The 57391-nt window shown below is 72.0% G+C and carries 50 protein-coding genes and 1 pseudogene (2 of these 51 cut by a window edge); 33 read left to right on the top strand and 18 right to left on the bottom strand.

Going from position 1 to position 57391, the window contains the following annotated elements:
* Positions 1-278: the 3' portion of a chaplin gene (locus AC07DW_RS08690; protein ID WP_478856898.1), read on the top strand. It extends 484 nt beyond the left edge of the window; 278 of the gene's 762 nt are visible here — the last part of the coding sequence; the start codon falls outside the window, past its left edge; the stop codon is at positions 276-278.
* A gap of 15 nt (positions 279-293) precedes the next feature.
* Here AC07DW_RS08690 and AC07DW_RS08685 read toward each other — a convergent pair whose 3' ends face one another.
* Both AC07DW_RS08685 and AC07DW_RS08680 read right to left on the bottom strand, forming a co-directional pair.
* Complete coding sequence (locus tag AC07DW_RS08685) at positions 294-962, bottom strand: DUF2293 domain-containing protein (protein WP_478856897.1); 669 nt, start codon at positions 960-962, stop codon at positions 294-296.
* Between the two features lie 328 nt (positions 963-1290).
* Positions 1291-2502, bottom strand: coding sequence for a pyridoxal phosphate-dependent aminotransferase (locus AC07DW_RS08680; RefSeq protein WP_478856896.1), 1212 nt, complete (start codon positions 2500-2502; stop codon positions 1291-1293).
* Between the two features lie 85 nt (positions 2503-2587).
* Between AC07DW_RS08680 and AC07DW_RS08675 the strand changes: the two genes are divergently transcribed.
* Positions 2588-3274, top strand: coding sequence for a winged helix-turn-helix transcriptional regulator (locus AC07DW_RS08675; protein WP_478856895.1), 687 nt, complete (start codon positions 2588-2590; stop codon positions 3272-3274).
* Between the two features lie 85 nt (positions 3275-3359).
* Entirely contained in the window at positions 3360-3992 is a 633-nt protein-coding gene (locus AC07DW_RS08670; protein ID WP_478856894.1) for a nucleoside/nucleotide kinase family protein, read from the top strand.
* A gap of 9 nt (positions 3993-4001) precedes the next feature.
* On the opposite strand, the gene AC07DW_RS08665 is transcribed toward AC07DW_RS08670, so the two are convergent.
* From AC07DW_RS08665 to AC07DW_RS08655, 3 genes are all read right to left on the bottom strand, one after another.
* Positions 4002-4895 carry a carbohydrate kinase family protein gene (locus AC07DW_RS08665; protein ID WP_478856893.1) on the bottom strand — a complete coding sequence of 298 codons (894 nt, stop codon included), beginning with the start codon at positions 4893-4895 and terminating at the stop codon, positions 4002-4004.
* The gene (locus AC07DW_RS08660; protein WP_478857018.1) at positions 4892-5800 is read right to left on the bottom strand and encodes a pseudouridine-5'-phosphate glycosidase; all 909 of its coding nucleotides are present in this window, start codon (positions 5798-5800) and stop codon (positions 4892-4894) included. The genes AC07DW_RS08665 and AC07DW_RS08660 overlap by 4 nt, the downstream gene beginning before the upstream one ends.
* 588 nt (positions 5801-6388) lie before the next feature.
* Entirely contained in the window at positions 6389-6931 is a 543-nt protein-coding gene (locus tag AC07DW_RS08655) for a methylated-DNA--[protein]-cysteine S-methyltransferase (RefSeq protein ID WP_478856892.1), read from the bottom strand.
* Positions 6932-7218: 287 nt separating this feature from the next.
* Here AC07DW_RS08655 and AC07DW_RS08650 point away from each other — a divergent pair, with 287 nt between their 5' ends.
* The 6 genes from AC07DW_RS08650 (at position 7219) to AC07DW_RS08625 (ending at position 14770) form a co-directional block, all read left to right on the top strand.
* Positions 7219-8091 (top strand): MHYT domain-containing protein, encoded by an 873-nt coding sequence (locus AC07DW_RS08650; protein ID WP_478856891.1) that lies wholly within the window; start codon positions 7219-7221, stop codon positions 8089-8091.
* 91 nt (positions 8092-8182) lie between these two features.
* Positions 8183-10321 (top strand): excinuclease ABC subunit UvrB, encoded by a 2139-nt coding sequence (gene uvrB, locus AC07DW_RS08645; RefSeq protein ID WP_478856890.1) that lies wholly within the window; start codon positions 8183-8185, stop codon positions 10319-10321.
* A gap of 136 nt (positions 10322-10457) precedes the next feature.
* Positions 10458-11036, top strand: coding sequence for a TerD family protein (locus AC07DW_RS08640; RefSeq protein ID WP_478856889.1), 579 nt, complete (start codon positions 10458-10460; stop codon positions 11034-11036).
* Between the two features lie 94 nt (positions 11037-11130).
* Entirely contained in the window at positions 11131-13092 is a 1962-nt protein-coding gene (locus AC07DW_RS08635) for a TerD family protein (protein WP_478856888.1), read from the top strand.
* Positions 13093-13337: 245 nt separating this feature from the next.
* Positions 13338-14336, top strand: a complete 999-nt coding sequence (locus AC07DW_RS08630; protein ID WP_478856887.1) for a TerC family protein — start codon at positions 13338-13340, stop codon at positions 14334-14336.
* A gap of 131 nt (positions 14337-14467) precedes the next feature.
* The gene (locus AC07DW_RS08625) at positions 14468-14770 is read left to right on the top strand and encodes a hypothetical protein (protein WP_478856886.1); all 303 of its coding nucleotides are present in this window, start codon (positions 14468-14470) and stop codon (positions 14768-14770) included.
* Between the two features lie 13 nt (positions 14771-14783).
* Here AC07DW_RS08625 and AC07DW_RS08620 read toward each other — a convergent pair whose 3' ends face one another.
* The 3 genes from AC07DW_RS08620 to AC07DW_RS08610 all read right to left on the bottom strand — a co-directional run bounded on the left by AC07DW_RS08620 (position 14784) and on the right by AC07DW_RS08610 (position 17548).
* Positions 14784-16070: an MFS transporter gene (locus AC07DW_RS08620; protein WP_478857017.1), complete on the bottom strand. Its 1287-nt coding sequence runs from the start codon at positions 16068-16070 to the stop codon at positions 14784-14786.
* A gap of 128 nt (positions 16071-16198) precedes the next feature.
* Positions 16199-16855, bottom strand: coding sequence for an MBL fold metallo-hydrolase (locus tag AC07DW_RS08615; RefSeq protein WP_478856885.1), 657 nt, complete (start codon positions 16853-16855; stop codon positions 16199-16201).
* Between the two features lie 9 nt (positions 16856-16864).
* Positions 16865-17548 carry a maleylpyruvate isomerase family mycothiol-dependent enzyme gene (locus AC07DW_RS08610; RefSeq protein WP_478856884.1) on the bottom strand — a complete coding sequence of 228 codons (684 nt, stop codon included), beginning with the start codon at positions 17546-17548 and terminating at the stop codon, positions 16865-16867.
* Between the two features lie 191 nt (positions 17549-17739).
* Here AC07DW_RS08610 and uvrA point away from each other — a divergent pair, with 191 nt between their 5' ends.
* The gene (uvrA, locus tag AC07DW_RS08605; protein ID WP_478856883.1) at positions 17740-20733 is read left to right on the top strand and encodes an excinuclease ABC subunit UvrA; all 2994 of its coding nucleotides are present in this window, start codon (positions 17740-17742) and stop codon (positions 20731-20733) included.
* 181 nt (positions 20734-20914) lie between these two features.
* Here the strand turns inward: uvrA and AC07DW_RS08600 are convergent.
* Positions 20915-21571 (bottom strand): annotated as a pseudogene (locus AC07DW_RS08600) (PfkB family carbohydrate kinase); the annotation flags it as partial.
* A gap of 121 nt (positions 21572-21692) precedes the next feature.
* Here AC07DW_RS08600 and AC07DW_RS08595 point away from each other — a divergent pair.
* Entirely contained in the window at positions 21693-22121 is a 429-nt protein-coding gene (locus AC07DW_RS08595; protein ID WP_478856882.1) for a Rieske (2Fe-2S) protein, read from the top strand.
* 61 nt (positions 22122-22182) lie between these two features.
* Here the strand turns inward: AC07DW_RS08595 and AC07DW_RS08590 are convergent, their stop codons facing one another.
* Complete coding sequence (locus tag AC07DW_RS08590; RefSeq protein WP_478856881.1) at positions 22183-23112, bottom strand: hypothetical protein; 930 nt, start codon at positions 23110-23112, stop codon at positions 22183-22185.
* Between the two features lie 222 nt (positions 23113-23334).
* Here AC07DW_RS08590 and AC07DW_RS08585 point away from each other — a divergent pair, with 222 nt between their 5' ends.
* The 13 genes from AC07DW_RS08585 (at position 23335) to pgi (ending at position 39498) form a co-directional block, all read left to right on the top strand.
* Positions 23335-23955 carry a papain-like cysteine protease family protein gene (locus AC07DW_RS08585; protein WP_478856880.1) on the top strand — a complete coding sequence of 207 codons (621 nt, stop codon included), beginning with the start codon at positions 23335-23337 and terminating at the stop codon, positions 23953-23955.
* A gap of 5 nt (positions 23956-23960) precedes the next feature.
* Positions 23961-24788 (top strand): hypothetical protein, encoded by an 828-nt coding sequence (locus AC07DW_RS08580; RefSeq protein WP_478856879.1) that lies wholly within the window; start codon positions 23961-23963, stop codon positions 24786-24788.
* A gap of 371 nt (positions 24789-25159) precedes the next feature.
* Positions 25160-27157: an excinuclease ABC subunit UvrC gene (gene uvrC / locus AC07DW_RS08575; RefSeq protein ID WP_478856878.1), complete on the top strand. Its 1998-nt coding sequence runs from the start codon at positions 25160-25162 to the stop codon at positions 27155-27157.
* Positions 27150-28118 (top strand): RNase adapter RapZ, encoded by a 969-nt coding sequence (gene rapZ / locus AC07DW_RS08570; RefSeq protein WP_478856877.1) that lies wholly within the window; start codon positions 27150-27152, stop codon positions 28116-28118. The genes uvrC and rapZ overlap by 8 nt, the downstream gene beginning before the upstream one ends.
* Positions 28115-29134, top strand: coding sequence for a gluconeogenesis factor YvcK family protein (locus AC07DW_RS08565; protein WP_478856876.1), 1020 nt, complete (start codon positions 28115-28117; stop codon positions 29132-29134). The genes rapZ and AC07DW_RS08565 overlap by 4 nt, the downstream gene beginning before the upstream one ends.
* Positions 29125-30114 carry a DNA-binding protein WhiA gene (whiA, locus tag AC07DW_RS08560; protein WP_064073084.1) on the top strand — a complete coding sequence of 330 codons (990 nt, stop codon included), beginning with the start codon at positions 29125-29127 and terminating at the stop codon, positions 30112-30114. The genes AC07DW_RS08565 and whiA overlap by 10 nt, the downstream gene beginning before the upstream one ends.
* A gap of 301 nt (positions 30115-30415) precedes the next feature.
* Entirely contained in the window at positions 30416-33379 is a 2964-nt protein-coding gene (locus AC07DW_RS08555; RefSeq protein WP_478856875.1) for a M14 family metallopeptidase, read from the top strand.
* Positions 33380-33613: 234 nt separating this feature from the next.
* Positions 33614-34618, top strand: coding sequence for a type I glyceraldehyde-3-phosphate dehydrogenase (gap, locus tag AC07DW_RS08550; protein WP_478856874.1), 1005 nt, complete (start codon positions 33614-33616; stop codon positions 34616-34618).
* Positions 34619-34739: 121 nt separating this feature from the next.
* Positions 34740-35951, top strand: coding sequence for a phosphoglycerate kinase (locus AC07DW_RS08545; RefSeq protein WP_478856873.1), 1212 nt, complete (start codon positions 34740-34742; stop codon positions 35949-35951).
* Between the two features lie 6 nt (positions 35952-35957).
* Entirely contained in the window at positions 35958-36734 is a 777-nt protein-coding gene (gene tpiA, locus AC07DW_RS08540; protein ID WP_478856872.1) for a triose-phosphate isomerase, read from the top strand.
* A gap of 259 nt (positions 36735-36993) precedes the next feature.
* On the top strand, positions 36994-37224 hold the full coding sequence (gene secG / locus AC07DW_RS08535) for a preprotein translocase subunit SecG (protein WP_064073089.1): 231 nt from the start codon (positions 36994-36996) through the stop codon (positions 37222-37224).
* Positions 37225-37334: 110 nt separating this feature from the next.
* Positions 37335-37670: an RNA polymerase-binding protein RbpA gene (locus AC07DW_RS08530; RefSeq protein ID WP_003957010.1), complete on the top strand. Its 336-nt coding sequence runs from the start codon at positions 37335-37337 to the stop codon at positions 37668-37670.
* A 175-nt stretch (positions 37671-37845) separates the two neighbouring features.
* Positions 37846-39498, top strand: a complete 1653-nt coding sequence (gene pgi, locus AC07DW_RS08525; protein ID WP_478857016.1) for a glucose-6-phosphate isomerase — start codon at positions 37846-37848, stop codon at positions 39496-39498.
* A 236-nt stretch (positions 39499-39734) separates the two neighbouring features.
* On the opposite strand, the gene pgl is transcribed toward pgi, so the two are convergent.
* From pgl to tkt, 5 genes are read right to left on the bottom strand one after another with little or no spacing between them, the layout of a single operon-like run.
* Complete coding sequence (gene pgl / locus AC07DW_RS08520; RefSeq protein ID WP_478856871.1) at positions 39735-40517, bottom strand: 6-phosphogluconolactonase; 783 nt, start codon at positions 40515-40517, stop codon at positions 39735-39737.
* Positions 40514-41578 carry a glucose-6-phosphate dehydrogenase assembly protein OpcA gene (gene opcA / locus AC07DW_RS08515; protein ID WP_478856870.1) on the bottom strand — a complete coding sequence of 355 codons (1065 nt, stop codon included), beginning with the start codon at positions 41576-41578 and terminating at the stop codon, positions 40514-40516. The genes pgl and opcA overlap by 4 nt, the downstream gene beginning before the upstream one ends.
* Positions 41575-43107, bottom strand: coding sequence for a glucose-6-phosphate dehydrogenase (gene zwf, locus AC07DW_RS08510; RefSeq protein ID WP_478856869.1), 1533 nt, complete (start codon positions 43105-43107; stop codon positions 41575-41577). Before zwf ends, opcA begins: the two co-directional genes overlap by 4 nt.
* A 3-nt stretch (positions 43108-43110) precedes the next feature.
* Positions 43111-44253 carry a transaldolase gene (tal, locus tag AC07DW_RS08505; RefSeq protein WP_478856868.1) on the bottom strand — a complete coding sequence of 381 codons (1143 nt, stop codon included), beginning with the start codon at positions 44251-44253 and terminating at the stop codon, positions 43111-43113.
* Positions 44254-44287: 34 nt separating this feature from the next.
* Complete coding sequence (gene tkt, locus AC07DW_RS08500; RefSeq protein ID WP_478856867.1) at positions 44288-46390, bottom strand: transketolase; 2103 nt, start codon at positions 46388-46390, stop codon at positions 44288-44290.
* Positions 46391-46746: 356 nt separating this feature from the next.
* On the opposite strand from tkt, the gene AC07DW_RS08495 reads away from it, so the two are divergent.
* The 3 genes from AC07DW_RS08495 to AC07DW_RS08485 all read left to right on the top strand — a co-directional run bounded on the left by AC07DW_RS08495 (position 46747) and on the right by AC07DW_RS08485 (position 49342).
* Entirely contained in the window at positions 46747-47688 is a 942-nt protein-coding gene (locus AC07DW_RS08495) for a heme o synthase (protein ID WP_478856866.1), read from the top strand.
* Positions 47689-47794: 106 nt separating this feature from the next.
* Positions 47795-48157 (top strand): hypothetical protein, encoded by a 363-nt coding sequence (locus AC07DW_RS08490; RefSeq protein ID WP_478856865.1) that lies wholly within the window; start codon positions 47795-47797, stop codon positions 48155-48157.
* A 69-nt stretch (positions 48158-48226) separates the two neighbouring features.
* The gene (locus tag AC07DW_RS08485; RefSeq protein WP_478856864.1) at positions 48227-49342 is read left to right on the top strand and encodes an amidohydrolase family protein; all 1116 of its coding nucleotides are present in this window, start codon (positions 48227-48229) and stop codon (positions 49340-49342) included.
* A gap of 45 nt (positions 49343-49387) precedes the next feature.
* Here AC07DW_RS08485 and AC07DW_RS08480 read toward each other — a convergent pair whose 3' ends face one another.
* Genes AC07DW_RS08480 through AC07DW_RS08470 form a run of 3 tightly spaced genes read right to left on the bottom strand, consistent with a single transcriptional unit; the run spans position 49388 to position 52093 of the window.
* Positions 49388-50389 (bottom strand): COX15/CtaA family protein, encoded by a 1002-nt coding sequence (locus AC07DW_RS08480; RefSeq protein WP_478856863.1) that lies wholly within the window; start codon positions 50387-50389, stop codon positions 49388-49390.
* A gap of 13 nt (positions 50390-50402) precedes the next feature.
* Positions 50403-51170, bottom strand: coding sequence for an ABC transporter permease (locus AC07DW_RS08475; RefSeq protein ID WP_478856862.1), 768 nt, complete (start codon positions 51168-51170; stop codon positions 50403-50405).
* Entirely contained in the window at positions 51167-52093 is a 927-nt protein-coding gene (locus tag AC07DW_RS08470; protein ID WP_478856861.1) for an ABC transporter ATP-binding protein, read from the bottom strand. Before AC07DW_RS08470 ends, AC07DW_RS08475 begins: the two co-directional genes overlap by 4 nt.
* Positions 52094-52386: 293 nt before the next feature.
* Between AC07DW_RS08470 and AC07DW_RS08465 the strand changes: the two genes are divergently transcribed.
* From AC07DW_RS08465 to AC07DW_RS08440, 6 genes are all read left to right on the top strand, one after another.
* Entirely contained in the window at positions 52387-53106 is a 720-nt protein-coding gene (locus AC07DW_RS08465; protein ID WP_478856860.1) for a helix-turn-helix transcriptional regulator, read from the top strand.
* Positions 53103-54518, top strand: a complete 1416-nt coding sequence (gene sufB / locus AC07DW_RS08460; protein WP_478856859.1) for a Fe-S cluster assembly protein SufB — start codon at positions 53103-53105, stop codon at positions 54516-54518. The genes AC07DW_RS08465 and sufB overlap by 4 nt, the downstream gene beginning before the upstream one ends.
* Before the next feature lie 141 nt (positions 54519-54659).
* Positions 54660-55841: a Fe-S cluster assembly protein SufD gene (sufD, locus tag AC07DW_RS08455; RefSeq protein WP_478856858.1), complete on the top strand. Its 1182-nt coding sequence runs from the start codon at positions 54660-54662 to the stop codon at positions 55839-55841.
* Positions 55841-56158 (top strand): non-heme iron oxygenase ferredoxin subunit, encoded by a 318-nt coding sequence (locus AC07DW_RS08450; RefSeq protein ID WP_478856857.1) that lies wholly within the window; start codon positions 55841-55843, stop codon positions 56156-56158. The genes sufD and AC07DW_RS08450 overlap by 1 nt, the downstream gene beginning before the upstream one ends.
* Before the next feature lie 7 nt (positions 56159-56165).
* Positions 56166-56930, top strand: a complete 765-nt coding sequence (sufC, locus tag AC07DW_RS08445) for a Fe-S cluster assembly ATPase SufC (protein ID WP_478856856.1) — start codon at positions 56166-56168, stop codon at positions 56928-56930.
* Positions 56927-57391, top strand: partial view of a cysteine desulfurase gene (locus tag AC07DW_RS08440; RefSeq protein ID WP_064073105.1) — the 5' end (the start) only. It continues 792 nt past the right edge of the window; the window shows 465 of its 1257 coding nt (coding positions 1-465); its start codon is at positions 56927-56929; its stop codon lies off the right edge, out of view. Before sufC ends, AC07DW_RS08440 begins: the two co-directional genes overlap by 4 nt.

Below are 57391 nucleotides of genomic sequence, written 5' to 3'. Positions count from 1 at the left end.
CCAACGGCGGCGGCAAGCCGCCCGTCACGCCGCAGAAGCCGCCGAAGGGCAACGAGCCGGTCGCGCCGCCCGAGCACGACGAGCCCGCCGCGCCGGCTCCGGTGCCCGCGCCGGCCGACGAGGCCCCCGCCCCGCTGCCGCAGACCAGCTCCACGTCGCTGGCCGAGACCGGTTCCGGCGCCGGTTTGATCGGCGTCGGCCTGCCCGCCGCCATGGGCCTCATGCTCGGCGGAGGGCTCCTGTACCGCCGCTTCCGCACCGCGGCGGACCGGACCTGACCGACCGCCCGGAGGTCACCGTCGCCAGGCGGCCAGCACCGACTCGATGACCGGTGCCACGCGGGTACGCGCCTGGCGGCGGGGGACACCGCGCATCAACAGCGCGTCGTACTCGGTGTCGAGGTGCCGCACCGACGCCCGGACCGCCGCGGTGACCGCGCCCTCGTCCAGTGCCCGCCCCGCCGCCGTACGCCCCACCCTGCCGCTCCCGCGCTCCCCGGCGTGCGCCGCGATCCCGGCCGCACGCTCCGGCGGGCAGCCGGGGAACAGACGCAGGATCTCGGCGGCCAGCGCGGACCGGAACCGCGCGTCACCGGCGGCCCGCCGCACCGCGTCCCGGGCCCGCCGGCGGGCTCTCGCCTCGGCGTCGGCCAGGCACGCCGACTCCGCCCGCGCCAGGGCGGCCTCCTCGACGAGGATGCCCTGGCGCTCGTAGCGGGTACGGCGCCGGTTGTGACGTACCACCACCGCCCACAGTCCGCTCCCCTCCCGGGCCCTGCGGGTCAGCGCCGCGTCACCGCGCGGAAGGTAGACCAGGTGGCCGAGGTCGGCGCAGTCCAGGCATAGTGGGGCGTGGAACTCCAGGACCAGGCGGGGCAGCGGTCCGCCGCGACACTCCGCGCAGTGGCGGCGCTTGAGCGGCTCGACCACCACCAGCGGTGCCGGTACCCCGAGGCCCGCCATGTCAGCGCACGCTCGGTGCCGCGGCCCCGATGAAGCCGGTCAGCGCCGCCACGGCCTCCTCCGAGCGCCGCTCCCGCTGCGCCTCGTCCCACGCCTCGTGCGTACGCTGTGTCACCTCGAAGGCCTCCCTCACCCGTTCCACCGTCTCCGGGTCGTCGCGCCCCGGTCCGCACCCGTACCCCATGACGTCGTTCGAGCGGGGCGCGCCCGTACTCCCTCGATTCCCCGTGGCGACGACACGACTCCGGCGGAGCATCGCCGCCGGGAAGGACGTCACGGCCGGCTCGCGGCAGGACCTGGCCGCGGAACGGCACGGGCCGCGCAGGCGCTACTGCCGGTAGCCGCTCAGGAAGCGGCCGATCCGGCTGATGGCCGCGTCGAGGTCGTCGGCGTGGGGGAGCGTGAGGATGCGGAAGTGGTCCGGGCGGGGCCAGTTGAAGCCGGTGCCCTGGACGACCTGGATCTTCTCGCGCAGCAGCAGGTCCAGCACGAACTTCTCGTCGTCGTGGATGCGGTGCACCTTCGGGTCGAGGCGGGGGAAGGCGTACAGCGCGCCCTTGGGTTTGACGCACGAGACACCGGGGATGGCGTTGAGCTTCTCCCAGGCCCGGTCGCGCTGCTCGTGGAGGCGGCCGCCCGGGGCGGTCAGCTCGTGGATGGACTGGCGGCCGCCCAGGGCGGCCTGGATGGCGTACTGGGCGGGCGCGTTGGGGCACAGGCGCATGGAGGCGAGCATGGTCAGCCCCTCCAGATAGCTGCGCGCGTGCTGCTTGGGGCCGGTGACGACCAGCCAGCCGGAGCGGAAACCGGCGACGCGGTACGTCTTGGACAGGCCGGAGAAGGTCAGGACGACCAGGTCGGGGGCGAGGGACGCGGCGGTGTGGTGGACGGCGCCGTCGTACAGGATCTGGTCGTAGATCTCGTCGGCGAAGACCATCAGCCGGTGGCGGCGGGCGAGGTCGAGGATGCCCTCGACGATCTCGCGCGGGTAGACCGCTCCGGTGGGGTTGTTGGGGTTGATGATGACGACGGCCTTGGTGCGATCGGTGATCTTGGCGGCCATGTCGTCGAGGTCCGGGTACCAGTCGGCGGACTCGTCGCACAGGTAGTGGACGGGCCGTCCGCCGGCGAGGGCGGTGACGGCGGTCCACAGCGGGAAGTCGGGGGCGGGGACGAGGACTTCGTCGCCGTCCTCCAGGAGGGCCTGGACGGCCATCGAGACCAGTTCGGAGACGCCGTTGCCGAGGAAGACGTCGTCCACGTCCACATCGGGGAGACCGAGGGCCTGGTAGCGCTGGGCCACGGCACGGCGGGCCGACAGGACGCCCTTGGAGTCGGTGTACCCGTGGGCCCGCGGGAGCATCCGGATCATGTCCTGGACGATCTCCTCGGGAGCCTCGAAGCCGAAGAGCGCGGGGTTGCCCGTGTTGAGGCGCAGCACGCTGTGCCCCGCTTCCTCCAGGGCGTTGGCGTGCTCGATGACGGGGCCGCGGATCTCGTAGCAGACCTCACTGAGCTTGCTCGACTGCCGGAACTCCATAGCGCGCGACCTCCCAGAAGTGATGATGCTTGGTTTTACCAAGTGGGAGCTTGGAAAGTCCAACAAGTTGTCTAGACTGCGTCGCATGCCACGTCGACGAAGCTACGACCAGTTCTGCGCCGCCGCCCGTGCCCTCGACGCCGTCGGGGACCGCTGGACCCTGCTGATCGTTCGCGAACTGCTCGCCGGTCCGCGCCGTTACACCGATCTGCACGCCGATCTGCCGGGCGTGAGCACGGACATGCTCGCCTCGCGCCTGAAGGACATGGAACGCGACGACCTGGTGACCCGTCGCCGCCTCCCGCCCCCCGCCTCGGCGAACGTGTACGAACTGACCGATCGGGGGAAGGGGTTGCTCCCCGTGCTCCGCGCCCTGGCGGCCTGGGGGCTCCCGGACCTCGAAGCGCCCCGCCCCACGGACGCGGTACGGGCCCACTGGTTCGCCATCCCGCTGCTGTCCGCCCTGGAGGCGGCGGCGGTCGGACCGGGGGTGGTCGAGGTGCGGCTCGACGAAGGCACGTTCCACGCGCGCGTGGGTGGCGGCGACGTGGCGGAGTACGCCGACGGCCCCGCCGTCCCGGAGCCGGACCTGTGCCTGCGGATGGACGCGGCGACGTGCGTGGCCGTGGCGGACCGATCCCTGGCGGTCGCGGAGGGCGTGGCGACGGGGCGCGTCGAGGTCGTGGGCACGGTCGGGGCGGCCTTCGCGGCGGGGCTCGGCGGCGACAGCGTCGTGGCCGCCGGGGCGGCGGGCGCCGGCGTCACGTCCTGAGCGGCGCGGCGAGCCCGTGCCCCGCCCCGCCCCCGTCGCGCCCGTCCGGGGCCGACCCGGCCCCGTCCTCGGGCAGCATGGGGGCGTGAAGTTCGAACCGATCACCTGGGAACGCCTGACCGATACCGTCGCCGCCCATGTGGACGGCATGGCTCCGGCCGACGGGGGGCCGTGGCTCAAGGTGGCCGTCGACGGCGCCCCCGCCGCCCGCCCCGAGGAGCCGGCCGAGCTGCTGGCCGGGGCGCTCAGGCTGCGCGGCCGGGCGGTGGCGGCCGTCGGGACGGGCGGGTTCCTGCGGCCGGCGTCGCTGCGGTACGAGTACGGCAAGGAGGACCCCGACACGTACTACAGCGGCTGGTTCGACACCGGCGCCCTGTGGCGGGAGGTCTTCGGGCCGCTGGAACCGGGTGGCAGCGGGAAGGTGCTGCCCGACCTGTGGGACCCGGCGACCGACCGGGCGACCCGCAGCCCGTACCGGACGCTGGCACCGGGAGGGGTACTGGTGCTGCACGGGCCGTTCCTGCTCGGCCACTGGTTCCCCTTCGACCTGACGGTCCACCTGCGCCTGTCGCCCGGCGCGCTGGCCCGCCGCACGGAACAGCCGTGGACCCTGCCGGCCTTCCGGCGGTACGAGGCCGAGGTCGCCCCCGCCGAGGCCGCCGACGTCGTGGTCCGCGCCGACGACCCCCGCCACCCCGCCTGGACGGGCCTGCCCTGACCGATCGCGTCAACCGGTCGGCGGTCGGCCGCCCAGCGTCGTGACCGCCAGGGCCCCGGCGCGGCACGCCGCTCCGGCCGCCGCGACCGGATCGGCGCCGGACAGGCGGGCCGCCAGGAAGGCGCCGGTGAACGCGTCGCCCGCCCCGGTCGAGTCGATCGCCCGGACCACCGGGGCCACGACCCGTGCGGTCACCCGCCCCGCCTCGGCCACCAGGGCGCCCGCCGCGCCGGTCGTCACCACGACGAGCGGGAACCGGCGGCTCAGCGCGGCCGCGGCCTCCTCGGGACCGGCAAGGCCCGTCAGCAGCGCGGCCTCGTCGGCGTTGGGCAGGAAGAGGTCCGCGCCCGCCACCGAGGCCAGGAACGGAGTCACGCCCAGCTCCGTGACGAACCCCGCCGACGCGGGGTCCACGCTCACCGGAACGCCCCGCTCACGCGCTGCCGCCACGGCCAGCCGGGCCGTCTCCCGGCTGGTCCCGGCGAAGAAGAGGTACCCGGACAGATGCAGGTGGGACACCCCGTCCAGCAGGCTCGGCGACCAGTCGCCGGGCGCGAGCCGGAGCGCCGCGCCGCTGTCCGTGAGGAACGTCCGCTCGGCGGCCGCGTCGACCAGGGCGACCACCGTCGCGGTCGGCGCGCCCCGGTCCCGTACCAGGGAGGGCCGCACCCCCGCGAGCCGCAGCCGCTCCTCGTGCCAGGCCGCCCGGTCGAGGCCCACCCGCCCCAGGAACCGCACGTCCGCGCAGCCCGAACGCGCCGCCCAGCACGCCACGTTCGCGCCCGCCCCGCCCGGCAGCGTCCGGATCTCCGCGGCGGTGTCCGTGGCCGGCGCGAGCGGGGCGCGGTGCCGGGCCACCACGTCGGTGACCACGTCCCCGACGACCAGCAGCGCGCCGCTCACAGCGCGGCCGCGACACGCGCCGCCAGCCGCACGTTGCCGCGCACCGCCGCGAGGTTGGCCTCCAGGGACGCCCCGTCGGTGTGCCGCGTCAGGTAGTCCAGCAGGAACGGCGTCACGGCCTGGCCGGCGATCCCCCGCTCCCGGCACTCGTCCAGCGCCCGCGCGAGCACCCGGTCGTGCAGTCCGGGATCCAGCTGCTCCTGTTCCGGCACCGGGTTGGCGACGATCAGCGCCGCGTCCGGGCCGCCCAGCGCGTCCTGCGCCCGTATCACCGCCGCCACCTCCTCCGGGGACCGCACCGTCCAGTCGACCGGTTCACCGGAGGAGGCCAGGTAGAAGCCGGGGAAGTGCTCCGTCCCGTACCCCAGGACGCCCACTCCCAGCGTCTCCAGCCGCTGGAGCGTCGCGGGCACGTCGAGGATCGACTTGACCCCCGCGCACACCACCGCGATCCGGGTCCCCGCCAGCAGCCGGAGGTCGGCCGACTCGTCCTGGGTCTGCGCCCACTCACGATGGACCCCGCCCAGACCGCCGGTCGCGAAGACCCGGATGCCGGCCCGCGCCGCCAGGAACGCGGTGGCGGACACCGTGGTGGCGCCGCTCGCCCCGGTGGCCAGGGCGGGCGCCAGGTCGCGGTGCCCCAGCTTCCGTACGCCGGGACCGGCCGCGATCCGCTCCACCTGGCCCTTGTCCAGGCCCACCCGCGCCACGCCGTCCAGCACGGCGATCGTGGCCGGAACGGCCCCACCGGCCCGTACGAGCGCCTCCAACTCCCGCGCCACGCCCAGGTTGCGGGGGCGGGGCAGGCCGTGCGCGATGATCGTCGACTCCAGGGCGACGACGGGCCGGCGCTCGGCCAGCGCCTCCCGCACCTCTTCCGACAGCGTCACAGTGGTCTCCGGCATGTCCCATCCCTGGCGCGGCGGCGACCCGGGCAAACGTCCGGACGGCTTTTCGGCCACGGCCGCCGCCGCGCGCGCGTGCCCACGCACCGAAGGCGCCTCACCCGGGCACGGCGCCGGGCCACCGGCATCGGGCCCCCGGTCGCCCGGCGCGGGCGCCGAGCCACCCGGTCGCCCGGCACCGGCGCCGGGTCGTCCGGCCGTGTCCGCCGGCGGCTTCCGCCGGACGACCAGGGCGGCCAGGGGGAGCAGCAGCAGCGCGCCGACCGCGCTCAGCCAGCCGTAGCCGGCCTGGGCGACGATCAGGCCGGCGCCCGCGCCGCCCGGGCCCGACGCCGTGTTCATGGTCAGGGCCGACAGGCCGCCCTGTACCGCCGCCCGGACGGCCTGCGGCACGGGGTCGGTCAGCAGCGCGGGCCCCGACAATAGCCCCGCCGACCACCCCGGTCCCCAGCAGAACAGCCCCGCCGCGGTCTGCCCTTGACGCGCCCCGGCCGTACCGGCCAGCAACGCGGCGAAGGCCGGCAGCCCCACCGCCAGACCGATCACGGACAGCCTCGCGAGCCGGTCCGACGGCCAGCCCGTTACAGATCAGAACAGGGGTTGCGGGAGCACCCCCTCCAGTGCCAGCAGCCTGCGCTTGGTCTCCAGCCCGCCGCCGAATCCGCCGATCCCCCCGTCGTTCTCCAGCACCCGGTGGCAGGGCACCACGACCGGCAGCGGGTTGGCGCCCATCGCGGCTCCGACGGCCTGCGCCGCCCCCGGCTGTCCCACCCGGCCGGCCAGCTCCCCGTACCCGACGACCGATCCGTAGGGCACACCGGACGCCAGCTCGCGCAGCACCTGCCGGTTGAACCCGGCCGTCAACGACCAGTCCAGACGCAGCCGGAACTCCCGCAGCGTCCCCGTGAAGTACGCCTCCAGCATGCGTATCGGCTCCGCCAACCGCCCCGTCGAGCACTCCACGAGCTCCGCGCCGAGCCGCCCCCGCAGCCGCTTCAGGGCCCGGTCGCGCACCGCGTCGCCGGCATGGAAGGACACGCTCACCAGTCCCTCGCCCGTCGCGGCGAGCATCAGCGGGCCGATGTCGCTGTCGACGACGGCCCACTCCACGAACTGCCCGTTGCTGTCCATGCCGACCACGGTACGACCGGCCACTGACAACACCGTCGGGGCGACGTCGGCCCCCGGGCCGGCGCGGCGCCCGGGAGCGGGGAAGGCCGGCCGGAAGGTGAACGCCGCCGCTGTGGCGGCCGTGACCGGAACGCTTCTGTCGACAAATCCACCTGTGAATGTTTGTCCCACCCGGAATGCGCCATAGCCTCGCTCCCGTACCAGCGGGTAGACATGGCACCACCGGCGCCGCGGCACGCGCGCGAGGCATCCGGACGGCGGGGTACCAAGAGCGAAGGGCGTACGGGATGCAGGGCACGGTCGACGGTTTCAGCCACGGCTTCGTCACACCTCTGGCCGCCTTCCTCATGGCGTGCCTGGGCGGCGCCCTGGGGCTGCGCTGCACCACCCGGTCGCTGCGGAAACACGGGGCTCCCAGGCTCGGCTGGCTCGCGCTCGGCGCCACCGCCATCGGCTCGGGCATCTGGACCATGCACTTCATCGCGATGCTCGGTTTCACCGTCCGGGAGACGCCGATCGGCTACGACCCCGCCATCACCTTCGCCGGTCTGGGAGTGGCGATCCTGATGGTCGGCATCGGGATCTTCATCGTCGGGTACCGGGGCGCCACCGCGATGGCCCTGGTCACCGGCGGCACCATCACCGGCCTGGGCATCGCCACCATGCACTACCTCGGTATGGCCGGAATGCGCCTGCCGGGCACGCTCCAGTACGACACCCCCACCGTCGCCCTCTCCGTCGTGATCGCGGTCGTGGCGGCGACCTCCGCCCTGTGGGCGGCCGTCTCGATCCACGGGTTCCTGCCCAGCCTCGGCGGTAGCGTCGGCATGGGCACCGCGGTCACCGGGATGCACTACACCGGCATGGCCGCCGTCAGCGTGCACCTGCACGGCGACGGCGCCACGCCGGTCGGCGGCGACGCCGCGAGCTCGCTCCTCGCCCCGATGCTGATCGGCCCGGCGGTGTTCCTGCTGCTGGCCGGAGTCATGGTGATGATCGACCCGCTGCTGGTGACGGGGGACGGCGAGCGGCGGCCCGCACTCGCGGCGCCCCGTCGCCCGGCCGCGTCCGTCCCCTGGGAGAGCCGCTCCTACGGCTCGCCCGCCACGCGCCCACCGGTCCGCGGGTTCCGCCGCCGCGAGCGCACCGGCGGCCACTGACGGCCCTCGGCGCCCGCCGGCACCGCGCGATCGACGGGCGGCGACCGCGCTCGGCCCCCCGACTGTCAGTGCCGGGTCGTACGGTGGTTGCATGCGGCCCGTTTCCAAGATCGAACGCACGGTGGCGCCCTTCGAGGTCGTCAGCCCCTACCAGCCCAGCGGCGACCAGCCGGCGGCCATCGCCGACCTGGCCCGCCGCGTCGGCGCGGGCGAGAAGGACGTCGTCCTGCTCGGCGCGACCGGCACCGGCAAGTCGGCGACGACCGCCTGGATGATCGAGAAGCTCCAGCGCCCCACCCTCGTGATGGCGCCGAACAAGACGCTGGCCGCCCAGCTGGCCAACGAGTTCCGCGAGCTCCTGCCGAACAACGCCGTCGAGTACTTCGTCTCGTACTACGACTACTACCAGCCAGAGGCGTACGTCCCCCAGTCGGACACCTACATCGAGAAGGACTCCTCGATCAACGAGGAGGTCGAGCGGCTGCGCCACTCCGCCACGAACTCGCTCCTGACCCGCCGGGACGTCGTGGTGGTGGCCTCGGTCTCCTGCATCTACGGCCTCGGCACGCCCCAGGAGTACGTGGACCGGATGGTCCCCCTCAAGGTCGGCGAGGAGATCGACCGGGACCAGCTGCTGCGCCGTTTCGTCGACATCCAGTACACCCGCAACGACCTGGCCTTCACCCGGGGCACCTTCCGCGTGCGCGGCGACACCGTCGAGATCTTCCCGGTGTACGAGGAGCTCGCCGTCCGCATCGAGATGTTCGGCGACGAGATCGAGGCGCTGTCCACGCTCCACCCGCTCACCGGCGAGGTCATCAGCGACGACCGGGAGCTCTACATCTTCCCCGCCAGTCACTACGTGGCGGGACCCGAGCGCATGGAGAAGGCGGTCAACGGCATCGAGCGGGAGCTGGAGCAGCGCCTGGCCGAGCTGGAGAAGCAGGGCAAGCTGCTGGAGGCCCAGCGGCTGCGGATGCGCACCACGTACGACATCGAGATGATGCGCCAGATCGGTTCCTGCTCCGGCATCGAGAACTACTCCATGCACTTCGACGACCGCGAGCCGGGCTCCCCGCCCAACACCCTCCTCGACTACTTCCCCGAGGACTTCCTGCTCGTCATCGACGAGTCCCACGTCACCGTGCCGCAGATCGGCGCCATGTACGAGGGCGACGCCTCCCGCAAGCGCACCCTCGTCGACCACGGCTTCCGGCTGCCGTCCGCGCTGGACAACCGGCCGCTGAAGTGGGAGGAGTTCCAGGAGCGGATCGGCCAGACCGTCTACCTGTCGGCGACTCCCGGACAGTACGAGCTGTCCCGTTCCGACGGATTCGTGGAGCAGATCATCCGCCCCACCGGCCTGGTCGACCCGGAGGTCGTCGTCAAGCCCACCGAGGGCCAGATCGACGACCTGGTCCACGAGATCCGCCTGCGGACCGAGCGGGACGAGCGGGTGCTGGTCACCACCCTGACCAAGAAGATGGCCGAGGACCTCACCGACTACTTCCTGGAACTGGGCATCCAGGTCCGTTACCTGCACAGCGACGTCGACACCCTCCGCCGCATCGAGCTGCTGCGCGAACTGCGGGCCGGCGAGTACGACGTCCTGGTCGGCATCAACCTGCTCCGCGAGGGCCTCGACCTCCCCGAGGTCTCCCTGGTGGCCATCCTCGACGCCGACAAGCAGGGCTTCCTCCGCTCCGGCACCTCGCTGATCCAGACCATCGGCCGTGCGGCGCGCAACGTCTCCGGCCAGGTCCATATGTACGCGGACACCATCACCCCGGCCATGGCGAAGGCCATCGACGAGACCAACCGCCGTCGCGAGAAGCAGGTCGCGTACAACAAGGCCCACGGCATCGACCCGCAGCCGCTGCGGAAGAAGATCAACGACATCGTCGCGACCATCGCGCGCGAGGAGGTCGACACCGAGCAGCTGCTCGGCACCGGCTACCGCCAGTCCAAGGACGGCAAGGGGGCCAAGGCGCCCGTTCCGTCGCTCGGCAAGTCGTCCCGGACCGGCGCCAAGGCCGGTAAGGCGGGCGGAAAGGGCGCGCTGGTCAGCGACCGTCCGGCGGCCGAACTGGCGGGCATCATCGAGGAGATGACCGAGCGGATGCGCGCTGCCGCCGCCGAGCTGCAGTTCGAGGTGGCTGCGCGGTTGCGCGACGAGGTCGGCGAGTTGAAGAAGGAGCTGCGGCAGATGAAGGAGGCGGGCATCGCCTGACGCCGGGGCACCGCTGTGTTGCAACACCGCCACAAAAAGAGGGCTTGCCTGCTGCCGGCCCGCGGCCGCTGCGTAGGGTGCTGACAACCGCACTCTTCAGACGGTCGCGGGGGTAGGCAACGAGAGGGGACAGCGCGTGACGGTCAACATGACCAAGGGCCAGGCCATCAGCCTGCAGAAGAGCGACGGGGGTACTCTCACCGCGGTGCGGATGGGGCTCGGCTGGCAGGCGGCCCCGCGCCGCGGTCTGTTCGGCTCGCGCACCCGGGAGGTCGACCTGGACGCGTCGGCGGTGCTCTTCGCCGAGAAGCAGCCCGTGGACGTGGTGTTCTTCCGCCACCTGGTCAGCGATGACGGTTCCGTCCGCCACACCGGTGACAACCTGGTGGGCGGCGTGGGACAGGGCGGCGACGACGAGGCGATCCTCGTCGACCTGCAGCGGGTCCCGGTCCACATCGACCAGATCGTCTTCACGGTGAACTCCTTCACCGGGCAGACGTTCCAGGAGGTGCAGAACGCCTTCTGCCGCATCGTCGACGAGACGAACGGCCAGGAGCTCGCGCGATACACCCTGGACGGCGGCGGCCAGTACACCGCGCAGATCATGGCGAAGGTGCACCGGGCCGGTTCCGGCTGGCAGATGACGGCTCTGGGCAGCCCGGCGAACGGCCGTACGTTCCAGGACCTGATGCCGTCGATCCTGCCGCACCTGTAGTCGCGGTACACACGCACACCCGCAGCTCCCGGAGGCCAGGCCGCCGGGAGCTGCGGTTCACACCGAGGCACCGCAGCACCGAGGGGACACAGGCATGACGGCCGAGCTGGTCCGGGGGCAGAACCACCCCCTGCCCCACACCCGACTCGAGATCCGGGTGTCGGCCGGCGCACCGGTCATCGCCGGCGCCACGCTCACCGACGACAGCGGCCGGGTCCCCGGTCCCGAGTGGGTGGTGCACCCCGGTTCGCCCGCGCTCCCCGGCATCGAGGTCTCCCGGCAGGCGGCCGCCGACCACCGGCTCGCCGTGGACCTCGGGGCACTTCCCGAGGCGGCCCACCGGGTGACGGTGCTCCTCGCCCTGCCCGAGGGGGCCGGCGGTCCCGGCCGGTTCGGTGCCTTCGCCGCGCCGTTCGCCGCGGTCACCGCACTGGACGGCACCGAGGTCGCCGGGTACACCATCACGGGGCTGGACACGGAGTCCGCGGTCGTCGCCCTGGAGCTCTACCGCCGGCAGGGCGCCTGGAAGATCCGCGCCGTCGGCCAGGGGTACGCGGGCGGACTCGTCGTGATGCTCGCCGACCAGGGACTCGACCGGGCCGCCGAACTCGCGGCCACCATCCACGGGGCGGTCGCCCTCGGGATGAGCCGGTCGGTCGCCGCCCCGCCGCGTACCGCCGAGGGCGACCGGGCCCGGCGCGGCGCCTCGCTCACCGCGTCCGGCGCACCCGGCGACACGGCGCCCGCCGGACCGTCCGCCGGGCCCGCCCCGGGGGGCCCTGCGGGGCCCTCTCCCGCCGCGCCGGCGCCGGACGGGCCCATCAGCTACGCCCACCCGCGCCGGACGGCAGGCGCCCCGCCGGCGCCCCGGGACGGGGCCGCCGACGCACCGGGGACACCTCCCGTCCACCCGGCGCAGCCCGGCCGGCCGGTGGCCGGCGACGCCACCGGGTGGTCCATGGAAGAGCGGCTCTACAACCAGGTCTGGGGCATGTTCGAGGACCTGGCCCGCACCACCGCCGCGTACCGCAGCGCCGTCGATTTCGCCGAGTCCCGCATGGACCAGGAGCTCGACCGCGCCCTGTCCGATCCGCGCAGCCGCATCGGCTCCGCCGGGGACGCGGCCCGCGCCGCGGCCCGCGCGAAGTGCGACGAGCTGGCCGACCGGGCGCGGGAGGCCCTCGACCGGGACCTCGCGCAGCTCACCGCCGAGGCCGAGGTCGTCGAGCCGGCCCTCCCCGTGGCGTACGCCGACTGGGACAGCCCGGTCTGGCACGGCTACCGCGTCCCCCGCGAGGCCCCGATGGCACTGCGCCTGGGCGACCTCCACCTGCCCGAGCGGCCCGGCCTGCGCATCCCCATGCTGATGCGGCTCCCGCTGGAGCGGGGCCTGTGGGTCGACAGCGGCCGGTCCGGGTCGGAGGCGGCCATCGTGATGGACGACGGAGAGCTGCGCCGGCTGGCGGTGGACACGGCCGTCCTGCACGCCGCGCGGCTGCTCGCCGTCCACCCGGCCGGTCAGTACACCGTCCACGTCGTCGACCCGGCGGGAGCGGCGGCCGCCTCGTTCGCCCCGCTGGCGGACTCGGGGGTCCTCGCCGCCCCGCCGGCGTCCGGGGCCCGGGGAGTGGCCTCCGTCCTCGCCGGCCTCACCCGGCGCGTGGAGCTGGTGCGGATGGCCGTCGGAGGCGGCGCGACCGACGCCCTGCCGCCCGACCTCGACACCGCCGACCAGCTGCTGATCGTCAACGACTTCCCGCACGGCTTCGACGACCGGACGGTCACCCAGTTGCGCTACCTGGCGGACGAGGGCCCGGCGGTCGGTGTCCATCTCCTGCTGATCGCCGACCGCGAGGACGCCAGTGCCTACGGGCCGGTGCTCGACCCGCTCTGGCGGTCGCTGCTGCGTCTGACGCCCGTCCCGGACGACCACCTCGCCGACCCCTGGGTGGGCCACGCCTGGACGTACGAGCCGCCCCGGTTGCCGACGGGCAGCGGCGTCCTGAGCCGGGTGCTGTCCCAAGTGGTCGACGCCCGGACCAACTGGCGTCGCTGACCTGCGGACTTGGCGCTCCTTTTACCTTCCCCTTTACCTTTCTTTGGTCTTTACGGTAACGTTCTTGGTGCGGAGGGGAGTACTCCCGTACGCGGCGTGCCCGTCAATACGGACGGTCGGACAGAGACCTGGTCCCGGGGCGCCGGCCCGTGGTGCGACCGGCGATCCGTGCCGGGCCGGCCCGGGTGGAAGAGACCTCCGGCAGCGACGACGCTGATCAGTAGCCGTACGACGCCGGAGGCGCAATGGACGTATCAATGGGTCTGTGGGTGGCGACCATTCTCGGTCTGTCCGCCCTTATCGCGGTCGACTTCTTCATCGGGCGCAAGCCCCACGACGTGTCGGTCAAGGAAGCCGGAATATGGACGGTCGTCTGGATCGTCCTCGCCGCGATGTTCGGTGTCGGCCTGCTGGTCTTCGGCGAGTCGCAGGCCTCCGGCGAGTTCTTCGCCGGCTTCATCACCGAGAAGTCGCTCAGTGTCGACAACCTGTTCGTCTTCGTCCTGATCATGGCGAAGTTCGCGGTGCCGACCCACCTTCAGCAGCGCGTGCTGCTGATCGGTGTGCTGATCGCCCTGGTGCTGCGCGCGATATTCATCGCCGCCGGAGCCGCCATCATCGCCAGCTTCTCGTGGGTCTTCTACATCTTCGGCGCGTTCCTGATCTACACCGCCTGGAAGCTCATCCAGGAGGCGCGCGCCGACGAGCCGGAGGAGGAGTTCGAGGAGAACCGCCTCCTCAAGTCCATCGAGAGCCGCTTCGGCGTCGCCGACAAGTACCACGGCACCAAGCTCTTCATCCGCACCAACGGCAAGCGTGTGCTGACCCCGCTGATGGTCGTCATGCTGGCCATCGGCACCACGGACGTCCTGTTCGCGCTGGACTCCATCCCCGCGATCTTCGGCCTGACCCAGGACCCGTACATCGTGTTCACCGCCAACGCCTTCGCCCTGATGGGACTGCGGCAGCTGTACTTCCTCATCGGCGGCCTGCTGAGGAAGCTGGTCCACCTGAGCTACGGCCTGTCGGTCATCCTCGGCTTCATCGGCGTCAAGCTGGTACTGCACGCCCTGCACGAGTCCGGGGTGCATGTGCCCGAGATCTCCATCCCGGTATCGCTCGCGGTCATCTGCGGCGTCCTGGTCATCACCACGATCACCAGCCTGATCTCCTCCAAGAGGCAGGCGGACCGCGAGGCGGCGGAGGAGGCCGGCAAGGCTCCGAAGGACAGCGTCGGGGCCTGACGGCAGGCCGGCGCGACACCGCCGGAGCGACGGCACCGGCCGGAGCGGCCCGCATTGCGGACCGTCCCGGCCGGTGTTTGCTTTGACGGTGAGCGTCCCGATCCCCGGGGCCGGCCCACGCGGAGAACGGCATGAAGTTCGCGCAGATCATCGACTTCGAGACCGAACGCATCGACGAGATGGAAGCGCTGATGGAGGAGCGGAGAGCCGCCATGTCCGGCCGGGCCGGCGGCCCGACCCAGCGCGTCCTGCTGCGGGACAGGGACAACCCGAGCCGCTACGTCGTGGTCATCCACTTCGACTCGTACGAGGAGGCCATGCGCAACAGCGAGGACCCCGCGACCACGGAGCTGGCCGAGCGGATCGCCGGCCTCTGCACCCGCGCACCCTCGTTCACCAACTGCGACCTGGTGCGCCAGGACGACCTCCGCTGATCGCGCGGGGCCCTCAGGCGGCCGCCGACTCCAGGGCCGGACCGGCCACCGGCCTGGGGGGCAGCGTCTCCGGCAGCAGGGCGAAACAGCCGAGACTCAGCAGCGCGATCGCCGTCAGGTACGCCGCCACGCCCCAGGGCGGCCCCGGGCCGCCCGCCGAGGCCGTCGCCACCATCGGGGTGAGCGCTCCGCCGACGACCCCCGCCAGGTTGTAGCCGACGGCGGCACCGGTGCAGCGCACCCTCGGCTCGTACAGCTCCGGCAGGTACGCGGCCACCACGGCGAACATCGTGATGAACGCCAGGAGCGCCCCGGTGAACCCGAGGAACATCAGCACCGGCCGCGCGGTGTGCAGCAGGCCCACCATCGGGAACATCCACAGGGCCGCGGCCGCGCAGCCGGCCAGGCACATCGGCCGCCGCCCCACGCGGTCGCCCAGCATCGCGGCGAACGGCGTCGCCACGCCCTTGACCGCCACCGCCGCCATGATGCACACCAGCATCACCGTCCGGCTCACGCCGAGCCGCTCGGTGCCGTACGCCAGCGCCCACGTGGACACCGCGTAGAAGATCGCGTATCCGACCGCCAGAGCGCCGGCCGTCAGCAGCACCAGCCGCCAGTGGCCGCGCGCCACCTCCACCAGCGGGGCGCTCGCGCGCCTGCCGCTCTCGGCCAGCTCCCGGAACTGCGGCGTCTCCGCCAGGGAAGTGCGCAGCAGCAACCCGCCGGCCGCCAGGAGCCCCGCCGCCCAGAACGGCACACGCCACCCCCAGTCCCGGAACTGGGCGTCGCTCAGCCCCGCCGACAGGCCGAGCATCACCCCGTTCGCCAGCAGGAACCCGACCGCGGGACCGACCTGCGGGAAGCTCGCCCACAGCGCCCGCCGTCCCTCGGGCGCGTGCTCCACCGTCAGCAGCACCGCCCCGCCCCACTCCCCACCGAGCCCCAGCCCCTGAAGGAACCGCAGGACCAGCAGCAGTACCGGAGCGGTCACGCCGAGCGTCGCGTACGAGGGGACGAACCCCACGGCGACGGTCGCCGCCCCGGTCAGCACCAGGGACGCGAACATGACCGGACGCCGGCCGTACCGGTCGCCGATGTGCCCGAAGAGGACGGAGCCGAGGGGACGGGAGAGGAAGCCGACCGCGAACGTACCGAAGGCGGCCAGCGTCCCGGCGACCGGCGAGAACGTCGGGAAGAACAGGGGTCCCAGGACCAGGGCGGCAGCGGTCCCGTAGACGAAGAAGTCGTAGAACTCGACGGCGGTGCCGGCGAGGGAGGCGGTGGCGAGCCGCACCATGGAGGGCGTCCCGGGTGGCGTGGACGGGGAGGGCGCGGGCGTCCCCGGCGTGTGACTGTGGCGCACGTCGCGCCAACCACCCGTGGCGCCCCCGGGTCACGGGGCGCGAGGAGGCACGGGGGGGGCGACTACCAGCCGCGCTCGCGCCACTCCGGAAGCTTCGGGCGCTCCTCGCCCAGCGTGGTGTCCTTGCCGTGACCGGGGTAGACCCACGTCTCGTCCGGCAGCGCGTCGAACAGCTTGGTCTCGACGTCCTGGATGAGGCTGGCGAAGGCGTCCGGGTCCTTGTGGGTGCTCCCGACGCCGCCGGGGAAGAGGCAGTCGCCGGTGAACACGTGGGGGTGGCCGTGCGGGTCGTCGTAGACCAGTACGAGGGAACCCGGTGTGTGCCCCACCATCCGGCGGGCGGTGAGTTCCACCCGGCCGACCCTGATCGTTTCCCCGTCCTCGACGGGGACGTCCGTCGTGACGTCGATGCCCTCGGCGTCGTACGCCCCGGCGTACGTACGGGCACCGGTCGCCGCCACGACCTCGGCCAGCGCGTCCCAGTGGTCGCGGTGGCGGTGGGTGGTGACGACGGACGCGATGCCGTCGTCACCGATCAGCCGGAGCAGTGTCGCGGGCTCGCTCGCCGCGTCGATCAGAAGCTGCTCGCCGGTGGCCCGGCAGCGCAGCAGGTACGCGTTGTTGTCCATCGGACCGACGGCGACCTTGGAGATCATCAGGTCCGTCAGCTCGTGCACGTCGGCGGGCCCGCCCACCTTCACCGCTCCGCTGTAGGTCATGAACCCAGCCTATAGCGGGGGCAGTACGGGGAGGGCGCCGCCGGTGACCTCCAGGGCCGCGCCGTCACGGCGGCCCGCCAGCCAGCCGAGGAGGTCGGGCGCCGGGCCCGAGACCGTCACCCCGTCGCCCTCGTCGCCGCCCGTGCGCCACTCCCCGCCCGGGGTCACGAGGCGGGTCGGGGGGACGGTGGGGTGGCCGGTGAACCGGTCGGCGAGGAACGCGATCTCGCGGTCCGCGAAGTCCTTCGGCAGGTGCTCCAGCTCGTAGCCGATGCCGAGGTCGACGTGGTGCAGCTCCACCTCGACGAGGCGGCGGAACGGCAGCCGCGCCGCCCGGTCGGTCACCCCGTTGCGCAGCTCCACCCGGCGGTCCCAGTCCGCCGGCACCTCGCCCTCCGCCTGGAAGCGGGCGGCGCTGTCGCGCACGTCGTCGAGCTGGACGGCCAGGGCGCGGTGGGCGTCACGCTCGATGTCGGCGTCGCGCGCCTCGGCGCTGACGTACATCGGGCGGCCCCGGAGAACATTCACGAGGGCGTCGGCGTTACGTGAGAGGTGGGCCAGCACGTGGCCGCGGGTCCACCCGGGCAGCCGGGACGGCGCGGCGACGGCGGCGTCGTCAAGTCCGGCGGCGGCGCTGAGCAGCCGGTCGGTCGCCTCGCGTACGGAGGCCAGGTCATGCACGTGGTCGATCATGCCGCCGACCCTAGCGCCGCCACTCGATCGGGTGAAGGTGGCAGCGCATGGCCAGAAATCGAATGCGCGTGCTATACGCTCGGTGGAGGCATCCTTGAATGGCAGACATCCATTTGGCGGCCCCCCGTAGGCTTGAAGAGTCTGGGACGGGGGCTGTGCCCCCGCTTCTCTCAAGAAAGGTGCGGACCGGCGTGGCCGACCGTCTCATCGTCCGTGGCGCGCGCGAGCACAATCTGAAGAACGTCTCGCTCGACCTCCCGCGTGACTCCCTCATCGTCTTCACCGGGCTTTCCGGGTCGGGCAAGTCCTCCCTCGCGTTCGACACGATCTTCGCCGAGGGGCAGCGCCGGTACGTCGAGTCGCTCTCCTCCTACGCCCGGCAGTTCCTCGGCCAGATGGACAAGCCGGACGTCGACTTCATCGAGGGCCTCTCCCCGGCCGTCTCGATCGACCAGAAATCGACCTCGCGCAACCCGCGCTCCACGGTCGGCACCATCACCGAGGTCTACGACTACCTCCGGCTGCTCTTCGCCCGTATCGGCAAGCCGCACTGCCCCGAGTGCCGCCGGCCCATCACCCGCCAGTCGCCGCAGGCCATCGTCGACAAGGTGCTGGAGCTGCCCGAGGGCAGCCGCTTCCAGGTCCTGTCGCCGCTGGTGCGCGAGCGCAAGGGCGAGTTCGTCGACCTGTTCGCCGACCTCCAGACCAAGGGCTACAGCCGGGCGCGGGTGGACGGGCGGACCATCCAGCTCACCGAGCCGCCGACGCTGAAGAAGCAGGAGAAGCACACCATCGAGGTGGTCGTCGACCGCCTCACCGTCAAGGAGAGCGCCAAGCGCCGGCTGACCGACTCGGTCGAGACCGCGCTCGGCCTGTCCGGCGGCATGGTCGTGCTCGACTTCGTCGACCTCCCCGAGGACGACCCCGAGCGCGAGCGGATGTACTCGGAGCACCTGTACTGCCCGTACGACGACCTGTCCTTCGAGGAGCTGGAGCCCCGCTCCTTCTCCTTCAACTCGCCCTTCGGTGCCTGCCCCGACTGCACCGGCATCGGCACGCGCATGGAGGTCGACCCCGAGCTGGTCGTCCCCGACGAGGAGCGGTCCCTCGACGAGGGAGCCATCCACCCCTGGTCGCACGGCCACACCAAGGAGTACTTCGGGCGGCTGATCGGCGGCCTCTCCCAGGCCCTCGGTTTCCGGACGGACATCCCCTGGGCCGGGCTGCCCGCCCGCGCGAGGAAGGCGCTGCTGTACGGGCACAGGACCCAGGTCGAGGTCCGCTACCGCAACCGGTACGGCCGGGAGAGGGCGTACACCACGCCCGCTTTCGAAGGCGCCGTCTCCTTCGTCAAGCGGAGGCACAGCGAGGCCGAGAGCGACTCCAGCAGGGAGCGCTTCGAGGGCTACATGCGCGAGGTGCCCTGCCCCACCTGTGAGGGCACGCGCCTCAAGCCGATCGTCCTCGCGGTCACGGTCATGGAGAAGTCCATCGCGGAGGTCTCCGCGATGTCGATCAGCGAGTGCGCCGACTTCCTCGGCGAGCTCAAGCTGAACGCCCGCGACAAGAAGATCGCCGAGCGGGTGCTCAAGGAGGTCAACGAACGGCTCCGCTTCCTGGTGGACGTGGGCCTGGACTACTTGTCGCTGAACCGGGCGGCCGGCACCCTCTCCGGCGGCGAGGCCCAGCGCATCCGGCTCGCCACCCAGATCGGCTCCGGCCTGGTCGGCGTGCTGTACGTGCTGGACGAGCCGTCCATCGGCCTGCACCAGCGCGACAACCACCGGCTGATCGAAACCCTGGTCCGGCTGCGTGACATGGGCAACACGCTCATCGTCGTGGAGCACGACGAGGACACCATCAAGGTGGCCGACTGGGTCGTCGACATCGGCCCCGGCGCGGGCGAGCACGGCGGCAAGGTCGTCCACTCCGGTCCGTTGAAGGAGCTGCTGGCCAACAAGGAGTCCATGACCGGTCAGTACCTGGCCGGCAAGCGGTCCATCCCGACCCCCGACGTCCGCCGCCCGGTGGACCCGGCACGCCGGCTGACCGTGCACGGTGCCCGTGAGAACAACCTGCGGGACATCGACGTGTCGTTCCCGCTGGGCGTGCTGACGGCCGTCACCGGCGTCTCGGGCTCCGGCAAGTCGACTCTGGTCAACGACATCCTGTACACCCACCTGGCGCGCGAGCTGAACGGCGCCAAGTCCGTGCCCGGGCGGCACACGCGCGTGGACGGCGACGACCTGGTCGACAAGGTCGTCCACGTCGACCAGTCGCCCATCGGCCGGACGCCGCGGTCCAACCCGGCGACGTACACCGGAGTCTTCGACCACGTCCGCAAGCTGTTCGCCGAGACGATGGAGGCGAAGGTCCGGGGCTATCTGCCGGGCCGGTTCTCCTTCAACGTCAAGGGCGGCCGGTGCGAGAACTGCGCCGGTGACGGCACCATCAAGATCGAGATGAACTTCCTGCCGGACGTGTACGTCCCGTGCGAGGTCTGCCACGGGGCGCGCTACAACCGGGAGACCCTGGACGTTCACTACAAGGGCAAGTCCATCGCCGAGGTGCTGGACATGCCGATCGAGGAGGCCCTGGAGTTCTTCGAGGCCGTCCCGACGATCTCGCGTCACCTGCGCACCCTCACCGAGGTCGGCCTCGGGTACGTCCGGCTCGGCCAGTCCGCGCCGACGCTCTCCGGCGGCGAGGCACAGCGCGTGAAGCTGGCGTCCGAGCTCCAGAAGCGGTCGACCGGACGCACCGTGTACGTGCTGGACGAGCCGACCACGGGTCTGCACTTCGAGGACATCTCGAAGCTGATCAAGGTGCTGTCCAACCTGGTCGACAAGGGCAACTCGGTGATCGTCATCGAGCACAACCTGGACGTCATCAAGACGGCCGACTGGGTCGTGGACATGGGCCCCGAGGGCGGCAGCGGCGGTGGCCTGGTGGTCGCCGAGGGCACGCCCGAGCAGGTCGCCGCCGTCCCGGCCAGCCACACCGGCAAGTTCCTCCGCGACATCCTCGGCGCCGACCGCGTCAGCGACGCGGCCCCGGCGGTACCGGCGGCGCGGAAGCGGACGGCCAAGAAGGCGGTCGCGGCGGCGGACGGCGCGGCCCGCAAGACGGCCACCGCCAAGACGACCAAGCCGAAGAAGCGGACGGCCCGGTCCACCACGTCCTGACGCCGAAGGGCCCCGCCCCGCCGGGCGGGGCCCCGCAGCGCCGGACCGGCCCCGGCCCCCCGGCCGGTCCGGCACACAGGACAGGGCGGCGCGCACTCGTGCGGCCCCGACCCCGGGCCGGGACGCGCCGGGGGCGGGCGGACGCGACCGCTCCCGGCCCGGTCAGGGACCGGGGCGGTACGCGAGTCCGCAGCCCCCGCGCGCCCCGGGTCAGCACCACCGCCGACGGCCCCCGCGACAGCCACTCCCCGGGCGAACCGCCCAGCCACCGCGCGTCCTCCTCGGACAGCTTCAGCAGCGACACATGAGGAAGCCGGTCCAGAAACCGCTCCCGGTGGACGTCCCCGTCCGGAACCAGACCGGGCCGGACGTTCGGGTCCAGCAGGGTGAGCACGCCGCGCCCCGCCTCGCGCCGCAGCAGCGCGTCGTACGCCCCGGCGCCCGGCTCCAGGACCAGCGAACAGGTCCCGAAGGCGACCGCCCGGACCGCGTCCGGCAGCCGCTCGGGCAGCTCGAAGAGCCGGTCGGCCGTGCCCTCCGCGTAGAAGGAGTACCCCGCCGAGCCGTCCGCCGCGACCGATGCCACCGCCAGCGTCGTCGGCTCGGGCCCGCGCTGTACCAGGCCGGTCGCGACCCCCGCCGCGCGCAGCCCGTCGAGCAGCGCCTCGCCGAACGCGTCGGTGGAGACCCGGGAGCAGAAGGCGGCCTCGGCGCCGAGCCGGCCCAGGGCCACCGCCGTGTTGTAGGGGCCGCCGCCCCGCCGGGGCGCCAGGGCCGACAGCGGTTCGGCCCCGTCGGGAACGAGGTCGATCAGGGACTCTCCGGCGGCGACGATCACGCGCCCGAACGTAGCCCATGGACGCCGCCCCCGACAGCCCCGCAACCCCCGCGAAGGGCCACCGATCTACCCCGGTATCGTCGGTTCCGTCACCGAGAACCCCCAGCCCCGTGGAGCCCCCATGCCCGGCCAGCCGCCCGCCCGCCGTACCGTGCTGAAAGGGGCCGCTCTCGCCGGGGCCGCCGGGCTCGGCGCAGCCGCCTGCTCCACCGAGTCGAAGCTGGGCCACGCGCGGACCCCCACCCCCACCGCGCCGGTGGACCTGGGCACGGCCGACGCCGTGCCGGTCGGCGGCGCCAAGCTCTACCGAGAGCAGCGCCTGGTGGTGAGCTGCCCCGCCAAGGGGCAGTACAAGGCGTTCAGCGCCCAGTGCACCCACGCGGGCTGCGTCTTCGACAAGGTGGAGGGCACCGAGGGCAACTGCCCCTGCCACGGCAGCCGCTTCGACGTCATCACCGGGAAGCCCCTCCGCGGCCCGGCCACCGTGGCACTGCCCGAGGTCCCGGTGCGGGTCACCGACGGAAAGCTGGTCGCCGGCCCGGAGGCGTGACGGGGGAGTACGCCCCTTCTTCCCGGTGCGCGCCCACCAGGCCGGGCCGGACCCCCTGGGCTCACTCCCAGTCCCAGTCGATCCCCAGGATCCCCGGCCTGACCTCCTGCTCCACGAAGTGGACGGTGCGGTGCCGCCCGCTCAGCGTCAGGTCCCCGCGCGCAGCGCGCGGCGCGCCCGCCGCGGACTGGGCGAAGCGCCGGCAGCGTACCGGCAGGGCGTCCTCGTGGAACCGCACCTGGAGGACGTACTGCCCGCCCGCGAAGCTGAACCCGCGCACGTACTCGCCGCTCACCCCGCCCGTACCGTCCTCGAAGCGGTACCCGAAGAGGTACGTGTCCCCGGCCCGCAGCCGCGCGTCGAACAGCAGCTCCGCGACCACCACCCCGGTGTCCCCGTGCCGCCGCACCCGCCCCGTGCGGCAGTTCTCGCCCGCCCGCACCATCACCCGCGCCGGGTCGCACCCCGGGTCCCCGTGGTGGATGGCCAGGTAGCGGTCGACGCCGTCGCGGTGGGCCCGCACCACCTGCTGCGACTCCCGCCCGACCAGCTCCCGCCCCGCCCCGATCCGTACCCGTTCCTGGTGCCCGACGGTGTGCAGCCCGCCGTCCGCCGGTGCCTCCAGCTCCGCGATCAGCTGCTCCACCGCTCCGGAGACCTCCAGCAGCGAGCGGTACGGGCGGCCCGCGGGCCTCGCCGCCCCCGCCCCGTCCCCGACCGGCTCGCCGAGCAGCCGGATCAGCGACTCCCCGGGCAGCCGGAGCAGTTCCTCCAGGGCGCGCACGGCCTTCAGCGACTCCGGCCGCTGCGGGCGGCGGGCGCCCTGCTGCCAGTAGCAGAGGCTGGTCACCCCGACCTTGATGCCTCGGTCCGCGAGATGGTGCCGCACCCGCTGGAGCGGCAGCCCGCGCGCCGCCAGCGCCGCGCGCAACGCCAGGTGGAACGGGCCCGTCCGCAGGAGCTGCGCCAGCTCGGTCTCGGTGTGTGCCATGGGAGTCCTCGGTGAACGTTCACGACGGGGCGGTGCGACTCCGCGGCCGGTGGTGACGGGCGGGCAGGTGGGGGCGGGGATCCGTTCACTCGTCAACCAGTGGCGTTCACACTGCGGCGTCACCCCGCATTGAAGCGTGTTGACCTGCCCCCGACAACGCTCGATGCTCCCTTCAGCGTCCGGACGCGATCCTCCCTCCCCACATCCCCACGGAGGAACGCGATGCGCCAACCAGGCAAGACCTCGGGGCAGTCCGCCGGCGGAGCGATACGGCTCCTGCTCGCGGTGCTCCTCGCCGCCACGACCACCCTCCTCGGTCCGGTGTCCGCCGCCACCGCCGAGGACGACTCCACGACCACGCTCGCCGCCAAGCGACTGAACATCACCATGCAGGCGCAGCTCAAGACCAACTGGTGCTGGGCCGCCGGTGGCAACACCATCGCCACCTGGTTCGGCCGCTCCTACTCCCAGAACCAGTTCTGCAACGCCGCCTTCAACCGGCAGCAGGGCTACGACTGCCCCAACTGGCAGGCGACTCTGGGCAACGTGCAGAACGGGCTGCGCTGGGCCGGCGTCGGCCCGGGCTCGTACGTCGACGGCTGGCTGCGCTACGCCACCGTCCAGACCGAGATCAACGCCGACCGTCCCATCGAGACCCGCATCCAGTGGGCGAGCGGCGGCGGCCACATGCACGTCGTCCACGGCTACGACGACACCAACGGCTGGGTGTACTGGGGCGATCCCTGGCCCTCCAACGACCGCTACAACTGGGCGTCGCACGCCTGGTACGTCGACAACGGCTCCTTCTCCTGGACCCACTCGCTCTACCGGACAGGGACGTGAGAACGATGACCCCACGGCGTCTCATCACGACCGCCGCGCTGACCGGTGCGCTGACCGGTGCGCTCACCTCCCTCGCCGCCCCCGCCGCGAGCGCGGCCGACACCCCGGACGCGGCGGTCACCGCCCCGGCCACGCTCGACACGCTCTCCCGGTTCTTCGCGCGGGACGGCGCCGTGGCGCGGGCCGCCGCGCACCCCCGTATCGAGGGCTCCACCGTCCCCGTACGCGTCCTGTCGCCGGACTTCGTGGCGGGCAGGCCCGGGGCGCCGGTCGCCCGCGTCGAGTTCCACGCGGCCGTGGCGGTCGCGCCCGACGGGCGGAAGGCCTCCGTGTGGACCGTCCACCAGGGCGCGAAGGGCTGGCAGGTGGTCAACATCGCGACCGGTGACGACGAAATCCGTTACGCGCGGGAGGGCACCCGGCGCCTGCCCGGGGGAACGGTCTTCCGCGAGCCCCAGATCGACGCCTGGTACGTCCACAAGGGCGGCAGGGTGCTCCCGCTGGACGAGGACGCGGTACGCGCGGTGGGCGCCCGCGGCACCACGCCGGCCGCCTACCGGGACCGGGTCGCGGCGGCGTACGGGGACAAACTGCCCGGCACGGCGTACGCGCGCCGGGGGAGCGCCGGCGGCTACGGAGCCCCCGCCGGCCCGCCGGCTCAGGGCGCCCCGGCCGGCCCCGCTCAGGGCGCCCCGGCCCCCGCCGGCCCGGCCCCCGAGGGGGACACGGCCGCCGCCGGGCCGCCGGGGACCGCGGGGACCGCCTGGGCGGCCGCCCTCGCCGCGACGGCCCTCGCGCTCACCGGCGCCCTGAGGCGGCGCCGCCGGGGCTGAGCCCCCGGACGCCCGGCCCACCCCACCGGCCGGCCGGCGGGTCACCGCCGCGCGCGGGCACCCACCGGCCGGCCCACGCCTCACCCGGGCAGCGCGTCCGCCCACCGCGCCCCGAGCCCCCGGCCGGCCCGGCCCACCCCACCGGCCACCCGGCCGGTCCCGCGAACCCCGCGGAGTGCTTCCGCCCCCACCGGAGGCGCTCCGCGGCACCCGTCTCCACTCCCCGCGCCCACCCGGCCCCCGTCCCGTCGACGCCCCGCGGGCCACCCGGCCTCCCGGCCCCCGCCCGGCCCTACGACGCCCCGTGGACGTGCCGGCCGCCGCGGCCGGTGGCGCCCGTGGTGTCAGTGGACGCCAGTAGGGTGTGAGACATGGCAGACCCCTCCAGCTACCGCCCCAAGCCGGGACAGATCCCCGACTCGCCGGGGGTCTACAAATTCCGCGACGAGCACCGCCGGGTGATCTACGTCGGGAAGGCGAAGTCCCTGCGCCAGCGGCTCGCCAGCTACTTCCAGGACCTGGCGGGCCTGCACCCGCGCACGCGCACCATGGTCACGACGGCCGCCTCCGTCGAGTGGACCGTCGTCTCCACCGAGGTCGAGGCGCTCCAGCTGGAGTACTCGTGGATCAAGGAGTTCGACCCCCGGTTCAACGTCAAGTACCGGGACGACAAGAGCTATCCGTACCTGGCCGTCACCCTCAATGAGGACTTCCCGCGCGTCCAGGTCATGCGCGGCCAGAAGAAGAAGGGCGTGCGGTACTTCGGTCCGTACAGCCACGCCTGGGCCATCCGCGACACGGTCGATCTGCTGCTGCGCGTCTTCCCCGTGCGTACGTGCTCCGCGGGCGTGTTCAAGAACGCCGAGCGCACCGGCCGCCCGTGCCTCCTCGGGTACATCGGCAAGTGCTCGGCGCCGTGCGTCGGCCGGGTCGACCCGCGGGAACACCGGGACCTGGCCGAGGAGTTCTGCGACTTCATGGCCGGCCGCACCGGCACGTACATCCGCCGCCTGGAGAAGGACATGATGCTGGCGGCCGAGGACATGGAGTACGAGAAGGCCGCCCGGCTCCGCGACGACATAGAGGCCCTCAGGCGGGCCATGGAGAAGAGCGCGGTCGTCCTCGCCGACGCCACCGACGCCGACCTGATCGCCGTCGCCGAGGACGAGCTGGAGGCGGCCGTGCAGATCTTCCACGTCCGGGGCGGCCGGGTGCGCGGCCAGCGCGGCTGGGTCACCGACAAGGTGGAGGCCGTCGACACCGCCGGCCTCGTCGAGCACGCCCTCCAGCAGCTGTACGGCGAGGAGAGCGGCGACGCCGTCCCCAAGGAGGTCCTGGTCCCGGCCCTCCCCGAGGACCTGGACGCCGTCACCCAGTGGCTGTCCGGCCGCCGCGGCTCGCAGGTCTCGCTGCGCATCCCGCAGCGCGGCGACAAGAAGGCCCTGATGGAGACCGTCGGCCGCAACGCCCAGCAGTCCCTCGTCCTGCACAAGACGAAGCGCGCCAGCGACCTGACCACCCGCTCGCGCGCCCTGGAGGAGATCGCGGAGGCGCTGGACCTGGAGACGGCGCCGCTGCGCATCGAGTGCTTCGACATCTCCCACCTCCAGGGGGAGGACGTCGTCGCGTCCATGGTCGTCTTCGAGGACGGCCTGCCCCGCAAGAGCGAGTACCGCCGCTTCCAGATCAAGGGCTTCGAGGGCCAGGACGACGTCCGCTCGATGCACGAGGTGATCACCCGCCGCTTCCGGCGGTACCTCGCCGAGAAGGAGAAGACCGGCGAGTGGGCCCTGGAGGAGACCGACGGCGAGGTCCCCGCGGAATCGCCGGAGGACGAAGGGCGGCCGAAGAAGTTCGCGTACCCGCCGCAGCTCGTCGTGGTCGACGGCGGGCGGCCGCAGGTGGCCGCAGCCCAGCGGGCCCTGGACGAGCTCGGCATCGACGACGTGGCGGTCTGCGGCCTCGCCAAGCGCCTGGAGGAGGTCTGGCTGCCCGGCGACGACGACCCGGTCGTGCTGCCGCGCTCCAGCGAGGGGCTGTACCTCCTCCAGCGGGTCCGCGACACGGCTCACGACTTCGCCATCCGGTACCAGCGCGCCAAGCGCCACAAGCGGATACGGACCAGCCCGCTGGACGCCGTCGCCGGTCTCGGCGACGCGCGCAAGCAGGCGCTGATCAAGTACTTCGGTTCGGTGAAGCGCCTGAGGCAGGCGACAATCGAGCAGATCTGCGAGGTCCCGGGGTTCGGCCGGAAGACCGCCGAAGCCGTGGCCGTGGCCCTCGCCCAAGCGGCTCCGGCCGCCCCCGCCGTGAACACGGCGACAGGAGAGATCATGGAAGACGACGACGGGGGACACGGACATGTCTGAGCACCACCCCACGGCGGAGCCAGAGCCGACAGCGCGAGAAGACGGAGCAGCACACGTGAGTACGGGCACGACGATCGAGGCCGGGCAGGCCGCCGAGGCGGCCATCCCCGAGCTGGTGATCATCTCCGGCATGTCCGGCGCCGGCCGCAGCACCGCCGCCAAGTGCCTGGAGGACCTCGGCTGGTTCGTCGTCGACAACCTGCCGCCCGCGCTGATCCCCACCATGGTGGAGCTCGGCGCCCGTTCCCAGGGCAATGTGGCGCGCATCGCCGTCGTCGTCGACGTGCGGGGCCGCCAGTTCTTCGAGAGCCTGCGCGAGTCCCTGGCGCTCCTCGAGGCCAAGCAGGTCACCCGCCGCATCGTCTTCCTGGAGTCGTCCGAGGAGGCGCTGGTGCGCCGCTTCGAGTCGGTGCGCCGCCCGCACCCGCTCCAGGGCGACGGCCGGATCGTCGACGGCATCGCCGCCGAACGCGACCTGCTGCGCGAGCTGCGCGGCGACGCCGACCTGGTGATCGACACCTCCAGCCTCAACGTCCACGAGCTGCGCGCCAAGATGGACGCCCAGTTCGCCGGCGACGAGGAGCCGGAGCTGCGCGCCACGGTCATGTCGTTCGGCTACAAGTACGGCCTGCCGGTCGACGCGGACCTGGTCGTGGACTGCCGCTTCCTGCCCAACCCGCACTGGGTCCCGGAGCTGCGCCCGTTCACCGGCCTGAACGAGGAGGTGTCGGGTTACGTCTTCAACCAGCCGGGCGCCAAGGAGTTCCTCGACCGGTACACCGAGCTGCTCCAGCTGATCTCCACCGGCTACCGCCGCGAGGGCAAGCGGTACGTGACGATCGCCGTCGGCTGCACGGGCGGCAAGCACCGCTCCGTCGCCATGTCCGAGAAGCTCGCCGCCCGGCTCGCCTCGGAAGGGGTAGAGACCGTCGTCGTCCACCGGGACATGGGGCGCGAGTGAGGCAGTACCGCCGGCGTACGACGCTGTCCGTCCGTACGCTCCGCAGGCGCGGCGCCCAGCCCAAGGTCGTGGCCCTCGGCGGAGGCATGGGCCTGTCCGCGTCCCTCGCCGCGCTGCGCCGCATCACCGGTGACCTGACCGCCGTGGTCACGGTCGCCGACGACGGCGGGTCCAGCGGCCGGCTCCGGGAGGAGCTCGGCGTGCTGCCGCCCGGGGACCTGCGCAAGGCCCTGGCGGCGCTGTGCGGCGACGACGACTGGGGCCAGACGTGGTCCCGCGTCATCCAGCACCGGTTCCAGTCCAAGGGCGACCTCCACGAGCACGCGGTCGGCAACCTGCTGATCGTCGCCCTGTGGGAGCAGCTCGGCGACCACGTCCAGGCGCTGGACCTGGTGGGCCGGCTGCTGGGCGCGCACGGGCGGGTGCTGCCCATGTCGGCCGTGCCGCTGGAGCTCCAGGCGCTGGTCAAGGGCCATGACCCGGACCGCCCGGAAGACGTGGACACCGTCCGCGGTCAGGCGACCGTGGCGCTCACCCCGGGCGAGGTGCAGTCCGTGCACCTGGTGCCGAACGACCCGCCCGCCGTGCCGGAGGCGGTCGCGGCCGTGCTCGACGCGGACTGGGTGGTCCTGGGCCCCGGATCGTGGTTCTCCTCGGTGATCCCGCACCTGCTGGTGCCGGAGCTGCTGGAGGCGCTCGTCGAGACCAAGGCGCGCCGGGTGCTCTCGTTGAACCTCGCGCCGCAGCCCGGAGAAACCGAGGGCTTCTCTCCGCAGCGTCATTTGGAGGTTTTGGGACGACACGCCCCTAAACTCGCCCTGGACGTGGTGCTGGCCGACGAGGCCGCCGTGCCCGACCGCGAGTCCCTCGCAGATGCCGCCAAGCGGCTCGGTGCCGCGGTCGAGCTGGCCCCGGTGGCGAGGGACGACGGCTCGCCGAAGCACGACCCGGAGCTGTTGGCCGCCGCGTACGACCGTATTTTTCGGATGCATGGAAGGATCGGCCCATGGCGATGACGGCAGCGGTGAAGGACGAGATCTCCCGGCTCCCCGTCACCCGGACCTGCTGCAGAAAGGCGGAGGTCTCGTCGATCCTGCGGTTCGCCGGCGGGCTGCACCTCGTCAGCGGGCGCATCGTGATCGAGGCGGAGCTGGACACCGCGATGGCGGCGCGCCGCCTGAAACGGGACATCGCGGAGATCTTCGGGCACGGCTCCGAGCTGATCGTGATGGCGCCGGGCGGGCTGCGGCGCGGCTCGCGCTTCGTCGTGCGCGTGGTGGCGGGCGGTGACCAGCTGGCTCGGCAGACCGGTTTGGTGGACGGCAGGGGCCGCCCCATCCGGGGCCTGCCGCCGCAGGTCGTCTCGGGCGCCACGTGCGACGCGGAGGCCGCCTGGCGCGGCGCGTTCCTGGCGCACGGTTCGCTGACCGAGCCGGGCCGCTCGTCGTCCCTGGAGGTGACCTGCCCGGGCCCGGAGGCGGCGCTCGCGCTGGTCGGCGCGGCGCGGCGGCTCTCCATCGCCGCCAAGGCCCGCGAGGTGCGGGGCGTGGACCGCGTGGTGGTACGGGACGGGGACGCGATCGGCGCGCTGCTGACCCGCCTCGGGGCGCACGAGTCGGTGCTGGCCTGGGAGGAGCGGCGGATGCGCCGCGAGGTCCGTGCCACCGCCAACCGGCTGGCCAACTTCGACGACGCCAACCTGCGCCGCTCGGCCCGTGCCGCCGTCGCGGCGGGAGCCCGGGTGCAGCGCGCCCTGGAGATCCTCGGCGAGGAGGTCCCCGAGCACCTCGCGGCGGCCGGCCGGCTGCGCATGGAGCACAAGCAGGCGTCTTTGGAGGAGCTCGGCGCACTCGCCGACCCGCCGCTGACCAAGGACGCGGTCGCCGGCCGGATCCGCCGCCTGCTGGCCATGGCCGACAAGCGGGCCCAGGACCTGGGCATCCCTGGTACGGAGTCGAACCTCACGGAGGAGATGGCCGACGGCCTCGTCGGCTGACCGGGGGCCGCGGCTTCCGGCCCGGGTGCGCCGGTGCGGCACGCGGCACGGCCCGAGACCCATGGCCGCCGGTGTCCCCCGCGGGCGCCGGAGAGCCGTTCGCGGACGTCCGTCGATCGATCGACGGACGTCCGTCCCTCCCGCGGGGCCTGCGCCCACCCGCCCGGTCGTCGCACCGGTCACGTGGCCGCAGCGGGGGCGGGGTCCGGCCGGGAACCGCGAGGCGCTATTGACATGATCATGAAGTGTCATGAGCCTGGCGCCTGTCCACTTCCGTGGCAGACAACAGCAAGGGGGGCACATGGGACGCAGAGCGAGATCGATCCTCGCCGCGGCTTCACTGCTGGTGGCCGGACTGGCGGCGGCACCCGTCGCCGGGGCGGAGCGGCAGGGCAGCGAAACCGACGGGGGCGCCGACAGCATCTCCGTATGGCACGCGCAGGTGACCAAGGAGCAGGTCCCGCTCCTGCTCGACGCCGGTACCGACGGCCACGAACTGACCGAGCAGGTACCGGACAAGGGCACCGCCACCGTCGAGCTGTACCTCACCGGGCGGCAGGCCGGGGCACTGCGCGACAAGGGCGTGGCCGTCACCGAGCACGACCTCACCAGGGCGACCGAGAAGCGCCTCGCGGCGGCGGGGGACGGCGTCTTCCGGCCGTACGGCGGCAAGGGCGGCCTCAAGGAGGAGGTCCTGGCGACCGCACGGGCCCATCCGGCCCTCACCAAGGTCGTCAGCATCGGCAGGACCGTCAGGGGGCAGGACATCCTCGCCCTGAAGCTCAGCAAGGGCGCCAGAAAACACAAGGACGGCTCCAAGCCCGCCACCCTGTACCTCTCCAACCAGCACGCCCGGGAGTGGATCACGCCCGAGATGAACCGGCGGCTGCTCCACCACTACCTCGCCGGCTACGGCAAGGACCCGCGCATCACGAGGATCGTCGACACCACCGAGCTGTGGTTCGTGCTCTCCGCCAACCCCGACGGCTACGACCACACCCACGCCGACCCGGCCCACCGCCAGTGGCGCAAGAACCTGCGCGACAACAACGGCGACGGCAGGACCACAGCCGGCGACGGCGTCGACCTCAACCGCAACTTCTCCTACAAGTGGGGCTACGACGACGAGGGCTCGTCACCCGACCCCGCCGACGAGACCTACCGCGGCACCGCCCCGATGTCCGAACCCGAGACCAGGGCCGTCGACGCGTTCCAGAAGCGGATCGGCTTCCAGTACGGCATCAACTACCACTCCGCCGCCCAGCTTCTCCTCTACGGCGTCGGCTGGCAGGTCGCCACCGACACCCCCGACGACGTCCCCCTCAAGGCCCTGGCCGGAACCCCCGCCAAGTCCGCGATCCCCGGCTACCGCCCGCAGGTCTCCTCCGAGCTGTACACCACCAACGGCGAGGCCGACGGACACGCCGCCAACGTCAACGGCATGCAGATGTTCACCCCGGAGATGTCCACCTGCGCCACCGCCTCCCGCGTCGACCCGAACGACGCCTGGGAACCGGCCGACTGCGCGTCCGTCTTCACCTTCCCCGACGACGAGAAGCTGATCCAGCAGGAGTTCGCCAAGAACGTCCCGTTCGCCCTCGCCGTCGCCGAGTCCGCCGCCCGCCCCGACGACCCGGTCTCCCCGGTCGGCACCGACGCCCCCGCCTTCGTACCGGACACCTTCACCACCTCCTACGCGTACGACGGCGACGACCAGGAAGTCGCCGTCACCGCCCGCAAGTCCCTGCGGGACAAGGAGCTCAAGTACCGCGTCAACGGCGGCCGCACGCACGACCAGCGACTCCACGCCTGGGAGGGCGGCGAGACGTACGGCGGCGAGGACAACCTCTACTACGACGAGTACCGCGCCGAGGTCCAGGACGGCGAACCCGGCGACACCGTCGAGGTCTGGTTCACCGGCCGCACCCGGGACGGCAGGCGCGTCTCGTCCACCCCGTTCACCTACACCATCGCCGAGCGGCCCCGCGGTGACGTCCTGGTGCTCGCCGAGGAGGGCGGCACCGCCCCGGCACGGCACGCCGCCACGTACACCGGGGCGCTGAGGGACACCGGCCGCCGGGCCGCCGTCTGGGACGTCGCCTCCCAAGGCGTCCCGCACCCGCTGGGCGTGCTCGGCCACTTCGGCACCGTGGTCTGGTACACCGGCGCCGAACGCCCCTCCGGGGACACCACCCTCGCCGTACGGGAGTACCTCAACGAGGGCGGCAAGCTGGTCAACGCCGGCGAGCAGGCGGGCGGACCCGTCGACATCGGCCGCGCCGACTCCAACGACTTCGCCCAGTACTACCTCGGCGCCCACCGCCGCTCCGGCATGGCGGCCCCCGGCGCCTTCGAGGGCACGGGCCGCTTCGCCGGCACCCGGGCCCCCCTCGCCGACGCGCCCGGCAACCCGCTCGACGGCGCCGGCGCCTACACCGTCACCTCCGACACGCTCGACCCGGAGCGGTTCCCGCAGTTCCGCAGCACCGCCGCGGGCGACTACCCCGGCGTGCGCACCCCCTTCGAGCCCTACGAGGGCGACACCTTCGCCGCCGCCCGGCACGCCGACAACGCCTGGATGCGGCTCACCCGCACCGTCGACCTGACCGGCACGGACGCGGCGGCCGGGCCGGCGCTCCAGTTCCGGCTCAGCCACGACACCGAACCCGGTTACGACCATGTGATCGTCGAGGCGCACACCGTGGGCGAGGACGACTGGACGACCCTGCCCGACACCCGGGGCCGCTCCTCCGCCACCGTGCCGGCCGACTGCGGCGAGGGCTACTACCTCGCAGGGCACCCCTTCCTGGCGCACTACCTCACCCCCGGTGAGGACGGCTGCGCCGCCACCGGCACCACCGGCGCCTGGCACTCCTTCACCGGCACCTCGGGCGGCTGGCAGCCCGTGTCCGTCGACCTGAGCGCCTACGCCGGCAAGCGGGTCGAGCTGTCCGTCTCCTACGTCTCCGACCCCGGCACCGGCGAGACCGGCGTCTTCGTCGACGACACCCGCCTGGTCACCGGGGGCGGCGCCCCGGAGAGCGAGGGCTTCGAGACCTCGCTCGGTGCCTGGAGCGTCCCCGGCCCTCCGGCCGGCAGCCCGGGCAACGCGGCCGACTGGGCGCGCTCGCCCGCGCTGTTCCACTCCCGGGCGGCGATCACCACCCGTGACACCGTCCTGCTCGGGTTCGGTCTGGAGCACGTACCCGATCCGTCCCAGCGCAAGCGGCTGCTGGCCGCGGCGCTCGGAGCACTGGCGCGCTGACGAGCGCACCCCCGCGCCGACGAGCGCTCCACCGCTGACGCTCGGTAGCCGGACGAACGCCCCGGTGGACCGTACTGTCCAGTAGGACGGAGTTCCGGTCCGCCGGGCTCGTCCGGGTGCGCTGGATGTCACTCCGCCGCCTGGGGAGAGGTAGGGTCGTAAGCGGTCGGGGACATCCCTAATAGAAACTCGCCGGGCGTCGAAACCCGGCGTACCTAACGAGGAGATCGGTTCGTGACGATCCGCGTAGGCATCAACGGCTTTGGCCGCATCGGTCGTAACTACTTCCGCGCGCTGCTGGAGCAGGGTGCAGACATCGAGATCGTGGCTGTCAACGACCTGGGTGACACTGCGACCACGGCCCACCTGCTGAAGTACGACACCATCATGGGCCGCCTCAAGGCCGAGGTGACCCACACCGCCGACACCATCACGGTCGACGGCCACACCATCAAGGTGCTCTCCGAGCGCAACCCGGCCGACATCCCGTGGGGCGAGCTGGGCGTCGACATCGTCATCGAGTCGACCGGCATCTTCACGAAGAAGGCCGACGCCGAGAAGCACATCGCCGGCGGCGCGAAGAAGGTCCTCATCTCGGCTCCGGCCACCGACGAGGACATCACCATCGTCATGGGCGTCAACCAGGACAAGTACGACGCGGCCAACCACCACGTCATCTCCAACGCCTCCTGCACCACCAACTGCGTGGCGCCGATGGCCAAGGTCCTCGACGAGAACTTCGGCATCGTCAAGGGCATGATGACGACGGTCCACGCGTACACCAACGACCAGCGCATCCTGGACTTCCCGCACAAGGACCTCCGCCGCGCCCGTGCCGCCGCGGAGAACATCATCCCGACCTCGACGGGTGCCGCCAAGGCCACCGCCCTGGTCCTCCCGCAGCTGAAGGGCAAGCTGGACGGCATCGCCATGCGCGTCCCGGTCCCGACCGGCTCGGTCACCGACCTGGTCCTGGAGCTGGACCGCGAGGTCACCAAGGACGAGATCAACACCGCCTTCCAGAAGGCCGCCGAGGGCCAGCTGAAGGGCATCATCGAGTACACCGAGGACCCGATCGTCTCCTCCGACATCGTCAACTGGCCCGCCTCCTGCACCTTCGACTCGCTGCTCACGATGGTCCAGGGCAAGCAGGTCAAGGTCGTCGGCTGGTACGACAATGAGTGGGGCTACTCCAACCGCCTCGTCGACCTCACCGTCTTCGTCGGCGGCCAGCTCTAAGAAACTGGGTACCAGGGCAGGCACTTCGATGTGAGCGCAGGGCTCGGGCAGCGCAACGCCGCGCTGTACGAGCCCTGACGCTTGCGTCGATCTTCCAAGGAGTACGGAGCAACAGGGACAGATGAAGACGATCGACGAGCTTCTCCGCCAAGGGGTCGAGGGCAAGCGGGTATTCGTCCGCGCCGACCTCAACGTGCCGCAGGACGGCACCACCATCACCGACGACGGCCGCATCCGTGCGGTCCTGCCCACCGTCAAGGCGCTGTCCGAAGCCGGTGCCAAGGTCGTCGTGGCCTCGCACCTCGGCCGCCCCAAGGGCGCGCCGGACCCCGCCTTCACGCTGCGGCTCGCCGCCTCCCGCCTCGGTGAACTGCTCGGCCGCCCCGTCGCCTTCGCCGGTGACACCATCGGCTCCGAGGCCCACTCCGCGGTCGCCGGCCTGGAGAACGGCCAGGTCGCCGTCCTGGAGAACCTGCGCTTCAACGCCGGTGAGACCTCCAAGGACGACGCCGAGCGCGCCGAGTTCGCCGCCCGCCTCGCCGCCCTCGCGGACGTGTACGTCGGCGACGGCTTCGGCGCGGTGCACCGCGGGCACGCCTCCGTGTACGACCTGCCGCGGCTGCTGCCCGCCTACGCCGGCTACCTGATCGCCACCGAGGTCGGCGTGCTCAAGAAGCTCACCGACGACGTCCGGCGCCCGTACGTCGTCGTGCTGGGCGGCGCTAAGGTCTCCGACAAGCTGGGCGTCATCGACCACCTGCTGGAGAAGGCCGACCGCATCCTCATCGGCGGCGGCATGGCGTACACCTTCCTCAAGGCCAAGGGCCACGAGGTCGGCATCTCGCTGCTCCAGGAGGACCAGGTCCCGGCGTGCCTGGAGTACCTGGCCCGTGCCGAGAAGAAGGGCGTGGAGTTCGTCCTCCCCGTCGACGTCCTGGTCTCGCCCGAATTCCCGGATCTGAAGACCAAGGCCCCGGCTAACCCGACGCTGGTCGCCGCGGACGCCATCCCGGCCGACCAGGAGGGTCTGGACATCGGTCCCGAGACCCGCAAGCTGTACGCATCGAAGCTCGCCGACGCGGCCACCGTCTTCTGGAACGGCCCCATGGGCGTCTTCGAGCACCCCGACTACGCCGAGGGCACCAAGGCCGTCGCCCAGGCGCTCGTCGACTCCCCGGCCTTCACGGTCGTCGGCGGTGGCGACTCCGCCGCGGCCGTCCGGACCCTGGGCTTCGACGAGGACGCATTCGGCCACATCTCGACCGGCGGCGGCGCGAGCCTCGAGTACCTCGAAGGCAAGACGCTTCCCGGCCTCGCCGCACTGGAGGACTGACCCTCAATGACCGCCCGTACCCCGCTGATGGCGGGCAACTGGAAGATGAACCTCAACCACCTCGAGGCCATCGCCCACGTCCAGAAGCTCGCCTTCGCCCTGACCGACAAGGACTACGAGGCCGTCGAGGTCGCGGTCCTCGCGCCCTTCACCGACCTGCGGTCCGTCCAGACCCTCGTCGACGGCGACAAGCTGAAGATCAAGTACGGCGCCCAGGACATCTCGGCGCACGACTCCGGCGCGTACACCGGTGAGATCTCCGGTGTGATGCTGTCCAAGCTGAAGTGCGCCTACGTCGCCGTCGGCCACTCCGAGCGCCGCCAGTACCACGCCGAGACGGACGAGGTCTGCAACGCCAAGGTCAAGGCGGCGTTCCGCAACGGCCTGGTCCCGATCCTCTGCGTCGGCGAGGGCCTCGACATCCGCAAGGCCGGTGAGCAGGTCTCCCACACGCTCGCCCAGCTCGACGGCGGCCTGAAGGACGTCCCGGCCGAGCAGGCCGAGACCATCGTGATCGCCTACGAGCCGGTGTGGGCCATCGGCACCGGCGAGGTCGCCACGCCCGAGGACGCGCAGGAGGTCTGCGGGGCGATCCGCGGGCGCCTCGCCGAGCTGTACTCCAAGGAGCTGGCCGACAAGGTACGCATCCAGTACGGCGGCTCCGTGAAGTCCTCGAACGTGGCTGCGATCATGGCCCAGCCCGATGTGGACGGCGCCCTGGTGGGCGGCGCGGCACTGGACGCGGAGGAGTTCGTCAAGATCGTCCGGTTCCGCGACCAGTGAGCCGAAGGGGCGCGGCCCGCGCCGAAAAGGAGAGCAGGCGGAGGCCGCGAGTACGCGTGACCGGGCCTGGTCGACTGTCGGCACAGGCCCGGAGCGCCCCGGAGGCGAACCGACGGGTGTGAGTATGCGGTAGGGCGGAATCGTCGTACCCTTGCGGGGGCCGAGGCTCTTTCATCGGAGCCTGGGCCCCCGTCGTCCGTAGACGTCCGACAGTCCGTGTAATCCGAGAATTGCCAGGAAGTAGGGTCCAGCCGTGGTTATGGGGTTCTCGATCGCCCTCATCGTCTTCAGCGCGCTGCTGATGCTGCTGGTGCTGATGCACAAGGGGAAGGGCGGCGGCCTCTCCGACATGTTCGGTGGCGGCATGCAGTCGTCCGTCGGCGGCTCCTCGGTCGCCGAGCGCAACCTGGACCGCATCACCGTGGTCGTCGGTCTGTTGTGGTTCGCGTGCATTGTCGTACTTGCTCTCCTGATCAAGCTGGACAACTGACGTCTCGGTTCCGCGTCCCGGGGAGGGGTGTAACTCCAATCACTGGACGCGCGTTGGGCCTTACGTAGACTGGGGCATCTTCGAGCACCATCACGCAGGGAGTTACAACCGTGGCAAGTGGCAACGCGATCCGGGGAAGCCGGGTCGGCGCGGGGCCGATGGGGGAGGCCGAGCGGGGCGAGTCCGCGCCGCGACTCCGCATCTCCTTCTGGTGCTCGAACGGGCACGAGACGCAGCCGAGCTTCGCGAGTGACGCGCAGGTCCCCGACACCTGGGACTGCCCGCGGTGCGGGTTCCCGGCCGGCCAGGACCGGGACAACCCGCCGGACCCGCCGCGCACCGAGCCGTACAAGACGCACCTCGCGTACGTACGGGAGCGGCGCAGTGACGCGGACGGCGAGGCGATCCTGGCCGAGGCGCTGGCGAAACTCCGAGGCGAGATCTGAGCGGCCGAGGGCCCTGTGGGTGGATGACACCGACAGGGCCCGCTTTTGTGCGCCCGCGAGCGGCCGTGCCGGTCCCGCCGGTGCTCGCCCTCGCCTCGTCGGCGGCGCAGATCAATTAGGTTGGAGGGGCAGCGGGGCAAGCAGGCAGGTACGAGAAAGTGGGCTGATGTCCGAGATGAATGCAGAAAGCCGCACGAGGCTCAACCGGATGCCCGAGTGGACCGCGCTCGGCAAGCACCGGGAGCAGCTGGGGCAGACGCATCTGCGTGAACTGTTCGCCGCCGACCCGACGCGCGGAACCGCCTACACACTGCGGGTCGGCGACCTCTATCTGGACTACTCCAAGCACCTGGTCACCGACGAGACGCTGCGGCTGCTGCGCGAGCTGGCCGCCGCGACCGGCGTGGCCGAACTGCGGGACGCCATGTTCCGCGGGGACCGGATCAACACCACGGAGAACCGGGCGGTCCTGCACACGGCGCTGCGCGCCCCGCGCGACGCCGTGATCGAGGTCGACGGCGAGAACGTGGTGCCCGGCGTGCACGCCGTGCTCGACAGGATGGCCGCCTTCTCGGAGCGGATCCGCTCCGGTGAGTGGACCGGGCACACCGGCAGGCCCATCAAGAACATCGTCAACATCGGCATCGGCGGCTCCGACCTCGGTCCGGCGATGGCGTACGAGGCGCTGCGCTCCTACACCCGGCGCGACCTGACGTTCCGTTTCGTCTCCAACGTGGACGGCGCCGACCTGCACGAGGCGATCCGGGACCTGGACCCCGCCGAGACGCTCTTCATCGTCGCGTCGAAGACGTTCACCACCATCGAGACCATCACCAACGCCACCTCCGCCCGCGACTGGCTCCTCACCGGTCTGAGGGCCGGTCAGGACGCCGTGGCCAAGCACTTCGTGGCCCTGTCGACGAACGCCGGGAAGGTCGAGGAGTTCGGCATCGACACGGCCAACATGTTCGAGTTCTGGGACTGGGTCGGTGGCCGGTACTCCTACGACTCCGCCATCGGCCTCTCCCTGATGATCGCCGTCGGACCGGACCGGTTCCGGGAGATGCTCGACGGCTTCCACCTGGTCGACGAGCACTTCCGCACCGCCCGGCCCGAGGAGAACGCGCCGCTGCTCCTCGGCCTGCTGGGCCTGTGGTACGGGGCGTTCTTCGACGCCCAGTCGCACGCCGTCCTGCCGTACAGCCACTACCTGTCGAAGTTCACGGCGTACCTCCAGCAGCTCGACATGGAGTCCAACGGCAAGTCCGTCGACCGCGACGGCAACCCGGTCGACTGGCAGACCGGCCCCGTCGTCTGGGGCACCCCCGGGACGAACGGGCAGCACGCCTACTACCAGTTGATCCACCAGGGCACCAAGGTCATCCCGGCCGACTTCATCGGCTTCGCCAAGCCGGTCGCCGACCTGGAGTCCGGTCTGGTCCCGCAGCACGACCTGCTGATGGCCAACTTCTTCGCCCAGACCCAGGCGCTCGCCTTCGGCAAGACGCCCGACGAGGTCCGCGCCGAGGGCGTGGCCGAGGACCTGGTGCCGCACAAGACCTTCCGCGGCAACCACCCGACCACCACGATCCTCGCGGACGAGCTGACGCCCTCCGTACTGGGTCAGCTGATCGCGCTGTACGAGCACAAGGTGTTCGTCCAGGGCGCCGTCTGGAACATCGACTCCTTCGACCAGTGGGGCGTCGAACTCGGCAAGGTGCTGGCCAAGCGGATCGAGCCCGTCCTGACCGGGGGCGAGGGCGGCGAGCAGCTGGACAGCTCGACCGCCGCGCTGGCCGAGCGGTACCGGACCCTGCGCGGCCGGTGATCCCGTGACGTGACGGGGAGGGCGCGGTACGGCTGCGGCCGCCGGCAGGCCCGACGAGCGGGCCGTCGGCCGGTGGCGCGCCCCATGACCGCTCCTGACCGGGGCGCCGGGGCTCGCTTCGGCCGTGCTCGGCGCCCTGCTCGGGCCGGCCCGGTCCGGAGCGCGCCGCCGACGACGGAGGCCCGGCCCACCCCCACGGGTGAACCGGGCCTCCTTCACGGTGACCTGGGCGGTCGTCAGGCGCCCGGGGGCGGCTCCAGGGCCCCCGGGAGGCGCGCGGCCGCCGCCTGGTCCAGCAGCCACAGCGTCCGCGACCTGCCGTACGCCCCGGCTGCCGGGGCCTGCATCTCGCCCGCGCCCGACAGGGCGATCGCCACCGCCTGCGCCTTGTCCTCGCCCGCGGCCAGCAACCACACCTCGCGTGCCGCCCGGATCGCCGGCAGCGTCAGCGAGACACGGGTCGGCGGCGGCTTGGGCGCTCCGTGCACGCCCACCACCGTGCGCTCGGTCTCCCGCACCGCCGGAAGCTCCGGGAAGAGCGAGGCGACGTGCGTGTCCGGCCCGACGCCCAGCATCAGCACGTCGAACGTGGGCACCGGCCCGTCGTCGTCCGGCCCCGCGGCGGCGGCCAGCTCGCGCGCGTACGCCGTGGCGGCGGCGTCCGCGTCGTCGCCGTACGCACCGCCCGCCACCGGCATGGTGTGCACCCGCTCCGGGGCCAGCGGCACGCTGTCGAGCAGCGCCTCGCGGGCCTGGGTGTCGTTCCGGTCGGGGTCGCCCTTCGGCAGGAACCGCTCGTCGCCCCACCACAGATCGAGGCGCGACCAGTCGATCGCGTCCCGGGCGGGGGACGACCGCAGAGCGGCCAGCAGCGCGTTGCCGTTGCGGCCGCCGGTCAGGACCACCGAGGCGACGCCGCGGGCGGCCTGGGCGTCCACGATCGAGGTGATCAGCCGGGCCGCCACGGCTTGGGCCATCAGCTCCTTGTCGCGGTGGACGACGAGCTCCGGATCGCTCACGTGGCCGCCGCCTTCTTGGCCGGCGACTTGGCGGCGGCCTTCTTGGCCGCGGGCTTCGCCGCGGCGGGCCCCTCCTCGGCCGGCTGCCCGGCCGAGGTCTCCGCGGGCTCCCGCCCGCCCTCGGCGGCCCGGGACACCTCGCCCAGCCGCTCCACGCCGTACCGCAGCGCGGACGCGTAGGTGTCGTCCGGGTCGAGGCGCCGCAGCTCCTCGGCGATCAGCTCGGATGTCTCACGGCGCTTGAGCGCCACCGCGCGGTCCGGCTGGCCCTCGATGCACAGCGTGGCGAGCGACGCGTCCGGCCGGTGCAGCACGATGGGGCCGCAGCTGGTCTGCATCCGTACCGCCGTCAGGCCGGGGCCCGACGAGGTCGCGCGCTTCACCGGGATCTTCAGCCGGTCCGCCAGCCACATGGCCAGCAGCTCGACGCTCGGGTTGAACTCCTCACCCTCCACCTCGGCCGCCGTCACCTCGCACGTGACCTGGTCCAGGGCCGCCGCCAGCATCGAACGCCACGGCGTGATCCGGGTCCAGGACAGGTCCGTGTCGCCCGGCGTGTAGGCCGCGGCGCGCGTGGCGAGCTCCCGCACCGGGTGCTCCGAGGCGTACGAGTCGGTGACGCGGCGCTGCCCGAGGGCGCCCAGCGGGTCGTTGGCCGGGTCCGCCGGCGCTGCCACCGGCCACCAGACCACCACGGGCGCGTCGGGCAGCAGCAGCGGCAGGACGACCGACTGGGCGTGGTCGATGACCTCGCCGTACAGCCGCAGCACCACCGTCTCGCCGGTCGAGGCGTCCGCGCCCAGCCGCACCTCGGCGTCCAGGCGCGCGTTGGCCCGGTCACGGGGCGAACGCGAGGGGCGCTTGATGACGACCAGGGTCCGCGAGGGGTGCTCGCGGGACGCCTCGTTGGCCGCCTTCAGGGCGTCGTAGGCGTTCTCCTCGTCGGTGACGATCACCAGGGTGAGCACCATGCCTATGGCCGGTGTCCCGATGGCCCGCCGCCCCAGCACCAGCGCCTTGTTGATTTTGCTGGATGTGGTGTCCGTAAGGTCGGTCTTCATGGCCGGCGCCAGCTCCGTCCGTCTCGTGCGAGCATCTCGTCCGCCTCGGCCGGACCCCAGGTCCCGGACTCGTACTGCGCGGGCTTGCCGTGGCGGTCCCAGTACTGCTCGATCGGGTCGAGGATCTTCCAGGACAGCTCGACCTCCTCCGTGCGAGGGAAGAGGTTGGCGTCACCGAGCAGGACGTCCAGGATGAGCCGCTCGTACGCCTCGGGGCTGGACTCGGTGAAGGACTCGCCGTACGCGAAGTCCATCGAGACGTCCCGGACCTCCATGGAGGTGCCCGGCACCTTCGAGCCGAACCGCAGGGTCACTCCCTCGTCCGGCTGGACCCGGATGACCAGGGCGTTCTGCCCCAGCTCCTCCGTCGCCGTGTGGTCGAAGGGGGAGTGCGGGGCGCGCTGGAAGACGACCGCGATCTCGGTGACCCGGCGGCCGAGCCGCTTGCCGGTGCGCAGGTAGAAGGGGACGCCCGCCCAGCGGCGGTTGTCGATCTCCAGCTTGATCGCGGCGTAGGTGTCGGTCTTCGACTGCGGGTCGATGCCGTCCTCCTCCAGGTAGCCGACGGCCCTGGCGCCGCCCTGCCACCCGGCCGCGTACTGCGCGCGCACGGTGGACTCGCCGAGGTCCCTGGGCAGCTTCACCGCGCCCAGTACCTTGGTCTTCTCGGCCGCGAGCGCGTCCGCGTCGAAGGAGGCCGGCTCCTCCATCGCGGTCAGTGCGAGCAGCTGGAGGAGGTGGTTCTGGATGACGTCACGGGCGGCGCCGATGCCGTCGTAGTACCCGGCCCGGCCGCCGATGCCGATGTCCTCGGCCATGGTGATCTGCACGTGGTCGACGTACGACCGGTTCCAGATCGGCTCGAAGAGCGTGTTGGCGAAGCGGAGCGCCAGGATGTTCTGGACGGTCTCCTTGCCCAGGTAGTGGTCGATGCGGAAGACCTGGTCGGGCGAGAAGACCTCGTGGACGATGCCGTTGAGGTCCTTGGCGGAGGCCAGGTCGTGCCCGAACGGCTTCTCGATGACCGCGCGCCGCCACGAGTCGCCCTTCTCCTCGGCCAGCCCGTGCTTCTTCAGCTGCTGGACGACGACGGGGAAGAACTTGGGCGGTACGGAGAGGTAGAACGCGAAGTTGCCACCGGTGCCCTGCGCCTGGTCGAGCTCGTCCATCGTCTTCTTCAGGGTCTCGAACGCCTCGTCGTCGTCGAAGTTGCCCTGGACGAACCGCATCCCCTGGCTGAGCTGCTGCCACACCTCCTCACGGAAGGGCGTGCGGGCGTGCTGCTTGACGGCCTGGTACACCTCGTCGGCGAAGTCCTCGTCCTGCCACTCGCGCCGGGCGAACCCGATCAGCGAGAAGCCGGGCGGGAGGAGGCCCCGGTTGGCGAGGTCGTACACGGCAGGCATCAGCTTTTTACGGGACAAATCGCCCGTGACGCCGAAGATCACCAGGCCCGACGGCCCCGCGATGCGCGGGAGCCGTCGGTCTGCGGCGTCACGAAGCGGGTTCGCTCCATGAACTGCGTTCAAGGTTTACGCCTCCGAAGGGGCGAGGCGCTTGAGCTCCGCCTCGGTCGACTTGAGCAGGTCGTTCCAGGACGCCTCGAACTTGTCGACGCCCTCGTCCTCCAGCAGCCGCACGACCTCGTCGTAGCCGATGCCGAGCTTCTCGAGGGCCGCGAGGTCGGCGCGCGCCTGGTCGTACGTACCGGCGATGGTGTTGCCGGTGATCGAACCGTGGTCGCCGGTGGCCTCCAGGGTGGCCTCCGGCATCGTGTTGACCGTGCCCGGGGCGACCAGCTCGTCGACGTACAGGGTGTCCTTGTACGCCGGGTCCTTCACGCCCGTCGAGGCCCACAGCGGGCGCTGCTTGTTGGCCTGCGCCTTGTCCAGGGCGGCCCAGCGGTCGGAGGGCCGAGTCGATTCGTCGGCAGAGCCGAACACCGCCTCGTACGCCTCGTACGCCAGACGCGCGTTGGCGAGGGCGGCCTTGCCGCGCAGCGCCTTGGCCTCGTCCGTGCCGATGGAGTCCAGCCGCTTGTCGATCTCGGTGTCCACGCGGGACACGAAGAAGGACGCCACCGAGTGGATCTTCGACAGGTCCAGGCCGCGCTCCTTGGCCTTCTCCAGACCGGACAGGTAGGCGTCCATCACCGCGCGGTAGCGCTCCAGCGAGAAGATCAGCGTGACGTTGACGCTGATGCCGAGGCCGATGACCTCGGTGATCGCCGGCAGGCCCGCCTCGGTGGCCGGGATCTTGATGAGCGTGTTCGGCCGGTCCACCAGCCACGCCAGCTGCTTGGCCTCGGCGACCGTCGCCTTGGTGTTGTGCGCCAGGCGCGGGTCGACCTCGATCGACACCCGGCCGTCCTGACCCTGCGTGGCGTCGAAGACCGGGCGCAGGATGTCGGCGGCGTCGCGCACGTCCGCCGTGGTGATCATGCGGATGGCTTCCTCGACGGTCACCTCACGGGCCGCCAGGTCCGACAGCTGGACGTCGTAGCCGTCGCCCTGCGAGATGGCCTTCTGGAAGATCGACGGGTTGGTGGTGACGCCGACCACATGCTGCTGGTCGAGCAGTTCGGCGAGGTTGCCGGACGTGATCCGCTTGCGGGACAGGTCGTCCAGCCAGATCGCGACGCCTTCGTCGGAGAGGCGCTTGAGTGCGTCTGTCATGAGAGTTGCATCTCCTACTAGTCGTATACCGGCGTCAGCGCGCTGCGGCTTCGATGGATTCCCGGGCGGCGGCGGCGACCGCCTCGGCGGTGAAGCCGAACTCGCGGAAGAGCACCTTGCCGTCGGCCGAAGCACCGAAGTGCTCCAGCGAGACGATGCGACCCGCGTCACCGACGTACCGGTGCCAGGTCAGACCGATCCCGGCCTCGACCGCGACGCGCGCCTTCACCGAAGGCGGCAGCACCGCATCCCGGTACCCCTGGTCCTGCTGCTCGAACCACTCGACGCACGGCATCGACACGACCCGGGTCGGCACGCCGGCGGCCTGGAGCTGCTCACGGGCCTGAACGGCCAGGTGCACCTCGGAGCCCGTGGCGATCAGCACCGCCTGCGGCGTCGCGCTCCGCCCGTCGGCCCCCTCGGCGTCGAACAGCACGTAGCCACCGCGGGCGGCCTCGTCGTTCCACTCGTACGTCGGCACGCCCTGGCGGGTGAGCGCCAGACCGTGCGGAGCGCCCTTGCCGAACTCCTTGGTCCAGCGGCGCAGGATCTCGCGCCAGGCGATCGCCGTCTCGTTGGCGTCGGCCGGGCGGACGACGTTCAGGCCCGGGATGGCGCGCAGCGAGGCGAGGTGCTCGACCGGCTGGTGCGTCGGGCCGTCCTCGCCGAGGCCGATGGAGTCGTGCGTCCACACATAGGTCACCGGCAGGTGCATCAGCGCGGAGAGCCGCACGGCGTTGCGCATGTAGTCGGAGAACACCAGGAAGGTGCCACCGAAGATGCGGGTGTTCCCGTGCAGCGCGATGCCGTTCATCTCCGCGGCCATGGCGTGCTCACGGATGCCGAAGTGGATGGTCCGGCCGTACGGGTCGGCCTCCGGCAGCGGATTGCCCTCGGGGAGGAAGGACGACGTCTTGTCGATCGTCGTGTTGTTCGAGCCGGCCAGGTCCGCGGAGCCGCCCCACAGCTCGGGAATGACCGCGCCCAGCGCCTGGAGCACCTTGCCGGAGGCGGCGCGGGTGGCGACGCCCTTCCCGGGCTCGAAGACCGGGAGCTTCTCCTCCCAGCCGGTGGGCAGCTCGCCCGCGGCGACGCGGTCGAACTCGGCGGCCCGCTCCGGGTTGGCGGCGCGCCACTCCTGGAACCGCTTCTCCCACTCGGCGCGGGCCTCACGGCCGCGGTCGAGGGCCTGGCGGGTGTGGCCGATCACTTCGTCCGAAACCTCGAAAGACTTCTCGGGGTCGAAGCCCAGGACGCGCTTGGTGGCCGCGACCTCCTCGTCGCCGAGCGCCGAGCCGTGGGCGGCCTCGGTGTTCTGCGCGTGGGGCGCGGGCCAGGCGATGATCGAGCGCATCGCGATGAACGACGGGCGCGAGGTCTCCGCCTTGGCGGCCTGGAGGGCGCGGAAGAGGGCCTCGGGGTCGAGGTCGCCGTTCTCCTTGGGCTCCACGCGCTGGACGTGCCAGCCGTAGGCCTCGTAGCGCTTCATGGTGTCTTCGGAGACGGCGGTCTCGGTGTCGCCCTCGATCGAGATGTGGTTGTCGTCCCACAGCAGGATCAGGTTGCCGAGCTTCTGGTGGCCGGCCGTCGAGGACGCCTCCGCGGAGATGCCCTCCTGGAGGCAGCCGTCGCCGGCGATGCAGAAGACGTAGTGGTCGAACGGCGAGGTGCCGGGAGCGGCCTCCGGGTCGAACAGGCCGCGCTCGTAGCGGGCGGCCATGGCCATGCCCACGGCGTTGGCGACACCCTGGCCCAGCGGCCCGGTCGTCGTCTCGACGCCGATCGTGTGGCCGTACTCCGGGTGGCCCGGGGTCTTCGAGCCCCAGGTCCGGAAAGCCTTGAGGTCGTCCAGCTCCAGGCCGAAGCCGGCCAGGTAGAGCTGGGTGTAGAGCGTCAGGGACGAGTGTCCGGCGGACAGCACGAAACGGTCGCGCCCGGTCCAGTCGGCGTCCGCCGGGTCGTGCCGCATCACCTTCTGGAAGAGGGTGTACGCGGCCGGGGCCAGGCTCATGGCCGTACCGGGATGGCCGTTGCCGACCTTCTGTACGGCGTCGGCGGCCAGGATGCGGGCGGTGTCGACGGCCCGCTGGTCCAGCTCGGTCCACTCGAGGTCTGTGGTGGTCGGCTTGGTGCTCACCCTGGGTCAGGGCTCCTCTCCACATGTCGAATGCCGGTGACGTAGATCCCACCGGCCGTTGTCGAGCCTACCCCCGTGAGAACGTGCATTTTTTCGAGTCATTCCAGACTGCCGGGATCGGTCGGGATCCGCCTCCTGACTGGGCCCTACGGCTTTCGGCAAGTGAATACGGAGGCGCTCATCCGATCGCTCATCCGAGCGCGGAAACCACCCTTTGCGGTGCCCCCTCCAACACGACCGACCCCCGCGAAGGGCGAGGTATGGGCAACGTCTAGAGTGGCGTGGTACGCGCGAGTCTTTACCGGGCCTTCACGCCCAGGAGGCGACTCGCTGGGATGTCTCTGTCAGGGGTGTGCGTGACGGCCGTCGAATCCCGTCCGGCGGGTGTGCTCGACAGGAGCACGGGGAAGCGGCCATTCGGGGCCCGCGTCAAGGCTTTCGTGGCCCTGACCAAGCCGCGGATCATCGAGCTGCTCCTGATCACCACGGTCCCCGTGATGTTCCTGGCCGAGCAGGGCGTGCCCGACCTGTGGCTGGTGCTCGCCACCTGCCTCGGCGGCTACCTGTCGGCCGGCGGCGCCAACGCGCTGAACATGTACATCGACCGCGACATCGACGCCCTGATGGACCGGACGTCGCAGCGACCGCTGGTCACCGGCATGGTCTCGCCGCGCGAGGGGCTGGTCTTCGGCCTCGCCCTCACCGTGGTCTCCACCCTCTGGTTCGGGCTGCTCGTCAACTGGCTGTCCGCCTGGCTGTCCCTCGGCGCGCTCCTCTTCTACGTGGTCGTCTACACGATGATCCTCAAGCGCCGTACCGCGCAGAACATCGTCTGGGGCGGCATCGCCGGCTGCATGCCGGTCCTGATCGGCTGGTCGTCGGTCACGAACTCGCTGTCCTGGGCCGCCGTCGTCCTCTTCCTCGTCATCTTCTTCTGGACGCCGCCGCACTATTGGCCGCTGTCGATGAAGGTGAAGGAGGACTACGCGCGCGTGGGCGTGCCCATGCTGCCGGTCGTCGCCTCCAACAAGGTGGTCGCCCGGCAGATCGTCCTCTACAGCTGGGTCATGGTCGCCGTCTCCCTGCTGCTGACGCCGCTCGGCTACACCGGCTGGTTCTACACGGCGGTCGCGCTGGTGACCGGCGGCTGGTGGCTCTGGGAGGCCCACGCCCTGCAGAACCGCGCCAAGGCGGGGGAGACCGGCGGCAAGCTGAAGGAGATGCGGCTGTTCCACTGGTCCATCACCTATGTGTCACTGCTGTTCGTGGCCGTAGCGGTGGACCCTTTCCTGCGCTGACCCTCCCAGGGTGTGTCCGGAGATCTCGCCGACGGGCGGGTCGCGTGGCCAAGGCCACGCGGCCCGCCCGTCGCCAGTCGATCTACCCGCGAGTAGCATCCTGTCCATGGCAGACACCAAGCAGGGCGACACCACGCAGGCGGAGGCCGGGACCGCGGCGGCCGGGGCCGAGCGCACGGCCTCGAAGCTCGCCAAGCGGATCCAGACGTTCTCCAAGGAACACGGCGGCGCCGAGGGCCAGCTCGCCTACATCGGCCAGATGGGCACCCGGATCGTCCTCGTCGGCGAGGACGGCGCCTGGGGCGACCTCGTCGCGCCGACCCACGCGATCGCGAAGAGCGCCGCCGAGAAGGCGGGCCTCACCCTGCACGAGTCCTTCGACGGCGACTTCGCGGCGAAGGTCCGCACCGGCCCGTACGAGTGGACCCGCATGGCCGGCATCCAGGTCGGCGGACCCTCGAACGACTGAGGCAACACCTTGGGCGGGGCTCACCCGTTAGGACCTGTGACGGTTCGGCCATCGCAGGGAGCCCACGCAATGATCGACACCCCGACGCTGGTGGACCAGTACTGCCACGGGGTGCTCCGCACGGAGCTGGGGCTGGGCACCTTCGAGACCCTGCTCGGCCGGTCCGCCGGTCCGCCCGCGGCCGGTACGACGTTCTTCGACACCCAGACCGGCTTCGCGGTACGGCGCTGGTGCCCGCCCCTGCTCGGGCTGGAACCGCACTGCCCGCCCGCGCGGTACCTGGCCCGCCGCCGCGAGCTCGGCGTCCTGGAATCGGGGCGCCGACTGCTCCGCGCCACCGGGATCTCCACCTACCTGGTCGAGACCGGCCCGCCCGGCGACCTCACCGGCCCGGTCGAGATCGCCGCCGCCGGTGCCGCCGGCGCCCATGAGATCGTCCGTCTGGAACTGCTCGCCGAGCAGGTCGCCGACACCTCCGACAGCGTCGACGAGCTGCTCGCCAACCTCGCCCGGGCGGTCCACGGGGCGGCCCGCACCGCCGTCGCCTTCACCTCCGTCGCGGCGGTGCGGCACGGGCTCGCCGCCGCCCCCGCGCCCCCGGGGCCCGGCGAGGTGCGGGGCGCCGCGGGGCGCTGGCTGGCCCTGCGCGGGGCGGGCGGGCCGCTCACCGACCCGGTGCTGCTGCGGCACCTGCTGTGGATCGCCGTCTCGTCCGGGCGGCCGCTCCAGCTGCACCTGGGCGACGACGACCCCATGACGCTCGGCGACTTCGCGGCGGCCACCGCGGGTCTGGGCACCGACCTGGTGCTGCTGCACGGCTACCCCCACCACCGGCGGGCCGCGCACCTGACGAGCGTGTTCCCGCACGTGTACGCCGACCTCGGCCCGGCGCTCGCGAGGACGGGCGCCCGGGCGGCGGCCGTACTGGCCGAGACGCTGGAGCTGGCGCCGTTCGGCAAGCTGCTGTTCTCCAGCGGCGCGCGGGGGCTGCCCGAACTGCACGTGGTGGGGGCGCGGGTGTTCCGGGAGGCGCTCACCCGGGTGCTGGCGGACTGGGTCCGGGACGGCGCGTGGTCCGGCGCCGACGCCCAGCGGGTGGCCGACATGATCGCGTCGGGGAACGCCCGGCGGGTGTACCGGCTCGGACAGGCGACGGGCCCCGGCCGGGTCGGTACCGGGCCGTAGCGGCGTCCGGTCGGGCGGCGGGGGCCGCGCGGTGGGGCGGCCCGGTCAGGCGGCCGGGGTCAGCGCCGCGTCCGCCTGCTGGGCCGGGACACCGGCGCCCGGCTCCGCCGAGGGCCGCTCGCGCAGGCTCAGGGCCAGCCGCAGCACGGCGATCCACATCAGGGACGAGCCCAGCATGTGCAGGGCCACCAGGACCTCCGGCACCCCGGTGAAGTACTGCACGTACCCGATCCCGCCCTGCGCCAGCAGCACCAGCAGCAGGTCACGGGCGCGCGCCCGGGTGTCGTCCGGGGCGTCCACCACCCGCAGCGCGAAGAACATGGCCAGCGCGAGGGCACACACCACCCACGCGAAGATCGCGTGGACGTGGGCCATGGTGGCGAAGTCGAACGGCATGCGCGGTACGTCGCTGCTGTCGCCCGCGTGCTTGCCGGAGCCCGTCACCGTCGTCCCCGCCGCGACCAGCAGGCCCGCCACGACCACCAGCGTCCAGCCCAGCCTGCGCACCGGGCCGGGAACGCGCGGCCGGGGGGCGCCGTCGCCCTCCCCGGCGCGCACCCAGGTGAGCGTGGCGATGGTGAGCAGGGCGTTCGCGGCGAGGAAGTGCCCGGCGACGCTCCAGGGGTTGAGCCCCGTCCACACCGTGATGCCGCCGATGACCGCGTTGCTCATCACGGCCCAGAACTGCGCCCAGCCGAGCCGCGTCAGCCCCCGCCGCCACGGCTCGGTGGAACGCGCGGCCACGATCGCCCAGCCGACGGCGGCCGACAGGACGTACGTCAGCATCCGGTTGCCGAACTCGATCGCGCCGTGGATGCCCTGCTCGGGCGTGGCGAACAGACTGTCGTCCGTGCACTTGGGCCAGGTGTCGCAGCCGAGACCGGAACCGGTCAGCCGGACGGCACCGCCCGTGATGACGATGACGACGCTCATCACGACGGCGGAGAGAGCGGCGCGCCGGACCGTCTTGGGGGAGGGTGTCCAGCGCCGGGCGATATGGGCGAGGGGGGTCAGCACGGCCACTATCGTAGGCGCCCGCTTGTGCACGCGTTCACGAGGGTCACTCCCACCGGAAGAACCTCGCCGCCGCGCCCAGCCCGAGCACCGCCCAGACCGCCAGGATCCCGGCCGCGCCCCACGGCATCGACGCCCCGTCCCGCAGCACCTCCCGCAGCCCGTCCGACAGGGCCGAGATGGGCAGCAGCTCCAGCACCGCGCGCACCGCGCCGGGGAACCTCTCCAGCGGCACGATCACCCCGCCGCCCACCAGGAGCAGCAGGAACACCAGGTTCGCGGCGGCCAGCGTCGCCTCGGCCCGCAGGGTGCCGGCCATCAGCAGGCCGAGCCCGGAGAAGGCCGCCGTGCCGAGCAGCAGGAGCAGGAACACCGCCGCGGGGTTGCCCCGCGGGGACCAGCCCAGCGCCAGCGCGATCACCGTCAGCAGCGCGACCTGGAGAACCTCGGTCACCAGCACCGAGGCGGTCTTGGCCGTCATCAGCGCCCAGCGCGGCAGCGGTGACGCGCCCAGCCGCTTGAGCACCCCGTACCGCCGCTCGAAACCGGTCGCGATGGCCTGGCCGGTGAAGGCCGTGGACATCACGGCGAGCGCGAGGACGCCGGGGGCCAGGAAGTCCACGGCCTCGCCGTCGCCCGTGTCGACGATGTCGACCGACGAGAACAGGACGAGCACCAGTGAGGGGATGACCACGGTGAGCAGGAGCTGCTCGCCGTTGCGCAGCAGCATCCGCGTCTCGAACGCGGCCTGCGCGACGATCATCCGCCCGGCCGGCGCCGCACCCGGCCGGGGTGTGTAGGTCCCGCCGCTCATGAACGCAGCTCCTTGCCGGTCAGTTCCAGGAAGACGTCTTCGAGGGTGTGCCGCTCGACCGCGATGCCGTCGGGCATCACGCCGTGCTGGGCGCACCAGGTGGTGACCGTGGCGAGCAGCTGCGGGTCGACGGTGCCGCTGATGCGGTACGTGCCCGGTGTCGGCTCGGCCGCCGCGGTGCCGTCCGGCAGCGCCTTGAGCAGCGAGCCGAGGTCCAGGCCGGGGCGGCCGGTGAAGCGGAGGGTGTTCTCGGCGCCACTGCGGCACAGCTCCTCGGGGCTGCCCTGGGCGGCGACCCGGCCGGCGTCGATGATGGCGACGTCGTCGGCGAGTTCCTCGGCCTCGTCCATGAAGTGGGTGGTCAGCACGGTGGTCACGCCGTCGGCGCGCAGCTCGCGGACCAGCTCCCAGGTGGAGCGGCGGGCCTGCGGGTCGAGACCGGCGGTCGGTTCGTCCAGAAAGACCAGTTCAGGGCGTCCGACGACGGCCATGGCGAGCGCCAGGCGCTGCTGCTGGCCCCCGGAGAGCCGCCGGTACGTCGTCCGGCCGCAGGACCCGAGGCCGAGGCGCTCGATGAGGGCGTCCACGTCGAGGGGGTGGGCGTGGAGCCTCGCCGTGTGGCGGAGCATCTCGTCGGCGCGTGCGCCGGAGTAGACGCCGCCGGACTGGAGCATCACGCCGACGCGGGGCCGGAGGCGGGCGGCGTCGGCGACCGGGTCGAGGCCCAGGACGCGCACGGTGCCGGCGTCGGGGCGGCGGTAGCCCTCGCAGGTCTCGACGGTGGTGGTCTTGCCGGCCCCGTTGGGTCCCAGGACGGCGGTGACGGTGCCCGCCCGGACGTCGAGGTCGAGGCCGTTCACCGCGGTTCGGGTCCCGTACCGCTTGACCAGGCCCCGGACCTGGACGACGGACTGGTTTCGCATGTGCGGAAGTCTAGAGAGCCGCTCGCGGCCTCCCGTTCGGCGGGTGGGGACGGGCCGGAGAAAAGACCGGTGGGGGGCCCGCTCCGGGAGCCCCGCGCGGCCCTCCGCCGGACCGAGCCCGGGACAGCGAACGGGCAAAACGGGCAGGTCAGGGCCGGGGTGGCGGATTCGCCGCGCCGTCGGCCACGCTCGTTTCCGCAGGTCAGGTTAGGTTTCCCTTAGTGATGTACGGCACCGTCCACCGGTCGGGACGTCGCTTGTCAGGCCCTGAGGAATTACGCAACAATGGCGTTGTGAAAAACATCGGTGCGGCTCCCGCGGCTCCAGCGGAGGAACTCGCGACCGGGGAGCGCTCCACGCGCAACCGGGTCGCGCGGTCCATCCTGGATCACGGCCCGTCCACCGTGGCCGAGCTCGCCGAGCGGCTCGGCCTCACTCAGGCCGCCGTCCGCCGGCACCTCGACGCCCTGGCCGCCGACGGCGTGGTCGCCGCCCGCGAGCAGCGCGTCTACGGCGCGCGGACGCGAGGGCGCCCCGCCAAGGTGTTCGCCCTGACCGACTGCGGCCGGGACGCCTTCGACCAGTCCTACGACTCGCTCGCCGTCGACGCCCTGCGCTGGATCGAGCGGACCGCGGGCGAGGCCGCCGTCGCGGCGTTCGCCCGGGACCGGATCGAGTCCCAGGCCGAGGCGTACCGCGAGGCGGTCGAGGCGGCACCGCCCGAGCAGCGCGCGGAGGCGCTCGCCAAGGCCCTGAGCGCGGACGGGTACGCTGCCACGGCGCGGAACGCGCCGGTCGGACAGCAGCTCTGCCAGCACCACTGCCCGGTCGCCCACGTCGCCGAGCGGTACCCGCAACTGTGCGAGGCTGAGACGGAGATCTTCAGCCGCCTGCTCGGCACCCACGTGCAACGACTGGCGACCATCGCCCACGGCGACGGTGTCTGCACGACGTACATCCCGCACACCACATCAACAGCATCCGCAAGCACGGCCGGGAGGAACCCCGCATGACCACCGAGATCAGCCACCCCGAGCTCGAGGGCCTGGGTCGGTACGAGTACGGCTGGGCCGACTCGGACGCGGCCGGTGCCACCGCCAAGCGCGGTCTCTCCGAGGACGTCGTCCGCGACATCTCCGCGAAGAAGAACGAGCCGGAGTGGATGCTGAAGCTGCGGCTGAAGGGTCTGCGCCTCTTCGACAAGAAGCCCATGCCGAACTGGGGCTCCGACCTGTCGGGCATCGACTTCGACAACATCAAGTACTTCGTCCGCTCCACCGAGAAGCAGGCGGCCTCCTGGGAGGACCTGCCCGAGGACATCAAGAACACGTACGACAAGCTCGGCATCCCCGAGGCGGAGAAGCAGCGCCTCGTCGCCGGTGTCGCGGCCCAGTACGAGTCCGAGGTCGTCTACCACCAGATCCGTGAGGACCTGGAGGAGCAGGGCGTCATCTTCCTGGACACCGACACCGCGCTCAAGGAGCACCCGGAGCTCTTCCAGGAGTACTTCGGCACGGTCATCCCGGTCGGCGACAACAAGTTCGCGTCGCTGAACACCGCGGTGTGGTCCGGCGGCTCGTTCATCTACGTCCCCAAGGGCGTGCACGTCGAGATCCCGCTCCAGGCGTACTTCCGCATCAACACGGAGAACATGGGTCAGTTCGAGCGGACGCTGATCATCGTCGACGAGGACGCCTACGTCCACTACGTCGAGGGCTGCACCGCCCCGATCTACTCCTCGGACTCGCTGCACAGCGCCGTCGTCGAGATCATCGTCAAGAAGGGCGGCCGCTGCCGCTACACGACGATCCAGAACTGGTCGAACAACGTCTACAACCTGGTCACCAAGCGCGCCGTGGCCTACGAGGGCGCGACCATGGAGTGGGTCGACGGCAACATCGGCTCCAAGGTGACGATGAAGTACCCGGCCGTCTACCTGATGGGCGAGCACGCCAAGGGCGAGACGCTGTCCATCGCCTTCGCGGGCGAGGGCCAGCACCAGGACGCCGGCGCCAAGATGGTCCACATGGCCCCGAACACCTCCTCCAACATCGTCTCCAAGTCGGTGGCGCGAGGCGGCGGCCGCACGTCCTACCGCGGTCTCATCGAGATCGGCGAGGGTGCCCCGGGCTCCAAGTCGAACGTGCTGTGCGACGCCCTGCTCGTCGACACGATCTCCCGCTCGGACACGTACCCGTACGTCGACGTCCGCGAGGACGACGTGTCCATGGGCCACGAGGCGACCGTCTCCAAGGTCTCCGAGGACCAGCTCTTCTACCTGATGAGCCGCGGTCTGTCGGAGGACGAGGCCATGGCGATGATCGTGCGCGGCTTCGTCGAGCCGATCGCCAAGGAGCTGCCCATGGAGTACGCGCTCGAGCTCAACCGGCTGATCGAGCTGCAGATGGAAGGCTCGGTGGGCTAGCAGCCCCCGGCCGTATCGATCACGTCCCCGGGCTCACCCGGTGTGAGCCCGGTGCGCCGCCCCCGGGGCGACCGGCCCCGGCCGGTCCCGCCCCGCGGGCGGCGACCGCACCGAACGCAGAAAGCGAGCAGACCGACAGCCATGGCTGAGGCTCAGAATCTCCCGGCGGGCTCCACCACCGCCGGTTCCATCGCGGTGGCCGCCGAGTCCACCGTCGCGACCCGCATGAGCGCCCCCCCGTCCTTCGACGTCGCGGACTTCCCCGTCCCGCACGGCCGCGAGGAGGAGTGGCGGTTCACGCCGCTGGAGCGGTTGCGCGGCCTGCACGACGGCACCGCGATCGCCACCGGTGACGGTGTGCGCGTCGACGTGGAGGCGCCCGAGGGCGTCATCGTCGAGACCGTCGGCCGTGACGACGAGCGGCTCGGCAGGGCCGGCACCCCGGTGGACCGGGTCGCCGCCCAGGCGTACTCCGCCTTCGAGAAGGCCTCGGTCGTCACCGTGCCCAAGGAGACCGCGCTCACCGAGCCGATCCGGATCTCCGTGCACGGCCAGGGCGGTACCGCCTTCGGCCACCAGGTCGTCGAGCTCGGCGCGTTCGCCGAGGCCGTCGTGGTCATCGACCACACCGGTGACGCGGTCCTCGCCGCCAACGTCGACTACGTCCTCGGGGACGGCGCCAGGCTTACCGTCGTCTCCATCCAGGACTGGGACGAGAAGGCCGTCCACGTCGCCCAGCACAACGCGCTGATCGGCCGGGACGCCTCCTTCAAGTCGGTCGTCGTCACCTTCGGCGGTGACGTCGTACGCCTCCACCCGCGCGTGACGTACGCCGCCACCGGTGGCGAGGCCGAGCTGTTCGGCCTGTACTTCACCGAGCGGGGCCAGCACCAGGAGCACCGCCTCCTCGTCGACCACAACACCCCGCACTGTAAGTCGAACGTCGCCTACAAGGGCGCGCTCCAGGGCGACGGCGCGCACGCCGTGTGGATCGGTGACGTGCTCATCCAGGCCGCGGCCGAGGGCACCGACACGTACGAGATGAACCGCAACCTGGTCCTCACCGACGGCGCTCGCGTCGACTCGGTGCCGAACCTGGAGATCGAGACCGGCGAGATCGCCGGCGCCGGCCACGCCTCGGCGACCGGCCGCTTCGACGACGAGCAGCTCTTCTACCTGATGGCTCGCGGCATCCCGGAGACCGAGGCCCGCCGCCTCGTCGTCCGCGGGTTCTTCGCCGAGCTCGTCCAGCAGATCGGTCTGCCTGACGTCGAGGAGCGCCTGATCGCCAAGATCGAGGCCGAGCTGGAGGCGTCCCTCTGATGCCCTTCGTCCGAGCCTGTGGGCTGAGCGAGCTGGAGGAGGACACCCCGAAGCGGGTGGAACTCGACGGCACGCCCATCTCCGTCGTCCGGACCGAGGGCGAGGTGTTCGCGATCCACGACATCTGCTCGCACGCGAACGTCTCGCTGTCGGAGGGGGAGGTCGAGGACTGCCAGATCGAGTGCTGGCTGCACGGATCCGCCTTCGACCTCCGCACCGGCAAGCCGTCCGGCCTTCCCGCGACGCGCCCCGTCCCCGTATACCCCGTAAAGATCGAAGGGGACGATGTGCTCGTCTCCGTCACCCAGGAGTCCTGAGTCACCCATGGCAACGCTTGAAATCCGCGACCTGCACGTCTCCGTCGAGGCCGACAACGCCACGAAGGAGATCCTCAAGGGCGTCGACCTGACCGTGAAGCAGGGCGAGACCCACGCCATCATGGGCCCCAACGGCTCCGGCAAGTCGACGCTCGCGTACTCCCTCGCCGGTCACCCCAAGTACACGATCACCGGCGGCAGCGTCACCCTCGACGGCGAGGACGTCCTGGAGATGTCCGTCGACGAGCGCGCCCGCGCCGGTGTCTTCCTCGCCATGCAGTACCCGGTGGAGATCCCCGGTGTCTCGGTGAGCAACTTCCTGCGCACCTCCGCCACCGCCGTCCGCGGCGAGGCCCCCAAGCTGCGCACCTGGGTGAAGGAGGTCAAGGAGGCCATGGAGCGCCTTCACATGGACCCGTCCTTCGCCGAGCGCAACGTCAACGAGGGCTTCTCCGGCGGTGAGAAGAAGCGCCACGAGATCCTCCAGCTGGAACTCATCCGGCCGAAGATCGCCATCCTCGACGAGACGGACTCCGGCCTCGACGTCGACGCGCTGCGCATCGTCTCCGAGGGCGTCAACCGCGTCCGCGAGTCCGGCGAGGTCGGCACCCTGCTGATCACGCACTACACGCGCATCCTGCGGTACATCAAGCCCGACTTCGTCCACGTCTTCTCCGCCGGCCGGATCGTCGAGTCGGGCGGCCCCGAGCTCGCCGACAAGCTGGAGAACGAGGGCTACGAGTCCTACACGAAGGGTGGCGTATCCGCGTGACACAGCTGCCGGGCCTCCTCGACACCGAGGCGCTCCGCAAGGACTTCCCGATCCTCGACCGGGTGCTCCACGACGGCAAGAAGCTCGTGTACCTGGACAACGCGGCGACCTCGCAGACGCCGCGCCAGGTCATCGACGCGGTCAGCGAGTACTACGAGCGGCACAACGCCAACGTGCACCGCGGCGTGCACGTGCTGGCCGAGGAGGCCACGGCGCTGTACGAGGGTGCGCGCGACAAGGTCGCCGCCTTCATCAACGCGCCCAGCCGGGACGAGGTGATCTTCACCAAGAACGCCTCGGAGTCGCTCAACCTCGTCGCCAACATGCTGGGCTGGGCCGACGAGCCCTACCGCGTCGACCGTGAGACCGAGATCGTCATCACGGAGATGGAGCACCACTCCAACATCGTTCCGTGGCAGCTGCTCTCGCAGCGCACCGGCGCGAAGCTGAAGTGGTTCGGG

This window comes from Streptomyces sp. NPDC045701 (assembly GCF_056432045.1).
Note: the sequence above shows the minus strand (reverse complement) of the source record. Positions and strands in the feature narration are given on the sequence as shown.

Coding starts and splice junctions, on each gene's coding strand:
- AC07DW_RS08685 (WP_478856897.1), bottom strand. CDS start 962: ATGGCGGGCCTCGGGGTACCGGCACCGCTGGTGGTGGTCGAGCCGCTC.
- secG (WP_064073089.1), top strand. CDS start 36,994: ATGGGGTTCTCGATCGCCCTCATCGTCTTCAGCGCGCTGCTGATGCTG.
- AC07DW_RS08625 (WP_478856886.1), top strand. CDS start 14,468: ATGAAGTTCGCGCAGATCATCGACTTCGAGACCGAACGCATCGACGAG.
- sufD (WP_478856858.1), top strand. CDS start 54,660: ATGGCTGAGGCTCAGAATCTCCCGGCGGGCTCCACCACCGCCGGTTCC.
- whiA (WP_064073084.1), top strand. CDS start 29,125: ATGGCGATGACGGCAGCGGTGAAGGACGAGATCTCCCGGCTCCCCGTC.
- tpiA (WP_478856872.1), top strand. CDS start 35,958: ATGACCGCCCGTACCCCGCTGATGGCGGGCAACTGGAAGATGAACCTC.
- AC07DW_RS08635 (WP_478856888.1), top strand. CDS start 11,131: ATGACGGCCGAGCTGGTCCGGGGGCAGAACCACCCCCTGCCCCACACC.
- AC07DW_RS08620 (WP_478857017.1), bottom strand. CDS start 16,070: ATGGTGCGGCTCGCCACCGCCTCCCTCGCCGGCACCGCCGTCGAGTTC.
- AC07DW_RS08650 (WP_478856891.1), top strand. CDS start 7,219: ATGCAGGGCACGGTCGACGGTTTCAGCCACGGCTTCGTCACACCTCTG.
- AC07DW_RS08580 (WP_478856879.1), top strand. CDS start 23,961: ATGACCCCACGGCGTCTCATCACGACCGCCGCGCTGACCGGTGCGCTG.
- AC07DW_RS08555 (WP_478856875.1), top strand. CDS start 30,416: ATGGGACGCAGAGCGAGATCGATCCTCGCCGCGGCTTCACTGCTGGTG.
- pgi (WP_478857016.1), top strand. CDS start 37,846: ATGAATGCAGAAAGCCGCACGAGGCTCAACCGGATGCCCGAGTGGACC.
- sufB (WP_478856859.1), top strand. CDS start 53,103: ATGACCACCGAGATCAGCCACCCCGAGCTCGAGGGCCTGGGTCGGTAC.
- tal (WP_478856868.1), bottom strand. CDS start 44,253: ATGACAGACGCACTCAAGCGCCTCTCCGACGAAGGCGTCGCGATCTGG.
- rapZ (WP_478856877.1), top strand. CDS start 27,150: ATGTCTGAGCACCACCCCACGGCGGAGCCAGAGCCGACAGCGCGAGAA.
- AC07DW_RS08470 (WP_478856861.1), bottom strand. CDS start 52,093: ATGCGAAACCAGTCCGTCGTCCAGGTCCGGGGCCTGGTCAAGCGGTAC.
- opcA (WP_478856870.1), bottom strand. CDS start 41,578: ATGAAGACCGACCTTACGGACACCACATCCAGCAAAATCAACAAGGCG.
- AC07DW_RS08545 (WP_478856873.1), top strand. CDS start 34,740: ATGAAGACGATCGACGAGCTTCTCCGCCAAGGGGTCGAGGGCAAGCGG.
- AC07DW_RS08590 (WP_478856881.1), bottom strand. CDS start 23,112: ATGGCACACACCGAGACCGAGCTGGCGCAGCTCCTGCGGACGGGCCCG.
- AC07DW_RS08475 (WP_478856862.1), bottom strand. CDS start 51,170: ATGAGCGGCGGGACCTACACACCCCGGCCGGGTGCGGCGCCGGCCGGG.
- AC07DW_RS08630 (WP_478856887.1), top strand. CDS start 13,338: ATGGACGTATCAATGGGTCTGTGGGTGGCGACCATTCTCGGTCTGTCC.
- AC07DW_RS08485 (WP_478856864.1), top strand. CDS start 48,227: ATGATCGACACCCCGACGCTGGTGGACCAGTACTGCCACGGGGTGCTC.
- AC07DW_RS08660 (WP_478857018.1), bottom strand. CDS start 5,800: ATGCCGGAGACCACTGTGACGCTGTCGGAAGAGGTGCGGGAGGCGCTG.
- uvrB (WP_478856890.1), top strand. CDS start 8,183: ATGCGGCCCGTTTCCAAGATCGAACGCACGGTGGCGCCCTTCGAGGTC.
- AC07DW_RS08490 (WP_478856865.1), top strand. CDS start 47,795: ATGGCAGACACCAAGCAGGGCGACACCACGCAGGCGGAGGCCGGGACC.
- sufC (WP_478856856.1), top strand. CDS start 56,166: ATGGCAACGCTTGAAATCCGCGACCTGCACGTCTCCGTCGAGGCCGAC.
- AC07DW_RS08675 (WP_478856895.1), top strand. CDS start 2,588: ATGCCACGTCGACGAAGCTACGACCAGTTCTGCGCCGCCGCCCGTGCC.
- AC07DW_RS08610 (WP_478856884.1), bottom strand. CDS start 17,548: ATGATCGACCACGTGCATGACCTGGCCTCCGTACGCGAGGCGACCGAC.
- AC07DW_RS08615 (WP_478856885.1), bottom strand. CDS start 16,855: ATGACCTACAGCGGAGCGGTGAAGGTGGGCGGGCCCGCCGACGTGCAC.
- AC07DW_RS08595 (WP_478856882.1), top strand. CDS start 21,693: ATGCCCGGCCAGCCGCCCGCCCGCCGTACCGTGCTGAAAGGGGCCGCT.
- AC07DW_RS08655 (WP_478856892.1), bottom strand. CDS start 6,931: ATGGACAGCAACGGGCAGTTCGTGGAGTGGGCCGTCGTCGACAGCGAC.
- AC07DW_RS08680 (WP_478856896.1), bottom strand. CDS start 2,502: ATGGAGTTCCGGCAGTCGAGCAAGCTCAGTGAGGTCTGCTACGAGATC.
- AC07DW_RS08585 (WP_478856880.1), top strand. CDS start 23,335: ATGCGCCAACCAGGCAAGACCTCGGGGCAGTCCGCCGGCGGAGCGATA.
- uvrC (WP_478856878.1), top strand. CDS start 25,160: ATGGCAGACCCCTCCAGCTACCGCCCCAAGCCGGGACAGATCCCCGAC.
- AC07DW_RS08450 (WP_478856857.1), top strand. CDS start 55,841: ATGCCCTTCGTCCGAGCCTGTGGGCTGAGCGAGCTGGAGGAGGACACC.